Source organism: Desulfopila aestuarii DSM 18488, assembly GCF_900143695.1.
GTDB classification, from domain to species: Bacteria; Desulfobacterota; Desulfobulbia; order Desulfobulbales; family Desulfocapsaceae; genus Desulfopila; species Desulfopila aestuarii.
The window spans coordinates 1-57671 of the sequence record NZ_FRFE01000002.1 but is presented as its reverse complement, the minus strand read 5'-3'; the positions used below and the strand labels follow the sequence as shown (position 1 = coordinate 57671).

General features: G+C 48.4%; 37 protein-coding genes, 3 pseudogenes and 1 riboswitch (1 of these 41 running past the window's edge). Of the genes and pseudogenes, 24 read left to right on the top strand and 16 right to left on the bottom strand.

The window, feature by feature from the left end:
• Together BUF15_RS02010 and BUF15_RS02005 are read right to left on the bottom strand one after the other, a co-directional pair.
• A protein-coding gene (locus tag BUF15_RS02010) for a lipid-binding SYLF domain-containing protein (protein WP_073611786.1) crosses the window boundary here: on the bottom strand, positions 1-370 show its 5' portion. Its footprint begins 197 nt before the window's first position; only the first 370 of its 567 coding nucleotides appear in the window; the start codon lies at positions 368-370; its stop codon lies off the left edge, out of view.
• A 536-nt stretch (positions 371-906) separates the two neighbouring features.
• Positions 907-2427 carry a tetratricopeptide repeat protein gene (locus tag BUF15_RS02005; protein ID WP_073611785.1) on the bottom strand — a complete coding sequence of 507 codons (1521 nt, stop codon included), beginning with the start codon at positions 2425-2427 and terminating at the stop codon, positions 907-909.
• Positions 2428-2678: 251 nt separating this feature from the next.
• On the opposite strand from BUF15_RS02005, the gene BUF15_RS02000 reads away from it, so the two are divergent.
• Genes BUF15_RS02000 through BUF15_RS01985 form a run of 4 tightly spaced genes read left to right on the top strand, consistent with a single transcriptional unit; the run spans position 2679 to position 6928 of the window.
• Entirely contained in the window at positions 2679-3830 is a 1152-nt protein-coding gene (locus BUF15_RS02000) for an efflux RND transporter periplasmic adaptor subunit (protein WP_073611784.1), read from the top strand.
• Positions 3827-4528 carry an ABC transporter ATP-binding protein gene (locus tag BUF15_RS01995; protein WP_073611783.1) on the top strand — a complete coding sequence of 234 codons (702 nt, stop codon included), beginning with the start codon at positions 3827-3829 and terminating at the stop codon, positions 4526-4528. Before BUF15_RS02000 ends, BUF15_RS01995 begins: the two co-directional genes overlap by 4 nt.
• Entirely contained in the window at positions 4515-5720 is a 1206-nt protein-coding gene (locus tag BUF15_RS01990; RefSeq protein WP_073611782.1) for an ABC transporter permease, read from the top strand. The genes BUF15_RS01995 and BUF15_RS01990 overlap by 14 nt, the downstream gene beginning before the upstream one ends.
• Positions 5720-6928: an ABC transporter permease gene (locus BUF15_RS01985; RefSeq protein WP_234981091.1), complete on the top strand. Its 1209-nt coding sequence runs from the start codon at positions 5720-5722 to the stop codon at positions 6926-6928. The genes BUF15_RS01990 and BUF15_RS01985 overlap by 1 nt, the downstream gene beginning before the upstream one ends.
• A 72-nt stretch (positions 6929-7000) precedes the next feature.
• Here the strand turns inward: BUF15_RS01985 and mddA are convergent, their stop codons facing one another.
• Both mddA and BUF15_RS27000 read right to left on the bottom strand, forming a co-directional pair.
• Positions 7001-7750, bottom strand: a complete 750-nt coding sequence (gene mddA / locus BUF15_RS01980; RefSeq protein ID WP_073611781.1) for a methanethiol S-methyltransferase — start codon at positions 7748-7750, stop codon at positions 7001-7003.
• A 215-nt stretch (positions 7751-7965) separates the two neighbouring features.
• Positions 7966-8040, bottom strand: a riboswitch (cyclic di-GMP riboswitch).
• Positions 8041-8572: 532 nt separating this feature from the next.
• Positions 8573-8944, bottom strand: a complete 372-nt coding sequence (locus BUF15_RS27000) for a hypothetical protein (RefSeq protein WP_073611780.1) — start codon at positions 8942-8944, stop codon at positions 8573-8575.
• A gap of 108 nt (positions 8945-9052) precedes the next feature.
• Between BUF15_RS27000 and BUF15_RS26735 the strand changes: the two genes are divergently transcribed.
• Complete coding sequence (locus BUF15_RS26735; protein ID WP_159441199.1) at positions 9053-11641, top strand: hybrid sensor histidine kinase/response regulator; 2589 nt, start codon at positions 9053-9055, stop codon at positions 11639-11641.
• Positions 11642-11851: 210 nt separating this feature from the next.
• Here the strand turns inward: BUF15_RS26735 and rocD are convergent, their stop codons facing one another.
• On the bottom strand, positions 11852-13051 hold the full coding sequence (gene rocD, locus BUF15_RS01965; protein ID WP_073611779.1) for an ornithine--oxo-acid transaminase: 1200 nt from the start codon (positions 13049-13051) through the stop codon (positions 11852-11854).
• Between the two features lie 76 nt (positions 13052-13127).
• Positions 13128-14255: an alanine racemase gene (gene alr, locus BUF15_RS01960; RefSeq protein WP_073611778.1), complete on the bottom strand. Its 1128-nt coding sequence runs from the start codon at positions 14253-14255 to the stop codon at positions 13128-13130.
• Between the two features lie 1108 nt (positions 14256-15363).
• Here alr and BUF15_RS01955 point away from each other — a divergent pair.
• Together BUF15_RS01955 and BUF15_RS01950 are read left to right on the top strand one after the other, a co-directional pair.
• The gene (locus BUF15_RS01955) at positions 15364-15702 is read left to right on the top strand and encodes a P-II family nitrogen regulator (RefSeq protein ID WP_073611777.1); all 339 of its coding nucleotides are present in this window, start codon (positions 15364-15366) and stop codon (positions 15700-15702) included.
• Between the two features lie 19 nt (positions 15703-15721).
• Positions 15722-17116, top strand: a complete 1395-nt coding sequence (locus tag BUF15_RS01950; RefSeq protein ID WP_073611776.1) for an ammonium transporter — start codon at positions 15722-15724, stop codon at positions 17114-17116.
• A gap of 173 nt (positions 17117-17289) precedes the next feature.
• On the opposite strand, the gene galK is transcribed toward BUF15_RS01950, so the two are convergent.
• The 6 genes from galK to BUF15_RS01920 form a co-directional block, all read right to left on the bottom strand.
• Positions 17290-18474, bottom strand: coding sequence for a galactokinase (gene galK, locus BUF15_RS01945; protein WP_200802310.1), 1185 nt, complete (start codon positions 18472-18474; stop codon positions 17290-17292).
• Between the two features lies 1 nt (position 18475).
• Positions 18476-19522, bottom strand: a complete 1047-nt coding sequence (locus tag BUF15_RS01940; protein WP_073611775.1) for a UDP-glucose--hexose-1-phosphate uridylyltransferase — start codon at positions 19520-19522, stop codon at positions 18476-18478.
• The gene (locus tag BUF15_RS01935; RefSeq protein ID WP_073611774.1) at positions 19522-20529 is read right to left on the bottom strand and encodes a LacI family DNA-binding transcriptional regulator; all 1008 of its coding nucleotides are present in this window, start codon (positions 20527-20529) and stop codon (positions 19522-19524) included. The genes BUF15_RS01940 and BUF15_RS01935 overlap by 1 nt, the downstream gene beginning before the upstream one ends.
• Before the next feature lie 137 nt (positions 20530-20666).
• On the bottom strand, positions 20667-24539 hold the full coding sequence (locus BUF15_RS01930) for a PAS domain-containing sensor histidine kinase (protein WP_073611773.1): 3873 nt from the start codon (positions 24537-24539) through the stop codon (positions 20667-20669).
• Between the two features lie 70 nt (positions 24540-24609).
• Positions 24610-26985 carry a hybrid sensor histidine kinase/response regulator gene (locus BUF15_RS01925; protein WP_073611772.1) on the bottom strand — a complete coding sequence of 792 codons (2376 nt, stop codon included), beginning with the start codon at positions 26983-26985 and terminating at the stop codon, positions 24610-24612.
• Positions 26978-28666, bottom strand: coding sequence for a sensor histidine kinase (locus BUF15_RS01920; protein WP_159441198.1), 1689 nt, complete (start codon positions 28664-28666; stop codon positions 26978-26980). Before BUF15_RS01920 ends, BUF15_RS01925 begins: the two co-directional genes overlap by 8 nt.
• Positions 28667-29218: 552 nt before the next feature.
• Here BUF15_RS01920 and BUF15_RS01915 point away from each other — a divergent pair.
• From BUF15_RS01915 to BUF15_RS01840, 17 genes and pseudogenes are all read left to right on the top strand, one after another.
• On the top strand, positions 29219-30391 hold the full coding sequence (locus BUF15_RS01915; protein WP_073611770.1) for a hybrid sensor histidine kinase/response regulator: 1173 nt from the start codon (positions 29219-29221) through the stop codon (positions 30389-30391).
• A 41-nt stretch (positions 30392-30432) separates the two neighbouring features.
• Positions 30433-30735 (top strand): annotated as a pseudogene (locus BUF15_RS28010) (response regulator); the annotation flags it as partial.
• Between the two features lie 12 nt (positions 30736-30747).
• Entirely contained in the window at positions 30748-31761 is a 1014-nt protein-coding gene (locus BUF15_RS01910) for a sigma 54-interacting transcriptional regulator (protein WP_268753153.1), read from the top strand.
• 1266 nt (positions 31762-33027) lie between these two features.
• A complete protein-coding gene (locus tag BUF15_RS01900; protein WP_073611767.1) occupies positions 33028-34911 on the top strand; it encodes a methyl-accepting chemotaxis protein in 1884 nt (627 codons plus the stop codon).
• 38 nt (positions 34912-34949) lie between these two features.
• On the top strand, positions 34950-35339 hold the full coding sequence (locus BUF15_RS01895; protein ID WP_073611766.1) for an STAS domain-containing protein: 390 nt from the start codon (positions 34950-34952) through the stop codon (positions 35337-35339).
• A 149-nt stretch (positions 35340-35488) separates the two neighbouring features.
• A complete protein-coding gene (locus BUF15_RS01890; protein ID WP_073611765.1) occupies positions 35489-35854 on the top strand; it encodes a response regulator in 366 nt (121 codons plus the stop codon).
• A gap of 76 nt (positions 35855-35930) precedes the next feature.
• The gene (locus tag BUF15_RS01885) at positions 35931-38075 is read left to right on the top strand and encodes a chemotaxis protein CheA (RefSeq protein WP_073611764.1); all 2145 of its coding nucleotides are present in this window, start codon (positions 35931-35933) and stop codon (positions 38073-38075) included.
• A 179-nt stretch (positions 38076-38254) separates the two neighbouring features.
• On the top strand, positions 38255-38758 hold the full coding sequence (locus tag BUF15_RS01880) for a chemotaxis protein CheW (protein ID WP_200802309.1): 504 nt from the start codon (positions 38255-38257) through the stop codon (positions 38756-38758).
• A 58-nt stretch (positions 38759-38816) separates the two neighbouring features.
• Positions 38817-40862 carry a methyl-accepting chemotaxis protein gene (locus BUF15_RS01875; protein WP_073611762.1) on the top strand — a complete coding sequence of 682 codons (2046 nt, stop codon included), beginning with the start codon at positions 38817-38819 and terminating at the stop codon, positions 40860-40862.
• A gap of 92 nt (positions 40863-40954) precedes the next feature.
• A complete protein-coding gene (locus BUF15_RS01870) occupies positions 40955-41728 on the top strand; it encodes a carbonic anhydrase (protein ID WP_084553440.1) in 774 nt (257 codons plus the stop codon).
• Between the two features lie 133 nt (positions 41729-41861).
• Positions 41862-43247 (top strand): annotated as a pseudogene (locus BUF15_RS28275) (carbonic anhydrase); the annotation flags it as partial.
• A 1416-nt stretch (positions 43248-44663) separates the two neighbouring features.
• Positions 44664-45533, top strand: a pseudogene (locus tag BUF15_RS28270) (methyl-accepting chemotaxis protein); the annotation flags it as partial.
• A gap of 14 nt (positions 45534-45547) precedes the next feature.
• On the top strand, positions 45548-47626 hold the full coding sequence (locus tag BUF15_RS28195) for a HAMP domain-containing methyl-accepting chemotaxis protein (protein ID WP_073611759.1): 2079 nt from the start codon (positions 45548-45550) through the stop codon (positions 47624-47626).
• 88 nt (positions 47627-47714) lie between these two features.
• Positions 47715-48551: a CheR family methyltransferase gene (locus tag BUF15_RS01855; RefSeq protein ID WP_073611758.1), complete on the top strand. Its 837-nt coding sequence runs from the start codon at positions 47715-47717 to the stop codon at positions 48549-48551.
• Positions 48551-49048, top strand: coding sequence for a chemotaxis protein CheD (locus tag BUF15_RS01850; protein ID WP_073611757.1), 498 nt, complete (start codon positions 48551-48553; stop codon positions 49046-49048). Before BUF15_RS01855 ends, BUF15_RS01850 begins: the two co-directional genes overlap by 1 nt.
• 76 nt (positions 49049-49124) lie before the next feature.
• A complete protein-coding gene (locus tag BUF15_RS01845; RefSeq protein WP_073611756.1) occupies positions 49125-50189 on the top strand; it encodes a protein-glutamate methylesterase/protein-glutamine glutaminase in 1065 nt (354 codons plus the stop codon).
• Positions 50190-50225: 36 nt separating this feature from the next.
• Complete coding sequence (locus tag BUF15_RS01840) at positions 50226-50927, top strand: J domain-containing protein (RefSeq protein ID WP_073611755.1); 702 nt, start codon at positions 50226-50228, stop codon at positions 50925-50927.
• Between the two features lie 29 nt (positions 50928-50956).
• On the opposite strand, the gene BUF15_RS01835 is transcribed toward BUF15_RS01840, so the two are convergent.
• The 4 genes from BUF15_RS01835 to BUF15_RS01820 all read right to left on the bottom strand — a co-directional run.
• On the bottom strand, positions 50957-54031 hold the full coding sequence (locus BUF15_RS01835; RefSeq protein ID WP_159441197.1) for a response regulator: 3075 nt from the start codon (positions 54029-54031) through the stop codon (positions 50957-50959).
• Positions 54032-54337: 306 nt separating this feature from the next.
• Positions 54338-54733, bottom strand: a complete 396-nt coding sequence (locus tag BUF15_RS27605) for a hypothetical protein (protein ID WP_143170605.1) — start codon at positions 54731-54733, stop codon at positions 54338-54340.
• Between the two features lie 51 nt (positions 54734-54784).
• Positions 54785-57340, bottom strand: a complete 2556-nt coding sequence (locus BUF15_RS01825) for a transporter substrate-binding domain-containing protein (protein ID WP_073611752.1) — start codon at positions 57338-57340, stop codon at positions 54785-54787.
• A 28-nt stretch (positions 57341-57368) separates the two neighbouring features.
• A partial coding sequence (locus BUF15_RS01820) for a response regulator (RefSeq protein ID WP_073611751.1) occupies positions 57369-57671 on the bottom strand: 303 nt, incomplete at its 5' end.

Genomic DNA, 57671 nt, shown 5'->3' with positions numbered 1-57671 from the left:
CCTGAACCTCGGTACCGAATTCAAAATTGCCCTTGGTGAACTCATTAAATGCACGTTCATCCTGGAAAAAGATCACCTGACTAAAACCTGAACCTCCTAACTGGAAACCGATAGTGGCCTGGGTCATAGTGGTGGTGCCGATCAAAGCTCCATGCTTGTAGACCCGGCCCTCGCCATACGCCCCACCCACTACAAAACCTGCCTTACCGATGGTAGGGAAAAGCGCGTAGCCGTAAGCGCTCTCAAACTTATTGCCAACCCCGGCCTCGACGAACATTTTTTTGGTGTCGGAATATTTGTCTGCAAAGGCCAGGGTACAGGTGAAAAGAATCAGCATCGGGAAAAGGAAAAAAGAAGTGAGACGCTTCATGGCAATGCTCCGTGTTTGATGTTGGTGAGTCGCGAGCCGATGATAGACCGGCTACGGATTACGGTGTTTGAACTGTCTGAAAACAATAGATCACAATTGGACAAAAGCCAAGAGTTTGGGTGTGATAATGTGTCAGGTTTTTGCCTATAGGAGATGTTTGACCAAAGGTCGTTTGGTATGGCGCAAGTCGCCTGGCTGATCTGATTGTTGCCATGTTCGGCTGATCAATATGTATCTGCTTGAATAGCCGTTTGAAAATGAGAGATAAATATTGTCGTACGCGTCTTGATCTGCTAATGAGAAAGACGTGGTAGACTGGATTTCGATGTGGAAAATAAATTGAAAAACTGGTGTTTTACATGAACATTGGACTGGAGAAAAGACAAGTCGGCAGAATCGTGTGATATTGAAGCTGAAAGCTGGCACCACATGCCGCGACTTCTGTCATTACCCGCCCCAGCTGCCAGAGCCTATCTGGAATCGAATTTCCATTATAATGCACCTGGCAGTGCGTTAGGTTTCAGTTTGGAAAACGATCATCCCGTTTTAATGGCAATGCGTAGTTTCTCAAGCGTAGCCCGGTTTGCGGCAACCGTAGGATTTTCTGCACCAAAAGATTTTTCCTGCAGGGCGACTGCCTGTTCATAAAGTGGGATGGCTTTTTCGAACTGTCCCTGGGCATGATAGAGCTGGCCAAGGGCTTGTAATGACGTCGCGACCGCAGGGTGCTCCGGCCCGAGCGTTACTTCACGAATTTTCAGGGCACGTTGCATCAATTGTTCGGCCTGAGCTTTTTCGCCCTTGTCTCGGTGCAACCGGGCCAGATTGTCGAGGCTGTCGGCAACCTCGGGATGACTGTTGCCAAAGGCGTCCTCACGGATGGCCAGAGCGCGTTTATACAGCGATGTTGCCTGGACGAAATCGCGCTGTTTCAAACAGAGGGCGGCCACGGTGTCCAGGTTTGCCGCCAGCTCAAGATTTTCCTGACCAAGCATCTCTTCTTTGATGGTCAGTGCGCGCTTATAGAGTTGCTCGGCTTTTTCGTATTTTCCCTGCTGCTGATAAATGTCAGCCAGCTTGTTCATACTGGCGGTAACCCGAGGGTTTTCGAGGCCGAAGGCCTTCTCGAGAATGGCGAGTGCATGTTCCTGAAGCGGTTCAGCTTCGGCATATTTGCCTTCCCGCTGATAGAGCGAAGCCATGTTGCCAAGACTGGTGGCAACGTCAGGATGTTCCGGGCCGAGTGTCTTTTCCCGGATGGTAAGTGACCGTTTATAGAGACGCAGAGCTTTCTGGCTGCGACCCTTAGCCTGGCTCAGTATGGCCATATTGTTGAGGCTTGTGGCAACCTCGGGGTGTTCGGGGCCAAAATTGGTTTCCCAAGCCTCCATCGATTCGTTGTAGAGCGGTTCGGCCTTGGCGAGCATGCCCTGATAGTGATAGGTCTCTGCCAGTTTATGCTTGGTTTTGGCCACGTCAGGATGATGACTGTCGAGATGCTTTTCCTGAATTTCCAAGGCGCGAAAATAGAGTGGCTCGGCCAGGGAATATTGTTCCTGGGCGTGATAGAGGTCAGCCAGGCTGTTCAGGCTGTGCACCAGGTTGATATTATCAGGGTCGAGCTCCTTCTCGACGATGGCAAGTGATCGTTTGAGTAACGGTTTTGCCTGTTCCGGTTTGTTCTGGGTCTGGTACAGTTCGGCCAGGCGGCTCAGGTTTTCTGCAATACCTGGATTATTCTGGGGCTGAACTTTTTCGGCGATGTCCAGCGAGCGTTGGTAGAGTGATTCGGCTTCGGCGAATTTACCTACTTCGCGGTGCAGGAGCCCCAGAAGGCTTAGGGTTGCGGACATGGATTGTTGGTTCGGGTTCCGTTCCTTTTCCAGGAGTTCCAGAGCCTTTTGGGCAACTACCAGACCCTGAACGAAATTTTTTTGTTCATAGAGTTTGTCGGCTTGGTCATACAGTTCCTGCCAGCCTGGTTGTCGCAGATAGTGCAGTAGAATTGCACCGATAATCACAGTGGCGAGAATAAGTGCTATAATGAGAATATTCAAGAGTATCGCTTCTATTGAGAATGCTTACGGTTGAGTGTTGCACGTAGTAATGGTGCAGTTGATTGTTTTTTTCCATTTCGACTAGTACGAAAAGTGCCAGCGTCTTTATCTTTTCCGATGAGCATTCGGATGTCAATCAAAGTTGTAAACCGAATACGAACTCAATCGCACTATGCTTGAAAAAGCCTAAAGAACGTGGCAGGTTGGGTGTGTTAATGATTTTTCGAGGTTCGTAAAAAAGGGGATAAGTGATGAAAAGGCTCATTCGCTGGATCTTGCTCCTGCTTATTGTGGCTGGTGCAGGCTTCTTTGTCTGGCAGAAAACCCGACCTCAGCCGGTCGAGGTGCTTGTGGCGAAGGTCATAAAAGGTGCGGTTGAGAAAACTGTGGCCAACACCCGGGCGGGAACGGTCAAAGCCTGCAGAAGGGCCCGGCTCTCACCCAGTATTGGCGGTCAGATTGCCAAGCTGCCAATCCATGAAGGGGACCAGGTGGAAGCCGGAACTTTGCTGCTGGAGATCTGGAACGAAGACCTGCAGGCCCAGTTGCTGCTTGCCGAACGGGAGGTTGGCGTGGCTGAGGCCCAGGCCCATGCTGCCTGTCTTTCCGCCGAAGAGGCAAAGCGGCAGGCAGATCGGGCTGAACAGCTCTTTCGCAGCAAGGTTGGTTCGGTCGAGGCGACGGATCGTGCCGTTACTCAGGCCCGCTCCCTTGAAGCCCAGTGCGAGGCTTCTCTGGCCTCGGTGCAGATGGGTAAGGCCCGAGTCGATGTTGCCCGTACCAATCTGATGAGAACTCGTCTTATTGCCCCTTTTGGAGGGGTGGTAGCCAAGATCGAAGGAGAGCTGAACGAATATGTCACCCCTTCGCCAGTGGGTGTGCAGACACCTCCGGCGGTCGATCTCATTGAAAACAGCTGCTATTATATTTCAGCGCCCATCGATGAAGTGGACGCTGCCGGGGTGCGGATCGGTATGGAAACCCGTATCAGTCTCGACGCCTTTCGCAATCAACCTTTTGCCGGAACGGTACGGCGTATTGCCCCCTATGTGCTTGATCTTGAAAAGCAGGCCCGGACAGTGGATATTGAGGTGTCATTTGCCGAAACGGCCGACTTCAAGAACCTGCTTGCGGGTTATAGTGCCGATGTCGAAATTATCCTTGCAACCCGCCTAGATACCTTGCGCATTCCCACAGAAGCGGTGATCGAAGGTAAAAAGGTTTTTGTCTACTCTCCTACCAACAAGACAGTTCGCTTGCAGGAAATCAGTACCGGTCTTACCAACTGGGCCAATACCGAGATCCTCTCCGGCGTGCAGGAGGGGCAGCTGGTGGTGGTGAATGTCGATAAGCCTGGTCTTGCCGATGGGGTGCAGGCAACGATATCAGAGGGTACACCATGATCGATTTACAGAACATTACCAGAATGTTCACGGTCGGTGATGAGCGGGTTTATGGCTTAAAAGAGGTAGACCTGACTATCGGGAACGGAGAATATATTGCGGTTATGGGGCCATCCGGTTCAGGTAAATCGACATTGTTGAATATTATTGGTCTGCTCGACAAGCCTGATAGCGGCATTTATCAGCTGGAAGGGGAGGTCACAACGGGGCTTGCCGACAGCAAGCAGGCTGAGCTGCGCTGCCATAAGATCGGTTTTATCTTCCAGTTCTTTCATCTGGTGCCGCGAATGACGGCCATGGAAAACATTGAGCTGCCTTTGATGCTGGCGGGTGTCGAGCCGAAAGTGCGAAAACAGAAGGTGCAGAAGGCTATCGAGACCTTCGGTCTTGCCGGCAGGGCCAGACATCGGCCGGACCAGCTTTCTGGCGGCCAGCGGCAACGGGTGGCTATTGCCAGGGCAACTATCATGGAGCCGCACATCCTGCTCGCTGACGAGCCCACCGGCAATCTCGACCGAGCCTCGGGTAACGAGGTGATCGAGATTCTTGAAGAGCTGAATTCGCGCAACATTACCCTTATCATGGTGACCCACGATCCTGAACTTGGCAACCGGGCCAAAAGGCAAATTCACATGATTGACGGTATCATCGGTTCGGATCATACGTCTTCTCCGGCAACTGCTTATGCGGCTCGCTGACATCATTCGCTTCGGCTTTCGGGCCTCTACCGGGTATACCGCCAGGACCTTCCTGATGCTGCTGGCCATGGCTATCGGGGTGGGGTCGGTGGTGGTGCTCTCGTCTCTTGGTGAGAGCGCGCGCGAGTATGTGGTTAATCAATTTTCGTCGCTGGGTACCAATCTGCTTATTGTGCTGCCGGGGCGCTCGGAAACGGTGGGCGGTCCGCCGCCGCTGCTAGGTGTAACCCCCCGTGATTTGACCCTTACCGATGCCGAGGCATTGCAGCGCTCGGCTAATATCCGTTATGTGGCTCCCATATCTCTAGGAGCGGCGCCTGTCTCCTATGGTGCGCGCGAGCGGGAAGTGACCATTCTCGGCTCGACCGCCCAACTCTTTTTCGTGCGACAGCTGACCATGGGGCAGGGGCGTTTCCTGCCGGAAGGTGACATCACCAAAGGGTCGCCGGTCTGTGTGCTCGGCTACAACATGCAGAAGGAGTTATTCGGCACAGTTTCTCCGCTAGGTGAGACGTTGCGCATCGGTGACTACCGTTTCCGGGTGATCGGGGTGCTCGCAAAAAAAGGCGAATCCGTGGGGCTTGATATGGGGGATGTCGTCATTATTCCGGTTGCTTCAGCGCAGGCGCTCTTTAACACCAGTACGCTTTTTCGGATCATGGTCGAGGCTGTGGATCGCGATGCCATATTCCGAGCTAAAAAGACCATTCTCTCAATCATCCGGGATCGGCATGATGGGGAGGACGATGTTACGGTCATTACCCAGGATGCGGTGCTCGCAACCTTCGATAAGATTTTTACGGCCATGACCCTCACCGTTACCGGTATTGGGGCGATCAGCATCTCGGTAGCTGGAATTCTTATCATGAACGTGATGCTGATCGCTGTTTCCCAGCGCCGGTCAGAGGTGGGGCTGTTGAAGGCCATCGGCGCACCGGAAGGAAACATCATCACCCTGTTTCTTGTCGAGGCGGTACTGTTGTCACTTGTTGGCGCTGTTCTGGGGTTGTTGGTGGGTACTTGCGGAGTTTGGGTGATTGGCTTGATATTCCCGAATTTTCCGATAACGATGCCGCTCTGGTCGCTTCTGGCGGCGGTGGCGGTGGCGCTCGTTACCGGCCTAGTGTTCGGAGTGCTTCCGGCCATGCGGGCCGCAAGGCTCGATCCTGTCATTTCCCTGTCGCGGAGGTAATGGTTGTTATGATTCTTCGTGATATTATCAGACTTTCTTTCAGCAGTCTTGTCAGTCAACGGTTACGGAGTTTTCTGACCATTCTTGGTATTGCTGTCGGTATCGCTTCGGTGGTGCTGCTTACCTCCATAGGTGAAGGGGTGCACCGTTTCACCCTGGCAGAATTCACCCAGTTCGGCACGAATCTGATCGGTATCAATCCAGGTCGAACGACAACGTTCGGCACTTCCGGGGCCATTATAAATACTATTAGACCGCTCAGTATCGCTGATGAAGAAGCCTTGAAGCGTATTCCGGGTGTGCTGGAGACGGTATCGGTGGTACAGGGCAACGGGCCGGTGGAGTTTTTCAAAAACAGTCGCCGTACCACCATCCTGGGCGTTGGTCCGGCGGTGCCCAAGGTCTGGCAGATGCGGGTACTGAAAGGCCGTTTTCTCCCGGTTGATGACAGCAGCGCCCCAAGGTCCTATGTGGTGCTTGGCAGCAAGGTGAAAGAGGAACTGTTTCGGGAGAACAACCCGCTCGGACAGGTGGTGCGGGTGGCGGGCGAGCGATACAGGGTGATCGGGGTGATGGAGAGTAAAGGCCAGATGCTCGGTTTTGACCTTGATGATGCGGTTTATATCCCCGCCCAGCGAGCAATGAGCCTCTTTAACCAGCAGAGTCTGATGGAGATTGATCTGCTCTATCAGACCGGGCTGGAATCGAAAACCATCGCTGAGCGGGCAAAACGGATTTTGGTTAGTCGGCACGGAACCGAAGATTTTACCATTACCACCCAGGAAGAGATGCTGAAGGTGCTTGGTTCTGTGCTCGACATCCTGACTGCAGCGGTGGGGGGACTGGGTGCCATTTCGCTTCTGGTCGGTGGTGTAGGGATCGTCACCATTATGACCATTGCTGTCAATGAACGGACGCCCGAGATTGGTCTGCTGCGGGCCATCGGTGCTGATCGCCGCCAGATTCTGCTGCTATTTATCGGGGAGGCGGTGGTGCTTGCGGCCGCCGGCGGCCTGGCCGGGCTTGTCATCGGTGCCGGTATTGCCTGGCTGCTGGGTGTATTCGTGCCGGCTTTGCCGACCCACACACCCTGGTTGTATGCTCTCTATGCCGAAATATTGGCTGTGGTGATCGGTTTGCTGGCAGGTGTTCTGCCTGCCAGGACTGCTGCCGGCCTCAATCCGGTGGACGCTTTGCGAGCTGAATAACTATCTGGAAATGCTTTGTATCTATATTATCTTACCCGCAGACTAATGGGTTAGGTCTCCCCGGATTGAGATTTATCTCATTTCCCGGTCGTTTCGTTTTTTCATAAAAGGGATGAGCATTGGTACCCGACGTCGATAATCGTCATAGTTCTTTCCTAAAAATTGCATGAGGTCGTGCTCTTCGAACTGGACACCAATGAATATATAGGCTGTGGTTGCGAAAGCAAAAAGCAGATGTCCAACCGTCATGTAAGGAGTTGCCCAGAAAGCGATGATGAATCCAAACATGATTGGATGTCGAACGTATCGGTAAAGGCTGTTTGTTTGGAATTCTACATGGTGATAATCCTGGTTTGAGAAATGTAGCCAGACCTGCCGGAGACCAAACAGGTCGAAGTGGTTTATCATAATGGTCGATAACAACACGACAAGCCAACCGATCCAGAACAGTGCAAGGCAAAGTGTTTTCCCAACAGGATTTTCAATACTCCAGACCACACTCGGCATAGGCTGCCACTGCCAATAAAGGAGCAAAAGAATAAGACTGGCGACAAGGACAAACGTGCTCCGCTCTACCTGAATTGGAACAATCTTCGTCCACCAGCGCTTAAATGCAGGGCGTGCCATGATCGTGTGTTGCACTGCAAATAGACTAAGTAAAACCAGGTTTATGATAAGACTGTGCAAAATACTGGACTGCGATCCCGAGTTGATTGACTTTGGAACCACGAAATCTCCCACAAATCCGATTGCGTAAAGAAATGATATCAAGAATACAGCATAGCAAACGAGTCCATAACAAAATGATAATGTCCTATTCATGATCTACCTCAACATGTTTTTTTGATTCTCAAAGACCCACAGTTGCTCGAAATCATTACGTAGCGAAGCCATTTAACGTCTTGGGTGCGCTGCAGTTGACCGCTACTTTTCTTTGAAGGCTGCTTTTTTTAAAGGAAGGTCAAACTACTCATGACCTGTCATCCCAAAACTTTGCACATAATCGGCATAAACAAATAAGCCGAGCCGCCAGTAATCATGGCAACTCGGCTATCTTATTAAGACCCGTGGCTTTCCGTCCCTGCTTCGCAGCAGGTTTGGTTTTCTTACATCAGGCTAATCAATTCTCAGCGCATAGGTAATGTTAGTGCTACAGTGTGGGATGTGTCAAGTGGAGGCACACAAACACAGGTGGAGTTTTGACCGTAGACCATTGTTGTGAAGTAGTGATTGACAGCCATTGCTCAATGGGCTGTCTCGTCGGGTGATCGTGCATGTTTTCAAGTAACTTTTTAGCCGTTTGGATTGGATAATTTGAATCTGAAAATTGATGAGCGCCAGGTCCTCGGAATCAATGGGGATTTGAACCTCAGCTTTGCGGATAATTCAATGTTTCGATGTGATATGATGGCATGAATAAAGAATTTGAGAATAATTTTCATTTTTTTGGCAAATGGATATAATTCAATATTGGCTGGGAACGTATTACTTTAGTGGTAATGATTGTATTGCTAGTAGCATTTTGAAAACAGATGGAATAACAGAGGGATAATGTTTGTTCTTCAAGGCAAGTCTACTGATAATTCTAAAGGCCATCTGTTATCTTGTATTATCCGGCCCAAACTGATCCCTCAGAAGAGTATATCAGGGACGCATGGGTTCATCTCCTGCCTTATCTTTTTGTCCCTCTTTGTCATTTGTATCCAATCCCCGCCTGGCATGGCTGGTACTGCCGTTACTGATACAAAAAAAAAGACGTTCGATATATTGATTATCAACTCTTATCACCAGGGGTTCACCTGGACTGATGATATTGTTGCCGCAGTCATAGCTACCACATCTGCCGAACTCAACAATGTTGACTTTCATGTGGAATATATGGATAGCAAGCGGCACCCAGACAGGCATCTTTACGACATGCTCTCCAGTAGTCTGGCTCTGAAATACCAGCGTCGGCAACCAGATATAATCATCACCTCCGACGACAATGCCCTCAGCTTCATGGAGGAGTATCATCAAAGGCTCTTTCCGAAGGTTCCGGTGATTTTCTGCGGAGTCAACGATCTGAGAAAAGCTTTATCTGTCGACAGAGATTACTTTACAGGTCTCGTTGAGACTTTGGACATGTCTGACAACATTGCTCTGGCTCGGCGCCTCTTTCCTGGGATAAATGAGATCGTCATAGTTAGCGATAGTTCCCCGACTGGAATTGGTACCCGGCAGATGGCAGTAGATGCTGAAGAGAATTACCCTGATCTGGCCTTTTCATACCTAAACAGTGAGGATTTGAGCACTGATGAAATGCTTCAAAGGCTTCGCAAACTTCAAGTGACCAGCACAGTCATTGCCCCGGCCTGGTATATCGATAAAGAAGGGAATACCTTTGACAATGAAGCTATCTACCCCCGTATTTCGGAAGCTTCGGCTGTTCCAGTTCTGGGCACATCAAGTGCTAATATCGGCCTGGGTATTATCGGTGGAAAAGTCAATAGTGGTACAATACAGGGGGAGTATTCTGCAAATCAGGCTTTGCGTATCCTCTCCGGCAAAGTTACGATCAAGGATTTACCTGTCGAGACAAAAAGTCAGAACCGCTATATGTTTGACCACCGACAACTCACCCGTTTTGCCATCTCAGAAGGACACCTTCCTGAAGGTGCAATAATCTTAAATCGCCCTGTTCCTTTTTATGAACGCTACAAGAGAGAAACTACCATTGTTGTAGTAGCATTCCTTTCTCTTTTCGTTCTTATAGCATTTCTCATGTGGAACATCCGACGTCGCAAACAGGTTGAGCGGGACCTTGTTCATCAAAAGCATCTGGCCGAGCAGTATCTCAATATAGTCGAAGTTATTCTGGTGGCATTCGATGATCAGGCCAACATAACTTTCCTGAACCGTAAAGGTTGTGAAGTCCTTGGCTATAGGGAAGGTGAACTGCTTGGAAGAGATTGGTTTAAGGTTTGCCTGCCACCGGAAGAATATGAGCCAGTCTTTTCAGCATATAAGGGGTTGCTTGATGGTGAGGTGGAGCTTTACAAATATCATGAAAATTACGTGCTGACAAAATCCGGAGAAAAGCGCCTTGTCGCCTGGAATAATGTTTTAAGGAAAGATAGCAGTGGCAGTATTGTTGGCCTGTTAAGCTCTGGTGAGGATATCACCGACCGCAAACTCATGGAACAAGAACTACGCGACAGTGAAGAACGATTTCGAACACTCCACAAAGCGTCTTTTGGAGGGATTGTAATTCATGACAACGGCATAATTTTAGATTGCAATCAGGGTCTCTGTGATATGACCGGATATACCTTTGATGAGCTGATCGGCACGAATGGTCTCAGGCTTATTGCCCCAGATTCGCTGGAAGAGGTTACAAGAAAGATGATGTCTGAGGCCGAGGAACCCTACGAAGTTGAAGGGATCCGTAAAGACGGAACCATCTATCCACTCTATCTGCAAAGTAAGTTTATTCCGTACAAGGGACGCACTGTGCGAGTAGGGGAATTTAGGGATATTTCCGAATTGAAACAGGCTGAAGAGGAGAGAATCCGCCTCGAATCCCAGCTCCGTCAATCCCAGAAAATTGAATCCGTAGGACAACTTGCCGGTGGAGTTGCTCACGATTTCAATAATATGCTGTCGGCGATTCTCGGTCATTCAGAATTGGCGATGATGCGATGCCCGCCATCGGAGTCAGTCTATTCTCATCTTAAGGGAATACAAGAAGCCGCCAACCGTTCATCGGCCTTAGTAAGTCAGCTTCTGGCTTTTGCTCGTAAGCAAACCATTGCTCCTAAGGTTTTGAATATAAATGCTATGTCAAGTTCCATACTCAAAATGATCCGCCGGGTGATCGGCGAGGACATTGATCTGGCATGGTCTCCTGGATCAGATCTGTGGAAGATAAAAATGGATCCCTCTCAAGTTGATCAGATTCTGGTGAATTTGTGTGTCAACGCCAGGGATGCAATCACCGGTGTTGGCAAGATTACCATAGAAACCAGGAATGCCACTTTTGATCAGGCATATTGCGAAGTTCATATCGGTTTTGTCCCCGGAGATTTTGTAATGTTGGCGATCAGCGATAATGGTTCAGGTATGAGCAAAGACGTTCAAGATCACATCTTTGAACCTTTTTACACAACGAAAGAACTTGGAAAAGGTACGGGGCTTGGACTTGCAACCGTATATGGTATTGTCAAACAAAACAGAGGATTCATCAACGTATACAGTGAAGTCAATGAAGGAACAACCTTCAGGATCTACCTGCCCCGCTTCATGGGTGAAGATGCGGTGCAAACGACTGAGACAGCAACTGAGGCACCAGAAGGCAAAGGTGAGACGATATTGTTGGTGGAGGATGAGTCTGTGATACTTGAAGTTGGTCAGACAATGCTGAAAGAGTTGGGCTATGTGGTCTTGGTCGCCGGTACGCCAGGAGAGGCGATCAATATAGCGAAAAACCACGCTTCCGAAATAGATCTGTTGATCACAGATGTTATTATGCCAGAGATGAACGGCCGGGATCTTGCTAAATTAATTCGTAATATACGGCCTGAGGTGAAATGTTTGTTCACCTCAGGGTATACTGCCGACGTCATAGCTCATCATGGCGTTTTGGATGAAGGCGTGTGGTTTCTCCCAAAACCATTCTCTATGAAAGACCTTGCCTTAAAGGTTCACCAGACACTGGAAGAGAAGTATTACTAATAATAAATTTCTCAAGGTTATCTCAATGTCGTTGGCGTGTGTAGTTACGTCTTCGTTGTTTGGCCATGAATTACCTCCTCAAGAATTGTTATTTCACTCTTAAGAAAGTATCCATCAAATTCCTACCACATCACACAGAAGTGGTCCAAGCGTTCGGACCACTTCTTTGTATTACATTGCAATGTTCTAAAAGAGTTTTCGCCGATGCAGTTATCCAGCAAATACCGCAGCGATCTTCTCAGCTGCCCAGTCAACCTCGTCTTTAGTGATGATCAGGGGGGGAGCGATGCGGATGATATGATCATGAGTTTCTTTGCAGAGAAGTCCGCTGTCTTTGAGTTTATAGCAATACTGGCGGGCGCCGCCTGCCTCTGGCGATAATTCCACGGCAATCATCAACCCCCGGCCACGTACTTCCTTGATTAGCGGGTTGTTCAGTTTTTGCAGTTTTCCGAGGAAGTAGGCTCCCATTTTTGCGGAGTTTTCTACCATATTCTCTTCAACCAGGACCTTTATTGCTGCACGGGCTACAGCGCAGCCGAGCGGGTTGCCGCCAAATGTCGAACCATGCTCGCCAGGCTGCAGGACGCCCATGACCTCGGTGTTGGAGAGAACCGCGGAAACCGGGTAAAAGCCGCCGGAAAGGGCTTTGCCGACCAGGGTTAAATCCGCCTCGATTCCTTCATGCTCTTCAGCCAGCAATTTGCCGGTTCGTCCCAGGCCGGTCTGGATCTCATCAAGGATGAGAATAATGTTGTGCTGGGTGCAAAGCTCACGCGCCTTTTTCAAATATCCGGCGGGTGGAATGATGACCCCGGCTTCGCCCTGAATGGGTTCAACCATGAAGGCAACAGTGTTCGGGGTGATCGCTTCTTCAAGCGCTTTGCTGTCACCGAAGGGAACGACCTTGAAGCCGGGAGTAAAAGGACCGAAGCCGGTGCGGGATTTGGGGTCGGTGCTAAAACTGACGATAGAAAGGGTTCTTCCATGGAAGTTTTCGCTACAGACAATGACCTCAGCCTGGCCCTCAGGTACTCCCTTGACCTCATATCCCCACTTTCGTACTGTCTTGATGGCTGATTCTACCGCTTCTGCACCGCTGTTCATCGGCAGCATCTTATGGGAATTTGTCAGCTCGCACAGTTCCTTGTACAGCAGGCCTAACTGGTCGTTACGAAATGCACGAGAAGTGAGGGTGAGCTTTTGGGCCTGCTCGATTAAGGCTGCAAGAATTTTGGGATGGCAATGGCCTTGATTGACTGCTGAATAGGCGGAAAGGCAGTCCAGATATTTTTTTCCTTCAACGTCCCATACCCAGACACCGGCCCCTTTACAGAGTACGACATCAAGCGGCTTGTAGTTGTGTGCCCCGAGGGTGTTTTCAAGTTGGATGATTTCAGCAGTATTCATGGTCGAAACTCCTTTGCGGTAAAATGTGGTGCCTGGTTATAGGTTTTATATATGTGTATTTCAAGGTCTGGCACAATTACTGGTCAACGATTCGAGGCACCCGTTGAGAGATCGCTGTCACAATCTCATAATTAATGGTTTCTTGTTTTGCAGCGAGTTCATCGGCTGTGATGGTTTCGCTGCCCTGATTACCTATTATGACCACTTCATCGCCTAAAGAAACGCTGTTGCCGAGTGGGGTCACATCAATCATACACTGGTCCATACATATACGGCCAACCTGACGGCAACGCACTCCGCAGGCAAGTACTTCAAGTCTATTGCTGAGTTGGCGGCTGATGCCGTCTCCGTAACCAACTGGTATGGTGGCAATACGTGCCAAATTCTCAGTGCTGTAGGTGTGTCCGTAACTGATACCTGTTCCTGCTGGCACATCTTTGAGGAAGGTTATGCGACTTTTTAAAGATAATACCGGTTTCAGTTTTTCCAGCTCCGGCAGCTGCATGTCGGCCGACGGTTTGAGTCCATAAATGGAAATCCCAGGCCGAATTGCATCAAAGTGCGCATCCTGCAAGGCAAAGAGTGCTGCGCTGTTGGCAAAATGATAGAGGGGAATGTTGTGGCGGGCCGTGTCTTTTTTCAGTCTGGCAAAGACGTCGATCTGGTTTTGCGAGAAGGTGTGATCGTTTTCGTCAGCTCGTGGAAAATGGCTGCAGATTCCCTGCACAATAATGTTGTGATGTTGTGAGCACTCGTCGAGAAAAGCAGGCACATGTTCGGGGTAGAGTCCCATTCTGCCCATGCCAGTATCGACTTTTACGTGAATAGTGACCTGTTTCTCTTGCCCGCTTGCCACCTCTGCCAGGGCACGTAACTGTTCGAGGCTGCAGACTACCGGTTGAAATCCATAGTGGATAATATAATCACTATTTTCGGGCAGGGTGGGAGACAAAATGATGAATGTGGCCTGTATGCCACGTTCCGCAAGTTCCGCCGCCTCGCTGATATGGGCCGTGCAAAGTGTTGTGTAGCCGAGCTGAATAAGGTGTCGGGCAATGATCTCCGAGCCATGGCCATAAGCATTAGCCTTGATTGCCGGGAAGAGTGGACGATTGCCTGCCAGTTTCTGGAGCAGGTGCATGTTGTGGCTCAGATGATCCAGGTTGATAGACGCCTGGGTCAGGTGGGTGGTACGGTAGTTCACAGTGTAAATCTCTCAAGATCTGTATTTTAATGCTATGTAGCTCTTTCGCTTGTCCCGGATTTTTTCGAGGTATCTCGTAATTAAAATCGCAGCTTCGCTGATGTTCTATAGTAACGAAGCTGCAAAAACCGATCAAGACAACGTTTTCCGTCTCTAGCGCCGGGCGCCTGGTGAAAGTTATTCATTACCAGCTCTATGCTGCTGAAGCCACATCTAGAGGAAAGGGACGCTGTCTATATCATCATTTTCCGTGTCATCTGGAAGAATCAACTCTCCATGACCGTGATAAGTATCTCAAGTGGCAGTTTTTTCCTCTTCTAAGTTCGTTACCATACTCCCTCCCCACTAAAACCAAAATTCTGAAGGAGATGAAGTTGAACATGGGGTGATTTACCATGCCATGCTCAACACTTCCCGTAATATTTTCAGTCGTAGGCGTGACGCGGACATTTCAAGGTAAGTATCTTGTTTCGTTATGTCGATGGCACGACGGTTTTTCATTGGTCCTATGGTTTTGATTGTGAGAAGAAAGGCGTCCTCATGGGTCTCGGGCATTGGGGTGCGATAGATCCTTATCTGACGCGGTCGAATTGGTGGGTTGAGAAAAAAGGCCCTGTTGTTCTTGTGGTAGTAGCGTTCGGAAATCGAAAGGGGAATTTTGACAAATATGTTAGAAGAAACCGTTATGGATTGCTTTGTTTGTTAGGCACTGTTCGATGTCTATGGGTGAAGTGGTGATAGTCTTTTATCTCAAGTATGAGGCTTGGTATAGAAAATTTATCTAATAGTTTGATAAATTAATATTTTATGGCAGGTCGTAGATTGCGATTATCTGTGAATATTCTTCAGTTTTCAGGGGAAATCGTTTTTAAAGACCTGTAAAATGCAGGCCAAGATGATACAATAATGTAGATTTTATACGAATGAAATTGCAATAAAGTAATAAAATATGCAAATAGGGTGGTGATATATCCTGATCCTCAACAGGTAATACCCTGTAAATATAAACAAAAAAAACGCCTGGTCGCCTGGCAATAGTTTTGCAAACCAAAGAGCGATGGCAGGTGGTTGGAATGGTTGTCAATATAGCATGGGAAAAGGAGGAGAGATGAAATACATATCGGCAATAATCAAGCCCTTTAAGCTTAACGAGGTCCGTGAGGCACTCTCTGCAGCCGGTGTCAATGGCATGACGGTAACCGAGGTGAAAGGATTTGGCCGTCAGAAAGGCCATACTGAAATTTATCGAGGCGCTGAGTATCTGGTAGATTTCATGCCTAAAATGAAGATTGAGGCAGCCGTAACCGATGACCAGTATGCGCTGGCCATTGAAAAAATCAAACAGGCGGCACATACCGGCCAAATCGGTGACGGTAAAATATTTGTCTTCGATCTGGCGGAAGTTATCCGAATCCGTACCGGAGAATCGGGATCTGATGCAATCTGAAAGAAAGGGGAGACTTGCCATGAATAAAACTGCTGCTGCTCTGACGCCTATCCTGACACTATTGCTGCTGAGCTGTGCTGGCGTCGCTTTCGGTGCCGATGTGCCAGTACCCGACAAGGGCGATACCGCCTGGATGATCGTGGCCACTCTTTTGGTCACCCTGATGACTATTCCCGGCCTCGCCCTCTTTTATGGCGGCCTGGTTCGCACCAAAAATATGCTGTCGGTGCTTATGCAGGTTTTCACCGTTTTTTCATTGTGCATCGTGTTATGGGTAATTTACGGCTACAGTCTGGCCTTTACTGAGGGTAATGCTTTTATTGGTGGTTTCAGTAAGATTTTCCTCAAAGGAGTCACCGTCGATTCTGTGGCAGCCACCTTCAGTAAAGGGGTGGTTATCCCTGAATTTGTCTATATCTTCTTTCAGGCAACTTTTGCGGCGATTACTCCGGCTCTCATAATCGGGGCCTTTGCTGAACGTATGAAATTTTCTGCAGTACTGGGGTTTATTGTTATCTGGTTCACCTTTGCCTATCTGCCGATGGCCCATATGGTGTGGTTCTGGGCCGGACCTGATGCCTATACCGATGCTGACGCCGCTGCTAAAGCTGGTGCAACAGCAGGATTCCTGTTTCAGAAAGGGGCGATTGACTTTGCAGGCGGTACTGTTGTCCATATCAATGCCGCTATAGCTGGTCTTGTTGGCGCTTTTATGGTTGGCAAAAGGGTGGGCTATGGCAAGGAATCAATGGCCCCGCACAGTCTGACCATGACCATGATCGGCGCTTCGTTATTGTGGGTTGGCTGGTTCGGGTTTAACGCGGGTTCAAATCTTGAGGCCACAGGTCTGGCGGCGCTGGCCTTTGGCAACACCATGACCGCCACTGCTGCTGCCGCGCTCTCATGGCTGTTTACTGAGTGGGTCTTAAAGGGTAAACCTTCCATGCTTGGCGCAGCTTCCGGAGCTGTTGCCGGGTTGGTTGCTGTTACCCCGGCGTGTGGTTGGGTCGGTATTGGCGGGGCGTTAGTTATCGGTCTTCTTGCCGGTATAGTCTGCCTCTGGGGTGTAAACAGCCTGAAAAAAATGCTGGGTGCCGATGATGCTCTAGACGTGTTTGGCGTGCATGGTGTCGGTGGTATCCTTGGTGCGCTTTTGACCGGCATCTTCGCTAACCCGGATCTGGGTGGTGTGGGTGTCTATGATTATGTGGCAAATCAGGTTGCCGAATATTCTACCTCAGCACAGATGATCAGCCAGTTATGGGGTGTTGTGCTTACTCTGGTGTGGTCCGGCCTGGTGTCAGTCGTCGCGTATAAAGTGATTGATATGACCATTGGTCTGCGGGTCAGTGAGGAAGAGGAGCGTGAAGGCCTCGATACCACGAGTCATGGCGAGACAGCCTACCGATATTGAGATTTACAAAATACTGTTGATTCGGCCCTCCATCCTGTATTGCCAGGTTGGAGGGTTTTTTTATGTGGGATATCTTTTATCGGTTTGTACGCTGCATCTGACCATATGCTCGAAGGACGGTGACCTGGTCGAGGATATTCATTCGTGATCACATTGTAGTTTTACCCGGGGACTTATTTTTCCACGAGTTCCTGATCGAACGGTTGAATTCCAGTACCGTCGGCAGCCTGGCAGACATAGAGCCGCGGTTCGGTCTGCATTCGAGCTGCATATGCGCTGCTCACCTCTTCGACAAAATCTTTCTCCCGACCTTTTTCCACCAGGGCAACGGCGCAACCAGCAAATCCTGCCCCGGTCATTCTGGCCCCAAGACAGGCGGAATGTTCCATTGCACACTCAACCATTGTGTTTAATGCCGTCCCCGACACATCGAAATCGTCGCGCAGACTGCAGTGGCTTTCATACATCAGCCTTCCCAGTTCATGTCCTGCATCGTTTTGCATTGCTTTTGCGGCCTGCAAAACCCGATCGTTTTCCAGGATAATGTGTTTGGCCCGCAGGTAGGCAAGCGGCGACAGTTGTGGGCGAAACTGCTCCAGCATCTCTTCATTACCATCGCGGAGATAGGCGATATTCATTTTACCGGCAGCCTCGAAACACTGTGCTCTTCGCTCGTTATAGGCGGAATCGACCAACCCTCGTCTGGTACCGGTGTCGAGGATGATGATGGTGCTTTTCTTCGGTAAAGGACAGAGTGTGGAAGAGTGATCGCGGCAGTCGATGAGCAGGGCATGGTCTTTCCGGCCGCAGGCGCAGATGGCCTGATCCATGATGCCGCAGTTCATGCCGACCCACTCGTTTTCAACGCGTTGGCCAAGTATTGCCATCTTCATGGGTTGCCAGTCTATTCCGGCGGTATAGGTTGCGGCCCGGAGAATACCAAGCTCAAGTGCTGCCGAGGATGAGAGACTGGCGCCGACCGGAATGTTGCCGGTGATAACCATGTCGAATCCACATGGAGTGTGACCCATCTGCTGCAGTACCCAGATACAGCCGGTTATATATTCACCCCAGCTGAATTCACCTTTTCGCAGTGAAGATGAAGTAAATGAAATTTCAGCATTGAACTCGGTTGAGTAAACCCTGATCAGGTCATCGGTCCGCTTTTTTATAGCCATCATCAAGGACCGGTCGATAGCCATGGGCAGGACGAAACCATCATTGAAGTCGGTATATTCGCCGATGATATTGACCCGACCCGGTGAGGTGACCACCAATTCGGGGATACTGTCGAAATGTTGCTTGAACTGACGGGACAGTTCCTGCTCAAGTATGGTTGAAGGATTTTCAGCGCGCACCCTATCTTCTCCTCATTGAATAATGGGTTGTCGACTGGTTACGGAGCATTTCCGCCGCCGTTTCGGGCAGGATGTCCCGCTGAGGACATCCCAGCATTTCATAGCCGACCATGAACTTTTTAATGTCCGCCGAACGCAGGAGCGGTGGGTAATAGTGGGCATGCAGCTGCCAGTGGTCGTTGTTCCCGTTGTTGGCAGGAGCACCATGCCAGCCCATGGAGTAGGGAAAAGAGGTTGAAAAGAGATTGTCGTACTTTACCAGCAATTCTTTCATGATGGCGGCAAGCCCTTGTCGTTGGGCATCATCCAGGTCTTGCAGCCGCCGGGTGGGGTGAAGAGGTGCGAGCAGCACCTCGAAGGGCCAGGTGGCCCAGTAGGGAACAACGCACAGCCACTGATCGTTTTCAGCAACGATACGTTCCCTTTTATCTTTTTCCCGTGCCAGATATTCCACCAGCAGGTTCTTGCCGTGCTGCTGGAGATAGACTTTCTGGTAATGGTCTTCTTTGGCAGGCTCTTCGGGGATATAGTCACTGGCCCAGATCTGGCCGTGGGGATGCGGATTGGAGCAACCCATGATCTCGCCCTTGTTCTCAAAAATCTGGACCCATCGGTATTTTTTGCTCAGTTCAATCATCTGTGCTTTCCAGATATCAATCACCGCCAACAGGTCTTTTTCCTCCATCTGGGCGAGGGTCAGGTTGTGATTTCTGGAAAAACAGATGACCCGGCAGGTGCCATCAGTGGATTCGGAACGGAACAGCCCGTCCTCGTCTTCTTGAAAAGGTTGGGTACACTGCGTTAATGCTTTGAAGTCGTTATCGAAGACAAAAGTGCTGGCATACTCTTCATTTTTCTTTCCGCCCATGCGGGTGTTGCCGGGGCAGAGGTAGCAGGTGGGGTCATATCCCGGGGGCTGGCTGATGGTTGCGTCCTCGGTTCTGCCCTGCCATGGCCGCTGGGTGCGGTGGGGGGAGAGCAACAGCCATTGGCCGGTAAGCGGGTTATATCTCCGGTGGGGATGGAGTGTATTGCTATTTTGATCCATTATGTGGATTTCCGTATGATGAGTTTGGTCTTTTTCACCAGAATAACGGGGGAGACGTTGTCGACCCCTTTCTCGATCTGTTCAAGCAGCAGAGCGGCAGCACTTTTGCCGATGTCATAGGACATCTGATCAACGGTGGTGAGTGGCGGCTCGATAAGCGCGGAGATCGGATTGTTGGAAAATCCGGCCAGGGCGATATCATTGGGGATGCGTAACCCCTGTTGCTTGATGACCAAGTACGCACCAAGCGCCACAGGGTCGTTGACACAGAAAATTGCGTCGGGACGTTTGGGGAGGGCAAGGAGCTTTTCCGCCCCATGGGTGCCGTCGCTGTTACGATATCCACCGCGGACAATGAGGGACTCATCTATTGTCAGGCCCCGATCGATCAGCGCGTCGCGGTAGCCACATTCCCGCTCCCGACCGATGAGGATATTCGACGGGCCAGCGATATGGGCAATATGTTTGTAGCCTCTATCGATAAGGTGGCTCACAAGTTGATACGCACCGTTATGGTCATCAACTTTTACCTGACTTCCTGTTAAGTCTTCATGGGTACGATCAAAGAAGACTACGGGGATCTTGCGTTTTTTCAAGATATCGAAGTGGCTGACATCCATGGTTGACTGGGAGAGGGACACCAGCAGTCCGGCAACCCTGTTGGAAACCATGGCCCGCAGGTTGAGTTTTTCCCGCTCATAGTCTTCGTTGCTCTGGCAGACCATGATGGTGAACCCTGCGTTATAAGCGAGATCCTCGATACCGCTGATGGCGGAAGAGAAAAAGTGGTGCTGGATCTCAGGAACAATGATGCCGATAGTGCTGGTGCGTTGTTTCTTGAAGCCCTGAGCAATACTGTCAGGAAAATAGTCCAGACGTGCAGCTATCTCTTTGACTTTCGTTTTCGTTGCTTCGCTGATGTCGGGATGGTCGTGCAGGGCACGGGAAACCGTGGAGGCTGATAGCCCTAATTCTCGGGCAATATCTGTGATAGTGGCTCTAAACATGATGTCGCAACCTTAATACATTGGATCAAAGTGGTTGCCAATGTTACTGCAAACGTTTGCGATTGGCTCTAATAATATGACGCCACTTTCTCCTTAACCGAGGAGAATTGCCTTATCCGTTTTTCATCCTGTATCGATCAATCGGTCTGAGACGGACCGGAAAGTACTGTACGGATAAGTGAGGCGATTTCTTTCTTTTCGATTGGTTTCATTGCAAATCCTTTTATACCGGCAGACTTGACTTTTTCCTCGGAGATAACCGTGCTAAATCCAGTACAGAGAATAACAGGTAGTAATGGTCTGAGCTGCAGCATTCTTCGAGCAAGATCGAAACCGGTCATCCCTGGCATTGTCTGGTCGGTTATTACCAGATCAAATGCATCAGGATCGTTACTGAAAGTGGCAAGTGCCTCGAGGCTGCTTGTCCGTACCGTTACATGATAACCGAGTCTTTCAAGCATGGTCTTGGCCATTATGGCCAGCGGCTCCTCATCGTCAACAAAGAGAATGTGTTCATTTTTGCTGCCGGTGGGAAGTGGACTCTCAGATTCGTCTACTGCCTCGGCATGATCAGCAACCGGGATGAAAATGTCAAAAACAGAACCTTCGCCGATCTTGCTATTACAGCGAATGAACCCTCCATAGCTGCTGATTATGCCGTGAGCAATGGCGAGACCCATACCAGTTCCTTTGCCGACGGATTTGGTGGTGAAATAAGGATCAAAAATTTTTGCCTGAATTGCAGGTGAAATACCGGGTCCGGTATCCCTGATGGACAATTTGACGAAATCACCAGGAAGAACATTTTTTTCATTTACAATATTCTGTCTTTCCAGCGTGATATTTTTTAAAGAGATAGTGATGGTCCCTCCGGTTTCTTCCATCGCATGGAAGGCGTTCGTGCAAATGTTCATCAGCACTTGATGAATCTGAGTTGGATCGGCAACGATCAGCCAGGGTTTTGACTCTAAATCGTGTTGTATGGCTATCGTTGTCGGCAATGAGGCCCTGAGGAGTTTCACTATTTCTTTAACAATTATTACTGGTTGGATCAAAATCCGTTCAATTTCGGATTGACGGCTAAATGCGACGATTTGCCTGACGAGATCTTTGGCCCTTTTGCCGGCAACTATGATTTGCTCAATATCTCCAGCCAACACGGAATCAGGTGGGCAGTCTTCATGAGCCATTTCAGCATACCCAAGGATTGCCCCAAGGATATTATTGAAATCGTGTGCAATTCCTCCAGCCAAGACGCCGATTGCCTCCATTTTCTGCGCCTGTGCCAGTTGTTTTTGCAAGACCCTTCCTTCCTCTTCCTGTCGTAGACGTTCTGTGATGTCACGCATTATTGCCAGGTTGCCCAACCATTGCTGGTTCTCGTCAAAGAGTTTGGCTCCGAAAGTTTCAGCGGGAAATTCCACGCCGTTTCTCTTGCGATAATACGTGATGAATCGATCACTTTGTTTCTGGGAATTTTGAGCAAAAACAGCTGCGCCGGCTTGGCGATAACAGTCGTCATTGGCATAGAGGAGCGTAGTGGATTTACCCAGCAGTTTATCTGGATTATACCCGAAGGTGTGTTTCACCCCGTTGTTAGCAAGTTGTATTTCACGGTTTGCGTTGGTAATAACAACTCCATCTGGAATTGTATTAAACATGGTTTCGAAAAGTTGTTTTTGTCTTGAGAGCTCCTCTTCGGCTTGCTTGCGCTCAGTGATGTCGTTATAGATTTGCACGACTTCGCCTGATGGTAGCTTGTAGATAAAATTTTTCCGCCATCCTTGTCGATATTGATCACTATAATAAAATTCAGGTATATCTAAGCTTTGTCCAGAGTTATATACTTGCCGCAATGCGTCAAGGAGTCCGGCCTTTGCCATATTAGGAAAAATGTCCAGTAAATGTTTTCCTAACACCTCTCTTTTTTTAATATGGCTTATTTTTTCAGCAGCTTCATTGATGTTGACGAAAATAAAATCATTGCCATTATCAACGGGTTTATAGATGGCAACACCGCTATTGATAGAATTGAATAATGCAAGATAACGCGTCTCGTTTTCCTTGATTTCTTTATCAGCCGCTTTACGTTCTGTTACATCACGAATAACACTTAAAAAGCCGACTGTTTGACCATTGTCGTCATTTACCGGAACACCAAGGGTTTCTGCTGAAAAGAATGTTCCGTCTTTACGTTTGTATTCTATCTCATATATTGGATGTGAACTATGCCTGTTTTTATTGTAACGAATTTTCCCCTGCTGGAAATATTCATCATGGTTGGCGTAAAGAAATTGCGTCGTCTCTCCTGCAATTTCTTGAAAGGCATACCCAAAAGTCAACTCAAAGGCAGGATTAACTCTGATGATTCGTCGATCAAGATCCACAAAGACGATGGCATCGGTTATTGAATTAAATATCGCCTGAAATTCAGCATGTCGTTGCACCAACTGTTGTTCAAGTCTTTTTTTATCCGATATATCGTTGAACAGGAAAAGAAGATGTTTTTCTCCACCTATTTCAAAGCAGGAAAGACTGCCGTCAAACCATGCCTCTTTTCCAAAGGTATTTACGGTATGTACTACCCGTTGAAGAGTCTTTCCGGATTTTAGAACGGTCTCCATGTCTTCCAGGATCCCGGTTCTTTTGTAGGAATCCATTTTCGTATAATCGAGTAACAGGAGCTGTTCTTCTGAAGTCTTGAAAATTTTGGCAGCAGCTGGGTTCGCTAGTATACAGGGGCCGGATTCTTTGAAAACCATGAGTCCGATTGTTGAGGTATCTATAACCAGTTGATTGAATTCGAGAGTTTCTCTAAGCTTCTCCTCAGCTTTTTTTATCGGCGTTACATCTTGGAAAATGCAGGCAAAATGGTTTATCGCTGGCCTATATGCTGTCACTTTAAAATGTTTTTTCAGTTCCTGTGAATAATTTTCAAAAACAATAGCTTCACCGGTCAAGGCAACTTTGCCATACGTATCGATCCAGTGTTGCTCCGTAGCCGGCATCACCTGGAGAACTGTGCGACCTATCAGGTCGCTACCGTTGAGGCCGGTCAATTTTTCAAAGGCTGGATTAATGTTCAGAAAACGGTAATCAACAGGCGCACCGGATGCGTCGCATATGATTTCATGGAGAGCAAAACCATCGAGCATCTTCTCGAACAGGTTGTGATAATTTTCTTTGTTTGCTTGGAGTTTCTTTTCAGTAAAATATCTTTGGGATATGTCAAATGCGGTGCCACGCGTTCCGGTAATATTGCCTTCTTTATCGACAACACATTTTGCATTGAAGACTAAATGAATCGGCTGGCTATCTTTACCAATATGAACGCTTTCCCAGTTTTTGACGGTGTTGCCCTGCATGAGTCGCTGGAATTCAGACCAGTCCTTTTCGGCGTATTCGGGAGCTTGAAACGTTGTAAAGGTTTGCCCGAGCATTTCCTCAATTGTATAGCCAAAGACATCTTCCCAGGCAGGATTCAGATAAATGTATCTCCCTTTGGTGTCGCATTGCCAGATCAGATCCTGAGATGTCTCTACAAGGTCCTGATACAAGGTCATAGAATCATGATATTGTTCCTCGGCCTGTTTAAATTGCGTCAGATCTGTATGTGCCCCAAGCATTCGGATTGGCTTACCTGCTCCATTGCGTATTGCAATACCACGGCAACGCACCCAGACAGTTGAACCATTTTTATGCGTATACCTGACGATCTGGTCGTAGGGATGTTTGGGGTCGGCACAATGTTGATGAAAGTTCTCGAGTGCGACTTCAAGATCTTCAGGAAAAATAATATCTTGCCATTCACTTGCTAAGTGTTTTTTCTCAGATGGATCATAACCAAGGATTTCCCAGAACTGGGGACTCAACCATTCATGTTCAGGTTTCTCAAGATCCCAGTACCATAAGCCATCCAAGGAGCCTTTTTGGAGGAAATCAAAGATAGAACTGTTCTCCTGGACCAGGGAGTACAACTCCCTTTTGAGATAATGAGTGTCTGTATTCATGAAAATATGATGAAAAAAATGAAAAATTATATACGTTGAAAATCGTTTAAGGTTGAGAACGACGGAGCTTTTACTCTACAAGGGTTCCGCTGAGTACTTTTCTAACAAGTGTCGCAATTTCAGTTTTATCCAAAGGTTTCATGATAAAACCCTTGATGCCTGCTTCTTTGACCGTATTTTCAGAGATGATATTGCTGTATCCTGTGCAGAGAATAATCGGTATGTCAGGACGAATTTGCAACATTCGCCGTGCCAACTCAATGCCGGTCATGCCTGGCATTGTCTGATCGGTGATCACCAAATCAAAGGAATCGGGATGGTCGGTGAACGTATTGAGAGCGTCCAGGCTGCTTGTTCGAACTGTGACAGCGTAGCCGAGCCTTCTCAACATAACTTGGGACATCTCCACAAGCATGGTTTCATCATCGACAAAAAGAATACGCTCTGAGCCTTGTGGAGCTGTTTCGATTGGTTTGGGGTCGGAATGGACCTCTTCCTCAAGCGCCGGGAGATAGATATGAAAGACCGTCCCCTTGTTCAACTGACTGTGGCATCTGATACAACCGCCATAACTGTTGACGATACCGTGGACGATGGCAAGGCCCATACCGGTGCCTTTACCGGCATCTTTTGTGGTGAAATACGGTTCAAATATCCTTTCCCTAATCCCATCGGGTATTCCCGAACCACTATCGGCAATAGAGAGACAGACAAAGTTGCCCGATCGACAATGAGGGAATCCCGCGAGATCCTTTTGGGAAAGAACTTTCATCTTCAATGCAATGGTGAGGGTTCCACCGGTCTCTTCCATCGCGTGAAAGGCGTTGGTGGAGATGTTCATGATGATCTGCAGGATTTTGGTTGGATCAGCCCAAATATGCTCAATATGGGGCTCGATATCCTGCACAATGGCAATAGTCGATGGAAGTGAGGATCTCAGGAGTTTAACCGCTTCCTTAACAATGGTTGTCGGCAGAAGCTGAACCTGCTGTGTTTCCTCTTGGCGGCTGAAGGTAAGAATTTGTTTGACCAGATCCTTCGCCCTGTGTCCTGCCTTGATTACCTGATCCAGGTCGCTTGCTGTTGTTGACCCTTCAGCGCAATCATCCCTTGCCATCTGGGCATAACCGATGATTGCACCAAGAATGTTATTGAAATCATGGGCAATGCCCCCGGCCAGAGTGCCTATGGCCTCCATTTTCTGGGCCTGGAGAAGGTGGTTCTGAAGAATTTTCCGTTCTTCTTTATCTTTTTTGATTTCAGTAATATCGGTAAAGACCACAATAGCTGCTTGTATTGCACCATTTTTGTCGCGTACAGGAGCAGCATTAGCCTCGACGATGCGATCATCGGTATTTGATCGCCGGACTATGAATTCCCGACTGCAGGTGTCGCCAAACAAAATCGCTCTTGCCAGTGGCACCTCTTCAGTTTTCAAGGGACGTCTATCGAGATCGAGTAGTTGCCAACTGGAGACATATTCATTGAGCCCTACTTCATCGACGATGGAATGGCTGTCTCCGCCGCGAATACGTAAGCCTGCATTATTCACATAGCGGAGCCTGCCATCCGGAGCATCCGCGATGGCAATACCTGCCGGACTCTGGTCCATGGCTGCCTGTAAGATGGCATTTGATTGAAAGAGCAGTTCTTCCGTATGTTTACGGGCAGTGATATTGATGACGAACCCATCGATAACCAACTCGTCGGCTTGGTTATCACCATTGTCACCGGGTTGTAATCTTGCGCTGGTCGACAGCCAGAGATGTTGGCCGTGTATTGGCCCTGTTGCAAATTCAAAATTATTAACCGAACCTTTTTCTGTTATCTCGTCGATAAATTCCTGCCGCCGGTTGCGATCGGCACAAAGCTGGATGTAAATATCGTTGTAGCTATTGATGACTTCTTCGGCAGACCGGCATCCGAGAATTTCGACCATGACCTTGTTGACGGCCAGCACCTTACCGTCCAAGGTTGTTCGAAAGATACCTAAAGGGGAGTTTTCAAAAAGATCGCGGTATTTGGCTTCACTTTTCTGCAGGGCAAGCTGGCTTATTTTGAGTTTGCGATCCATCCTATGGCGATGGAGTGACATTTCAATGGTGGCCGCCAGTTCTCGATCGGGTACCGGTTTGATGAGGTATCCGTATGGTGCTGCAATTTTAGCTTTTTCCAGCAGGGGATCATGGGAAAATCCGGTGAGAAAGACGATGGGAATGTCAAATGTGTCTCGAATACTTTCTGCAGCACTGATGCCATTCATTTCGCCTGCCAGTTCGATATCCATCAGAACCAGGTCAACAGGATTGTTTGTGAGAAAGTTAACGACATCTTCCCCATATGCCAGTGGCCCTGCAACGGAATAGCCTAGTCTTGAAATCGTGTCCTGCAGGTAATATGCTAAAATTCCATCATCTTCAACAATGAGAATAGAAGCTTTACTCATAGGATTTTCTCTCGTCTCGAATGGAAAAGGTGAGGGTAAACCGAGTGCCTGCTGTCTGGTCGACGGAATAACGGCCGGCAAGCTGGTGCTGACCGAGCATACGAACCAGGACCAGACCAAGGGTTTGAGCCTGGCTCCAATCAAATTTCGGATCTAAACCGATGCCATTGTCTGCAACGGACAAGGTGAAAATGCCATCCTCAAGAACAAGTGATATCATGATTCTGCAGAGTTCAGCATCATGTGGAGCACGCCCTTCGGGAAATGCGTATTTCAGTGAGTTGGTGACCAGTTCGTTGATAATCATGCCGCAGGGGACAGCGAGATCAAGTGGCATTCGTATTCCGTGAGCGTCTATTTCACAACAGATGTTGGGAGAGCCGAAAGATGTTCGCAGATGTGATACAAGAGATTGGAGATATTCCTGAAAATCGATTTCAGAAAGAGAATCCGAGCGATAGAGTTTTTCATGGACGAGGCTCATCGCTCGAACCCTGGAAGTGAGTACCGCCAGGGTGTCTCGAGTTGACGAATCAACCATGATCCGTCTCTGGAGTTCAAAAAGGCCGATAATGGCGGCAAGATTATTCTTGACCCGGTGATGTACCTCACGCAGCAGAACTTCTTTCTCGGCGAGGGTTGTCTGCAGGGCCTTGTCTGCATTTTTCCATTCAGTGATATCGTTAAGAAAAATAAGGGTGGCTGGCTTCTCATTCCAGATTATCCTTGAACAGTTCTGTTCCATCCATTTGATGTCACCATTTTTACAGATGATCCTGAAACAATAGGACGAGGTTTTCTCTCCCTGTGTCAACCATTTGCGGTTGTGCCTGGCAACCATTGCCCTGTCATCTTCGTGGATGAAAGAAGCCAATGACCCGGCCGTCAATTCATCGTGAGTGTAACCGCTCATCGTCATCGCTTTCGGGTTGACCAGTACGAGTCGGTTGTCCTGGACGACAATAATAGCCTCCTGGGCATTCTCTACAAGAAGCCGATATTTCTCTTCAGAGTTTCGCAGCTCCTCATCTGTTAAATGTTTTGATAAGGACAGGGCTACATAATCCACTAACCCCTCGAGTTGTTTGATCAAGCTCAGGTTGAACCGATTTCTTTGGGGATCGTTGAATTGGAAAAGACCAAATGTGGTCTGCCGAATTCGTAAGGGTATTAATGCTACCGATTCGTACCCTTCACCATTGCATCGGTTGCGTGTCCTTGCCTGACGATCATCTTCACTGGTGGTGGCGAGCAGCTCTGAGGTGCTGTTGGTCCAGAAACTCCCGCTGTGGGTGAAGAAGGGTTTGGTTGGATCAAAACGGCCGGTAAGGATATTGCCGCACATACATTCAAGCACCGGATTGCCAAGGTTGTCGCGGAGAATGTTGCCGAAAGGATCGCGGACGCACAGGCTATTTTCAGCCTTGATGAAGGCTTTAGGGAAGCCTCTGGATTCATAATAGGGGAAGTCGTCGCCTTGCTTCAAGCGTACAGCAACAGCTTCACATCTGGTCAATGTTTGGAAAAAATCGACCAATTGATACATCAGGCTGTTCACGTTCTCGGCCAGATGACAGATCCTCAGCAGGTCGCGCTCAGTTGCCCGTTGCTCTTGCGTGCGTTTCAATACAGTGACGTCATTGTCAATTCTTTGTAAGCCTGCACATAGATGATCAGTCATGCACATCCCAAGTTGTGAGATTGTTCAACAGTATTTTGCAGAGGATAGTCTGAGCAAATAACCTTCGGGAAAAAGTGCCCCTCCACCTGGATGAAAAAAATGGTGAGAATTTACATGTGAGGTTTTGGGCGGCGACGTTTGAACGCTCATTTTCTTTTAAACGTCTACAGTTTATGCCTTCCGAAGAGGTAATGTCAAGCCGACACCTGGAGTGGCTTTTATTGGTGAAAGACAGGCTCAACCTCTCTAAGAGGATATCTGTCTTTAGCTGAGCATGGGAGGCAAAATCGCCACCGTATTTGTCTTTGTGTATGATCTCGCATGGCCCTTTTCAGATCTGAAGGTGGCAGGAATTTCCTAAGACTGTAAAAATATTTTGTATTCAACTTCCGACTCTTTCGGTGGTATGATATTTGCTTCAGGTGTTGTGGTACAAACCACTCATCTGTCGATAGAGCAATCTATTGATACCGGGTATTCATTATTCTTTTGCTTTTGCCAGGCTATGGACGATGCCTGCGATCGCCAATACGATGAGAGTGTTCACCTGAAATGAAAAAAGACAATGAACTGCAGAACGGGGGGGCGGAACTGGCAAGACGGGACGGTGCCCTGTTGGAATATAAATATTTTCGCTCTCTTTGTCTCATGACAAGGGGGGTAACGCATGATTATAACAATATCTTTACGGGGTTATCCGGGCAGCTGAGCCTGATTGCCCAGGAGGCAGGTTTTGGCTCAATAGGAGAGCATCGGATACAACTGGTCAGTGACCTGTTGACGAGGGGGGTTGACAGAACGGCTATTCTCTATGAATTTTCTCGCTATACATTCACTGAGAAAGCAGACCATTCCGTTGATCGGATACTGGAGTTTGCTGTTGAAGCGTTGAATACACTCTCCCGTTCCCACCAGTTTGTGGTTGAAAAGCGGGGAGAACTCCCACGACTGCATTGCCGAATGAAAGACATTGTCATGATGCTTTTTTATCTCGGGGAGAATGGTCTTGAGGCAATGCCTGATGGTGGCGTTGTCACGTTGATGGCCAAGAGAGAACAGCGTTTTGATGATGCACTCGTCCTCTCAGTACGAAACAAGGGAAAAGGGGTCTCCTCCATAGTTGCTGATTCGCTTTTTGAACCTTTTGTGACGACAAAAAACGCCCAGAGCGGGCTGTCTGGTTTGGGATTATATGCAGCCCGCACTATTGCCAGGGAACATGGTGGCACATTGCTCTATTCAGATGGCAACAATGGAGAAACCATCTTCGCAGCGCGATTTCCTCTGCCCCGCCAAACAGTGATACAGGATAAACAAGCGGGTGGTGAAGTGCATTTCACAGCGGCTCCCATAAAGAAAGAATTTGGAAGAAAAAGGGAGATATTCTTTGTGGTTGAAGACGACGAGGCGATGCGGGATCTGATCGTGAGCAGTTTGCAGCGTCGAGGACATGTGGTATTTTCAGCCGAAACCTGCGGCGAGGCGATTGAAGATTTTGAGCTTGTGCACGAAGCCGTTACAGTGCTTTTGATTGATGTTGGCTTGACCGATAGCGACGGATTTGAATGTTTGGAGAAATTGGCGAAGATCAGTACTCAGGCAAAGGTTATATTTATGTCAGGTGAAGATATTGGTGAACAGGATTACCTGAAACGTAATGCTGCATTTTTGAAAAAGCCGTTTACCGCAAAAGACATTGAAAGAGTGGTGACTCAAGGTGAATAACGCTGTGAAGGCAAAAAAAAAGTGTCAGGGTTCTAGTTGTTGACGACGAGAGATCAATTGCCGACTTTATTGACGAGGTGTTAACCGCACAGGGGTACGAGGTTAGTTCGTTTTCCGACTCTGAGGAGGCATATGGGATTGCCGGACGTCAGGAGTTTCAGCTTGCCCTGATCGATATAAATATGCCGGGTATCAATGGGGTACAACTGTCGAAAAAAATAATGGAGTGCTTTCCGGATACTGAAATCATAATTATTACCGGTGTGCCGGAAGAAAATAATCTTGATCCCTGTTTGAAAATGGGACTCACACATTACCTGTTCAAGACCTTCAACGAATCCCAGCTTATCTATACCGTGTATGCGGCTTTGCATTTCCAGAGACTTCGCAATGCGTACCTGAGTGACTCCGAAAAAATCAGAGGCTGTAATCTCATCGGGGTATCGATGTCCACTCGCGATGTCCGGCAGGAGGTTCTTTCTGTCGGTAAAACCGACTTACCGGTGCTTATTATGGGAGAGTCTGGCACGGGAAAAGAGATCATCGCCCGTGATATCCATCGCAACAGTGCGAGAAGCGCAAAACCCTTTATCCCGATAAACTGTGCGGTACTCGGCTCACTGGCCGAATCTGAGCTTTTTGGCCATGTCAGCGGAGCTTTTACCGGTGCCTCTAAAACGACCGCAGGCTATGTTGGTGCGGCTGATAACGGCACGTTATTTCTTGATGAAATTGGTGAGCTGTTACCGGAAATTCAGGCAAAACTCCTCCGTTTTTTAGATGATGGAGAGTACAGCAAGGTGGGTGACACAAGTATCAGGCATGCCGATGTCAGGATTGTTGCTGCAACAAACCGGAATCTTGAAAAAATGTGTGATGAAGGGAGCTTTCGTACCGATCTTTTTTATCGCTTATCCGGAGTCATCATAAAGACAACACCATTGCATGAAAGAAAAGCGGATATCCTGCCGCTGATCTGGCATTTTCTGGCCCTTTTTGGAACTGCGAAAAACATTACCTATGATATTTCAGCAGACGCATGTTCCCGACTGGTCGAAGAGGATTGGCCTGGAAATGTACGTCAATTGAAACAGACTTTATACAAGATATCGCAAACATCCGATACCCGGAAAATATCCCTTGCGGATGTCCAGCGGACCTTGGGCGGCTCCGGCGAGAAACAATCATTAAAATCATATAAAGATGCCAAAGCGGAAGTGTTGCTCGACTTTGACAAGGAGTACCTGCTCAAAACACTTTACCTGGCAAAGGGCAGTCTTAAGAAAGCCCTTGAATTGAGTGGGATGCATAAGAAAAACTTTTACACAAAAATCAAGGAACTAGGTCTTTCAGTGAAAGATTTTTCTTAAAAAACAAGAACGGAATCGACACCCAATACCGATTTGCTTTTTTTCTAGCAACTGACCGTAATAGAGCTGTTGCCGTACAGTAGGGTGGAACACCCGTAGTGGTTAAGCGCAGATGGTAAGAAGAACGACGAAAGTATGCTTCAAGGCAATTTGCAGTAGGTAAAAAAACCTCCCAGAAGACGTTTGAGCGCACATCTCTCAAACGCCACTCCGCTTCATTTTCCCTGTCAAGTCTTATCAGTTCTCATTGTTGTCTTGAGTTGCGCCAAAATACGCTGATTGGTGAGGGCCAAATTGCCTGTCACCTCCAAATGTCGTAGTTGGTAAAAAGACCTCCACTGAACCAGCGGTTTTCCGACACTGTCGATTGGTGAATAATCGTATGATTACAGTTTGATATGCTGTTTTTCGCGCCGGTATTCATCTGTTAGCAGTATCAGCTCGACTCTAACATTTTCAAGGAGGAGGTAATTCTGCCTCCCTCTTCTGTTTGGTACCGTTTACCTCCTCTACTGCGGGGGGCTTCTTGAAAGCACCACAATGTGTAAATTACCGATTGTTTGCTGTTATTTTTTCATGTATCTCGCCTTGTCCTTGAGTGGCACGCTTTATGCTATAAAAAAGTGAGTTTGCCTATCTACTGCTTGTATGCATTTGAGAAGAGTGGAACGGGACTGGGACAACGTCCGCTGCTGCAGGAAAAGAGGTTGTACATGCATTTGATTTGTTCATATTGCGGAAGATATATCAAAGAAAAAGAGCCATTTGAGGTCAGAAGGAATACCCATGGCATCTGTCCGGATTGCATTATCCCCTTATTAAAACAGGATAATGGCCTTTTCTATGATGAATATCTGGAAACATTCGATGTTCCCGTTGTGATATTAGACTCTCAGTGTCGCGTTGCTGCCGCAAATCAAGCTGGTTTGCGCATGATGGAGAAACCCATTGAGCGGGTAATAGGGATGCTCGGTGGGGAAGCATTGGAGTGCAGGTATTCGAAATTGGCTGGAGGGTGTGGCAGAACCGTACATTGTGAAACGTGCACTATACGAAATCTCATTTCGGAAATAATGGAACACCAAATTCCACAATACAACCGGTCCATAACAATCGATACAGAAAAAGGTATGAGCAATTTTACGGTCTCAACCGTTTTTTATGACGGGTTGGTTCACATTGTTTTTGAAAACATGTAGCCATGCCGAGGCGAGTAGACACAGATGCCGGATGGTAACCACAAAAGGTTAACGAGCCATTACTGCTATGAGCGAAATGATGAATCTTCAGGGGCAGCACCTTATCGATATACATGAGATCACTGCGTGTGCAAAAGATCTCAATGCTCTGGGGCCCGATACAGAACCTGAGTTTTTGACTATTGGCAAAACGCTCAACACCTTGGCAACCATATGTTTTGGCATGACGGATAATGCCGTGAAATTGAGTGCATTAGCGAATTTCAGCGCTGGCGATACGACTTCCGAAAATGGATCACTTCTCGAAGCGAACACACAACTCTTTGATGCCGTAGCGAATCATGTCAAATCAACAATTACCTCCCTGAGCGAAGGCGATACTCTTTTGGCAGAGCTTTTTGTTCAGGTAAAAAAGTTACGTGAACCAATCGGCAGATTGCAAAGCATCGGCAAGACGTTTCGTGTCCTGGGGATAGCAATCAAAGTTGAAAGTTCAAGAACCCCGGAAGGCATGCAGGGTTTCATTCTCCTTGCTGATGAAGTTGCGGATATTGCCGGGCTGGTCCTGGATAATTGCAGATATTGCATCGATAAAGCAAATCTCGTTGAGAATGGTATATCAAGTTCGCGGCAGGTCTTGAACAGCACAGACGTTTCGTACGATGACAGTGGCGAAAGGGCCATAAACAATATTTTGCAATCACTCGATAATATCGGCCGAAGGTCGGATCAGCTGGCTGCCGGAATCCAGGAGCGCTCAAGCGCGATGGTGCAGGGAATAGGTGATGTTGTCATGGCTATGCAATTCCATGATATCACCAGGCAGCAGCTTGAAAATGTTTCTTCCGCTCTCACAGAGGTCAGCGGGAAAGCCGCATCCATCCGTGCTATGGAGACAGCAGAAGAGAGTGAACAGGCCGCCCTTGAAATATACTCAATTTTATCCATTCAGGCTGCACATCTCAACTCGATCTACGAGCAGGTCATGCATGCCAGGAAACAAATTGAGACCGGTCTTAAGAGGTCGATGGAGCAGGCGCAAATTCAAGCAAAAGACGCCAGAACCTTATTAGAGATGGATGGAAGGACAGGGAATAGTTCGATAGTAGCAGATCTTGAAAAAGAGATTGATAATGTTTCGTTATCACTTAACAAATCTTTGCAAGTTGTCAAGCAGGCGGCTGAAGTCAGTCGTAATGTCTATGACAATGTCGTTGAGATAGGAAGTTTTGTAAATAAAATCGAAGAGATAGCTTCAGATGTAAAGGTGCTGGCTATCAATGCGATGGTGGAGGCGATTAAAACGAGTGTGGGCGGGGAAACTCTGGCCGTCCTCGCCAAGGAGTTGAGCAACCTCTCCCAGGATACCCGCGATGGTGCAACCGATTCCATCAAAATGCTGCAGAGCATCATGGCAGGAACAGAAAAGCAGCTTGAGTTTGCCAATACCCTCAACCAGAACAGTGTGACGGTAGATGAGATGATTGACGGTGCGAAAAAGTTCACCGGAGAAATTCTCGCATCGCTGCAGGAAGTCACCGCTATTGGTCAGCAAATGGACAGTTCCAGTCGAGATCTTTCCCACCGGATAACGAAACTGGTTCCAGGGATTAAATTCCCACAGATACTGGGGGATAGGATAGACCGGAACTGGCAGACCGTCTGCCGCACCATTGATCAGATAGAAAAGGCCTATCCCCGATTCAAGGATAGAAGCTCTGAAGTAAAGGAAATGGTGGAGAAAATCGCGCAACAATATGTCATGGATCGCGAGCGGTCCATTCATGCTCAGGTTGCCGGACAGGGCGGGACTGATACTGACTCCTCAGGCGTTGATCTGTTTGAGGACGATGGTTTTGAACTGTTCGAGGATGATACACCCGAGGATAAAAAGCGTTCCGGTGAAAAGGCAAAAGAAGAGGATTTTGGCGACAATGTCGAGCTGTTTTAGTGCCGACGAACCAGTACTGCCGGGCAAGGAGAACGAATATGGAGCATTCACTGAAAATTACCAGAACGGACGTCGGAACAGAGGGAACGCTTTCTCTCGTGGGTGATGTGACCATGACAGAGGTCCGGGAGACGAAAGACGCACTGCTTGAGGCGATAGGGGAAGTTGATCGGCTCTATCTTGATCTCCATCAGGTTGAGTCGGCCGATGTCTCGTTTATTCAAGTACTCTGTGCCGCCCACCGTGAATGTTTCTTAACAGAGAAGGCTCTTTTTTTACAAGGCAACGTCAGTGGCAACCTGCAGACCCTGCTGGAACGAGCTGGTTATGTAAAACAGTGTGGCTGTTTTCCCGCTGCCCGAGAAAGTTGCTTATGGAGTGTTTGTGCCGGCAATCTGAACTTCGACACAAATGATCAGTTTTCATAATTTTTTATTTTCATAAAGGGTGCAGAGATAAAGATGCCCCAATGGACGGTGCAGCAGAGTTGTAAAGGCTTTGGGAATGGCGGCATGAGCACGTTTGCAATACCGAGAGCAGCAAATTTCTATACGAGAACTAAAAAAGGATAAACGCGATGGCTAAGACAATTTTGACCGTGGACGATAGCGCAAGTGTCCGTCAGATGGTGAGCTTCACCTTGAAGGGGGCTGGGTATACTGTTCTCGAGGCGGTGGATGGAGAAGATGGCCTGACAAAATTAAACGGTGCAACTGTTGATATGGTCATAACGGATCTGAATATGCCCAAACTGGATGGAATAGGTTTCATCAAAAAAATCCGTGCCAATCCTAAGGGCAAATTTATCCCGGTCATCATGTTGACAACAGAATCACAGGCGGAAAAAAAACAGGCCGGTAAGGCGGCCGGGGCAACTGGCTGGATCGTTAAACCGTTTAAGCCTGAGCAACTACTCGACGTTGTAAAGAAGGTGTTGCGCTAGAGAGAGTGGTGGTTTCAGTCGATACTGCTCAACTGATCAGTCGGACAATCAATGGAAATCCAGGAGCCAAAGAGTCATGAGTGATGCTCAAGGTCTTGATGCCGGAAGGGCTGTATTTCTTGTAGAAGCAACCGAAATCCTCGAACAGCTGGAAGAATCTTTGCTGGAACTGGAAGAGTCTCCGGATAATTCCGAGCTGGTGGGGAGTGTTTTCAGAGCCTTACATACCATAAAGGGTTCAGGTGCAATGTTCGGTTTTGATCGGGTTTCCTCGTTCACCCATGAGGTGGAGACCGTCTTCGACGAGGTCCGGTCCGGAAACATGGAGGTCAGTCGTGAACTCATCGATCTGACCCTGAGATCCCGCGACATCATCCGGGGAATGCTTGGCTCAGATCAAGGTGAAGACACCGCATTGGATGAAGAAGCGGGGCGGGTTGTTACCGAGCTGAAAAAGCTTTCTGCACCATCGCCTGCTGCACAAGATATGCCAGAACCGCCGGAAGCTGCAGTGCCGGAGAAAGCCGACAAAGAAGAAGCAACGCTGACCACCTGGCGCATCCGTTTTAAGCCACCGGAGGATGTTTTCAGTACAGGCACAAATCCACTCTTTTTGCTCGAAGACCTGAGAGAACTTGGCGATTGTGACATGGTCAGCATGACCGATGGGATTCCTCGCTTGTCAGAACTTGACCCTGAACGATTCTATTTCGGCTGGGATATTTTACTGACGACAGATAAAGGCCGAGACGCAATTGAGGATGTTTTTATCTTCATCGGCGAGGATTCAGATCTGAAAATCGAAGCTGTTGAGCATCATAACGTGCCCGATGAAGAGGACGCGCAGGATAAGCTCCTGCGTTTGGGCGATATTCTGGTAATGCGTGGCGAGCTTGACCGGGAACAGCTGAGCAAAGCGGTCCACAGTCAGAAACGGCTGGGTGAAATTCTGGTGGAAAGAGGCCTGGTTACAGCAGAAAAGATCGACGCAGCCTTACGAGAACAGAACCATCTCAAAAAAGCCAAAGCCAAAGTCAAAGAACAGAACAAGCAGAAGCCGGTTGTAGATTCAAGTATCCGGGTGCCATCATCAAAGCTTGATGAGCTGGTCAATCTCGTCGGCGAACTCGTTACCGTGCAGGCACGACTGAGCCAATTGGCAAATGGCGGGGAAGATGGACAGCTCAAGTTTCTGGCTGAAGAAGTGGAGCGTCTCAGTGCCGAGCTGCGCGACAATACCATGAATATACGCATGGTGCCCATCGGGGCGACATTCACCAAATTCAGGCGACTGGTACGTGATCTGTCGAGTGATCTTGGCAGAGAGGTGATTTTAACCACTGTGGGTGAAGAAACCGAGCTTGACAAGACGGTTATCGAAAAACTCAACGATCCCATGGTGCACCTGATTCGCAACGCCCTGGACCACGGGGTGGAGCCTCCGGACAAGCGAGTTGCCAGCGGCAAAAAACGAGAGGGATCCATTCATTTAGAGGCCGAACATTCTGGGGCGCATGTCTTTATCCGCGTCAGAGACGATGGCGCTGGCATCAATAAAGAGAAAATTCGAAAAAAGGCAATTGAACGCGGCCTCATGGAAGAGGGGGCCGATATCTCAGATGATGAATTGTACAGCTTTATCTTTTCCCCCGGTTTTTCGACCGCCGTTGTCGTGAGCAGTGTTTCGGGGCGGGGCGTCGGCATGGATGTGGTCCGCACCAACATCGACGCATTGCGGGGCAGTGTCGATGTCAAAAGCGTTGAAAGAGAAGGGACAACGGTAACATTGAAAATCCCATTGACCCTGGCAATCATCGAAGGCTTGCTGACCAGGGTTGGGGAAGAACGTTATGTGCTGCCACTCTCGGCTGTTGAGGAATGTGTTGAGTTGGTGGAGGACGAAGCAGGAGCCTCCAGGGGACGCAACCTTGCCCATATTCGAGGTGAGCTCATCCCATATGTCCACCTCAGACGCCATTTTAACATCCAGGGCAAAAGAGCCGCAATCGAACAGATTGTCATTACCCACATTGATGGCCACCGCATCGGTTTTGTTGTTGACGAAGTCATTGGCCAGCACCAGACGGTGATTAAGAACCTCGGTCATATGTATCGAAATGTAAAGGAAATATCTGGGGCCACTATTCTGGGAGATGGCACCCTGGCCCTTATTCTGGATGTTCCCTGTCTGGTCCAGGAAGTTCAAAATAATCAGCTATGAAGTCGATGTGTTGAGAACGAATACGGCAGATCGGGAATCGTGGCATAAACTGATGTAATGCAAAATTAAAACAGTGTCTTACTAGCAGACGGTCGTGAGAGACCCTGCTGAAAAGTATCTGATTCCGCTTGTCCCGATAATCAGAGAAACCCCTAAAATTGAATATGGGAGAAGAGGCTATGAGCGAAACCGGCAGTATAGAAATGAACCAATATCTCACCTTTAAGCTCGATGAAGAGGTCTTTGGTCTGGCCATCGGCAAAGTGAGAGAAGTCCTTGATTTCACGACAGTGACTCGGGTACCCCAGACACCGGCATATATGCGGGGGGTGATCAATCTGCGCGGCAGTGTGGTGCCGGTGATCGACCTCAATCTGAAATTTGGCATGAAGCAGACGGAGAAGACGGTCAATACCTGTATCATCATCGCAGAAATCGAGATGGACGGTGAGATCACCGTTCTCGGGGCCTTGGCTGACTCGGTTCAGGAAGTCGTAGAGCTGGAACCGGATCAAATCGAACCGGCACCAAAAATCGGCACGAAACTGAACACTGCTTTCATTAAGGGGATGGGCAAGCGGGAAGACGTCTTCATAATCCTCCTGGACATCGACAAGGTGTTCTCCTACGAAGAACTTGCCATGGTGCAGGGCGGAGAGTCCCAGCCGGAAAAGGCAGATTGAAATCAACAACAGCGACCATGATTTTCCATTGAAAACAAATGAACAGAGAGGTTTGGGAATGAAACTTGGAATTAAAATTGGATTGGGATTTGCTGCTCTGCTGATTATCTCCATTTGCCTTGGCGGCCTCGCCATCTTCAACATGAGCAATATCAAAACCAAATCAACAATGCTTGAAAAAGAATACGTTCCAGAGGTCGGAATCGCCAACCAGATTGAGCGCAGCTCGTTTCGGACGATGTATGCCATGCGCGGCTATGGCTTCACAGGGGAGAAAAGCCTTCTGGATAACGCCAATGAAAATATCAAGGCTCTGCATGAGCGCTTGGATCAGGCCAAGGTCCTGGGCGATAACTCACCAAATCTGCAGGCCTTGAAACCCGCTGTTGAAAAGGTTGAAAAGGAACTTGCCGACTATGAGCAAGCGGTTGCCGAGACGGTGGCAGTCAATTCGAAAATGGATGAGTATCGGCATCAGTTGGATATTTCCGCCGAGGAATATATGGATAACTGTAACGATTTCCTTGCTGGTCAAAATAAGAAGATGGAGGCAGATATCAAGGCTGGTCTCAGTGAGGAGCAGCTCGATGAACGACTTGAGAAGATAACTGTGGTGAACGATATCATCGACGTGGGCAATGCCACCCGCATTGCCGCCTGGAAGTCCCAGGCGCTAAGGGAGCCGAAGATTATTCAGGATGCCTATGCCAACTTTGATGTGATGAAAGACAAGTTTGCAGAGCTGCGTAAAATAACTCGCCTGGAGGAAGATATAAAGCGGATAGACAATACCGAAAATGCAGCTGCACAGTATAAGGAGGCGATGGTTAATTTTCTTGATCTCTGGCTGAAAAATGTGGAACTGGGACAAAAACGGGGTGAAATTGGCGATTCGGTAGTGGCCCAGGCCCGTGAGGTTGCCGTCAAAGGCATGGAAGGCACCATCAGCATCGCTGAGGAGGCGGTATCCGCGCTGGGTAAATCCAGCAACATCATGATTGGCGGACTGATTGTGGCTGTTCTTTTCGGTATTCTCATCGCCTTCTTTATTACCCGCGCTATCACGAGGCCTATTTTTATGGGAGTCAAGTTTGCCGAAACCGTTGCCAACGGTGACCTCACTCAGCGTCTTGATATCGTGCAGAAAGATGAGATCGGTCAATTGGCGAACGCTCTTAACAATATGGTCGATAAACTGAAAGAGGTGGTCGGCAATGTCCAGAGTGCCGCCGATAATGTTGCCTCAGGCAGTCAGGAGCTCTCGGCCTCATCTGAAGAGATGAGCCAGGGTTCGACCGAACAGGCTGCAGCAGCTGAAGAGGCATCCAGCTCCATGGAGCAGATGGCTGCCAATATCCGCCAAAATGCCGATAACGCAATGCAGACCGAAAAAATAGCCAGCAAGAGTGCGGAAGATGCGAAAAAAGGCGGCGAATCGGTGGCCAAGACGCTCACGGCCATGAAAGAGATAGCCAGCAAGATTTCGATTATTGAAGAGATCGCCCGTCAGACCAACTTGCTGGCTCTCAACGCAGCCATCGAAGCAGCCAGAGCAGGTGAGCATGGCAAGGGTTTTGCCGTGGTTGCTGCCGAAGTCCGTAAACTGGCGGAGAGAAGCCAGCATGCCGCAGCCGAAATCAGTGAACTCTCCGGCAGTAGTGTCGAGGTGGCCGAACAGGCGGGCCAGATGCTGGCGCAAATGGTGCCGGATATCCAGCGTACAGCCGAACTGGTCCAGGAAATTTCCGCTGCCAGCAAGGAACAGGATACCGGTGCCGAGCAGGTCAACCAGGCAATTATGCAGCTCGACCAGGTTATTCAGCAGAATGCCTCGGCTTCAGAAGAGATGGCTTCGACCTCGGAAGAACTCTCCAGCCAGGCAGAGCAACTGCAGGATACCATTGCTTTCTTCAAAGTCGATACCAAGGCAGGCTCAAAGGTTCGTCATGCCGCCCAGCCGGTAGCCAAAAAGAAGCAGGTAAGCCTGCCTGCCCCAAAGCAGGTATTGAAAAAGAGCAAAAAGGTAACCTCCGCATCTGGAGGTTTGGACCTGGATATGGGCAGTGACAGCAGTAATCTTGACGATGAATTTGAGCGATTCTAAGCCATTGTAAACAATGAAAAGCTGCATTGGGATCTGCGTGTTGATCAGCCCAGATCCCGTCAATCAAGGGGAGCAATGATGTTATGACAGATATGAATAGGCAACTGGTTGTCGTGCTGAGTACCCTTCTTGTCTCCTGGCTCATCTTTTGCGACATTGCTGCTGCAAAACCAAACGCGGATGAAGCTTTAGACCTGTTAAAGAAGGGGAATGAACGTTTCGTTTCAGGTATGTCAATGCATCCGAATACCAGTTCTGAGCGGTTGATTCAGGCTGGTAAGGAAAATCAGGGCGACCATGCGTATGCCACGGTCATCACCTGCTCCGATTCTCGGGTCCCGGTTGAGCTTCTCTTCGATGCCGGAATTATGGATACGTTTGTTGTCCGGGTTGCCGGGAATGTTGTCGATACTGACGAAGCGGGTTCCATTGAATACGGTTTGGCCCATGTCAAGACACCGATACTGGTGGTGCTGGGCCATACCCAATGCGGTGCAGTGACAGCGGTAACGCATGCAGTTCATGGTACGGGCCACGCATTGGAACGAAATATCCCTCAATTGGTTGATAACATAGAGCCGGCTGTGCGAGCGGCCATGGCAGCGAATCCGGAGATGCATGGTGATGAAGTGATCCCTGCCGCTATTGAAGCAAACGTCTGGCAGGGTATAGAAGACCTGTTCATGATGAGTCCATCAACCAGAGATCTGGTGAAGAACCACACCGCCAGAGTGATTGGTGCCATTTATGACGTCGGCACCGGCAAGGTTAATTGGTTGCCGGAGTCAAAAGTCGAGGCGATACTTGCCCGGGTTGAGGCAAATCCTGCCCGTATTATGAATGCTATGGCCGAGGAGAAACATTAGGAGGGAATACCATCCTTTCAGGCAAATAAGACGGAGAATAATTTTAAGTTAGCCAGGCTTCAGCCAAATAACAGCAAAAGACAGACCCTTTTAGAGTCTGTGGGCACACTCTCTCGGTGGAAGGAATAACGCAATGAAAGATAACCGTTCAAAACGAATGGCAATTTTTCTCGGTCTGGTGGCTTTGGTCCTCATCTTTTCAGGAACAGCTGCAGCTAAACCGAATGCTGAGGAGGCTCTCACTCTCCTGAAACGTGGCAATGAACGCTTTGTGTCAGGTAATTCTCTTCACCCCAATATCGCTTCTCAACGCTTAATGCAGGCGGGCAATGAAGATCAGGGCGATCATGCCTATGCTACGGTTATTACCTGTTCCGATTCGCGGGTTCCTGTGGAGCGCATATTTGATGCGGGGGTGATGGACACCTTTGTCATCCGGGTAGCCGGGAATGTGGTTGACGGCGATGAGGCTGGCTCTATTGAATATGGTCTGGCCCATGTCAAGACTCCGGTACTGGTGGTTCTTGGGCATACACAGTGTGGGGCCGTTACCGCCGTTACCCACTCCATTCATGGCACAGGCCATGCCCTGGAACGTAATATCCCGCCACTGGTTGATAATATAGAACCTGCTGTGCGGCGGGCCATAGAAGCGAATCCGCAATTGCCTGGTGACGAGGTCATACCTGCTGCCATTGTTGAAAATGTCTGGCAGGGTATAGAAGACCTTTTCATGACCAGTCCTGCAACGCGGAATCTTGTAAAAAGTGGAGCAGTCAAGGTCGTCGGTGCCATCTATGATGTTGGCTCCGGCAAGGTTAATTGGCTTCCGGAACCAGAGGTCGCCGCCATTCTTGCCCGCGTCGAGGCGAATGCTCATCGTGCCATGAACGCCATGGCGGAAGAAAAACAGGTTACCCCTGCCGCAAAGCCTCAACCGGAGGAAGCTCTCAATATTCTCAAGCAAGGTAATGAACGATTTGCCTCAGGTGCTTCCACCTATCCGCATATTGACAGAAAGCGTCTGCTTCAGGCTGGTAGTGTAGACCAGGGAGACTACGCGTATGCAACTGTTATCACGTGCTCCGATTCACGGGTGCCGGTGGAGCGCATATTCGATGCGGGTGTCATGGACACCTTTGTCATCAGGGTTGCAGGAAATGTAGTGGATGGCGACGAGGCTGGATCTATCGAATACGGTCTTGCCCATGTCAAGACCCCTGTACTGGTAGTCCTTGGTCATACGCAGTGCGGGGCCGTTACCGCTGTTACACGTTCCATACATGGCACCGGGCATGCTTTGGAACGCAATATCCCTCCATTGGTTGATAATATTGAACCTGCTGTGCGGCGGGCAATTGAGGCTAATCCCCAATTGCATGGTGACGAAGTGATACCTGCGGGTATTGTTGAAAATGTCTGGCAGGGAATAGAGGACCTGTTCATGAGCAGTCCATCTTCTCGCGAACTGGTCAAAAGCGGGGCCGTCAAGGTAGTTGGCGCCATCTATGACGTCGGCACAGGTCGAGTCAACTGGCTGCCGGAGGAGAAGGTCGCCACAATCCTTGACCGCGTTGAAGCAAACCCAGATCGCGCTCTGACCCCCATGGCTGAAGAAGGGAAAACTGAGCATCTGGTTGCCGAATCACCTCAGGTCTTGGGCCCGGCTTTGGGGCATGATACTCAGCCAGCAGATCATGGTGGGCAGGAGAGTGCGAAGCATGATTCAACCGTAAAAATCAAACGTACAGAAGAAATGCAAATCAAGCCGGTGACACTCGTAGAAAAAGACGTATTACGAGATCTTGATGCCGGCCGTCACTATCAAAATCAAGAAGGTAGCTTTTCCTTTGAGAATGATGACAATTCCTATGATCTGATCTGGTTTCTGCTACCGGCCGCACTGGTTCTCCTCTGTGCTCTGATCTTTATTGCAAATACTTCTCTTGTCCGCAATCTGAAACTCGGCCAAAAACTTTATGGTGGTTTCGGCTTTATCCTTCTACTTGCCGTTGGACTGGGTGTGTGGAGTCAGTACTTTCTTAGCCAGGTCAGCAAAAAATCTCAACTGGAGGCAGCGTCTCTCAACCTGGACATGACGGCGGGTGAATTAAGTACTGTAAAGACAGAGTTTATCCTCTACGGCGTCTCTGATAAGGAACTGGGCGAAGAACTTCTGGTAGAAGCAGAAAAACTTCTCGCTGAATATGAAAATGATATTCGTAATTTTCAGCAATTTGATCTGGAACAGCAGGAACTGAAGGCGATTAAAGAGCTCGAATCGCTGGTTGCTGAATATGCAGAGAACTTTGAAGTCTTGGCAACCAACTTCCATAACGTGGAAACCGAAAAGGCAGAGTTGGGAAAAGTCGGTCAAGAACTTTTGGCGCAGGTGGAAGCGTTGATTTACCAACATGAAAAGTATCTGGCGGAGGTCCAAGCCGATTCTCTTCTTGACCGTGAAAAGCTCTCATTGCAGAGCGAGCTGGTGGAAAGTCTTGCCGAGCTTGAGTTGCTGACACTTAAACTGGGCAGTAATCGGGTGAGTTTTATGCTCGATAAAGATGTTGAAAGGGTGTCGATTTCCGAACACTACCTGGGGCAGCTTTTTGGCCAGATTGAATCGGCCGGTCATCTCATAAAGCAGCAATCTGTAGACAGGCAGAAAATAGAGACTGACATGGAAGTTCTCGCTAAGGTGGAGGCGGAATTTGAGCAGTATCAGAAAAAACTCGGGGAAATGATAGTCAATACCTTGAGGGTTGAGGGAGGAACTGTTGGATTGAGTTCTATTTTACATAAGGTCGAGGCAATTGCCGCAGCTCTGGCGCATCGGTTTGCACTGGAAGCTGAGAGTGCCAAGTCTGAAGCCTATAAGATTTCAATTGTTCTCACAATCCTTACTGTGATCCTTGGGCTTGCCGTGGCTACCGTGATAACAAGGGCTCTTGCTCGACCAATCCTCCAGGGGGTTGCTTTTGCGCAAACAGTTGCAGAAGGTGATCTTACGCAAAGACTTGACCTTGATCAGAAGGACGAGGTTGGTCAGCTGGCCTCAGCCCTTAACCTCATGATTGACAATGTTAAAGAAGTGGTGGCAAACGTCCAGAGTGCTGCAGACAATGTCGCTTCGGGCAGTCAGGAGCTCGCTGCCAGTTCCGAAGAGATGAGTCAAGGATCCGCCGAGCAGGCTGCAGCGGCAGAAGAAGCTTCCAGTTCCATGAAACAAATGGCCTCAAGCATTCGGCAAAATGCCGATAACGCAATGCAGACCGAAAAAATAGCCAGCAAGAGTGCGGAAGATGCGAAAAAAGGTGGCGAATCGGTTGCCAAGACGCTCACGGCAATGAAAGAGATAGCCAGCAAGATTTCAATTATTGAAGAGATCGCCCGTCAGACCAACTTGTTGGCTCTCAACGCAGCCATCGAAGCAGCCAGAGCAGGTGAGCATGGCAAGGGTTTTGCCGTGGTAGCCGCCGAAGTCCGTAAACTGGCGGAGAGAAGCCAGCATGCCGCAGCCGAGATCAGTGAACTTTCCGGCAGTAGTGTAGAGGTGGCCGAACAGGCGGGCCAGATGCTGGCGCAAATGGTGCCGGATATCCAGCGTACAGCCGAACTGGTGCAGGAAATTTCCGCTGCCAGCAAGGAACAGGATACCGGTGCCGAACAAGTCAACCAGGCAATTACGCAGCTCGACCAGGTTATTCAGCAGAATGCCTCGGCTTCAGAAGAGATGGCTTCAACCTCGGAAGAACTCTCCAGCCAGGCCGAGCAACTGCAGGATACCATTGCTTTCTTCAAAGTCTAAAGAGGGCCAAAATGAAGATTTCGGATTTGAAAATTGGAACAAAGCTCTTCGTCAGTTTTTCTCTAGTGGTGCTAATTTTTGCAGGAGTTGCCGGTTTCCAAATCATGAAGATGGCGGAGTTGGGCACGCTTCAGGATGCAGGTGCAAGTCGTGGTAAAGATGCGCTTGATGTCTCGAAAATTGACATGCGTATGGATGCTGCATATGCGGTCATGGCTGATGGCATGATAAATCGGAATATCCCTGATACTAAAAAGAATTGGCAGGAAATCAGGGCCTTGGCTGAAAAAGATATCGCCGCTATTCGCCGTCTCTCAGATACGCCGGAAGAAAAAGCATTAGCCGAGGATTTTGTTAAAAATTTCAACGCATATCTTGATCACTTTGAAACGGAAACCCTGCCGATTCTTGAGAAGGAGGAATCCTTCGCCAAAAGAGCAAATGATGCTCTGATAGTGAAAGATATCGAACTGCGAGTGGAAGGGGTGTATCCGGTGGCCGCCGATGCGATCATCAATCGCAATCTCGGCGAAACCCGTAAAAATATGGCTGAAATACATATCAGGGCCAAAAAAGATATAGAAACAATAGCGGGGCTGTCAGATACCGATGAGGAAAAGGTAATTGCTGGGGAATTCGCTACTGCCTATAACACTTACCTTGTAACCATCGAGCAGGAGCTGATTTCTGCCCTGGAAATGACCAGTGATGTGGATCAAACCATTCGGGATCTGGATGAAGAAATTGATGGCCTTCGAGATGCCGTTATTGCTCCTTTGCAGAAAATAAGCGCATCCATTGGTGCGGAGACTCAAGCTGTGCTCGCCGATGAGGAGATGATTCGAGTAATCGATGCGAAAATTGATGAGGCCCGCGAGGCTGCCGCAATTCCTCTTGATAAAATCATCTCTTCGCTCAACAGCGAGATGGCGGAGGCGGATGAACATTTTGATGAGATACGCAAGAGCAGTGTGTCTCTTTCCATTGCCTTATCCGTTGTGGGAGTCGTTTTTGCCCTGCTGGCTGCATTTTTGATAACCCGGGCCGTTCGCAGGCCGATAGTTCTGGCCATGGAAACGGCGAAACGACTGGCAGATGGCGATCTGATGGTGAAAATTGAGGCCGATGGAAAAGATGAAACCAGCCAGCTCCTTCTGTCACTGAAGCAGATGGTGGCAAAACTCCAGGACGTTGTTATTGGGATAAAGGCCGCAGCCGATAATGTTGCATCGGGTAGTCAGGAACTGAGTGGCACCTCTGAGGAGATGAGTCAAGGGGCAACCGAACAGGCTGCTGCGGCCGAGGAGGCATCCAGTTCAATGGAGCAGATGGCTGCTAACATCCGCCAGAATGCCGATAACGCCCTGCAGACTGAGAAAATTTCCAGCAAGAGTGCCGGAGACGCCAGGGCTGGTGGTGAGGCTGTAGCCAAAACGCTTTCGGCCATGAAGGAAATCGCCACGAAAATATCCATTATCGAAGAGATCGCCAGGCAGACAAATCTGTTGGCGTTAAACGCTGCTATTGAAGCGGCCAGAGCTGGTGAACATGGGAAGGGCTTTGCTGTCGTTGCAGCTGAAGTCCGAAAACTTGCCGAGCGAAGTCAGCATGCCGCCGCCGAGATCAGCGAACTTTCCGGCAGCAGCGTCCAGGTGGCCGAGCAGGCAGGTGAAATGCTGTCCCGGATGGTACCCGATATCCAACGGACAGCGGACCTGGTCCAGGAGATTTCTGCTGCCAGTAAGGAGCAGGATAGCGGAGCCGAGCAGGTCAACCAGGCCATTATGCAACTCGACCAGGTCATTCAGCAGAATGCTTCTGCATCTGAAGAGATGGCATCGACCTCAGAACAACTTGCAAGCCAGGCTGAACAGTTACAGGAGGCCATTGCCTTTTTCAAGGTTGATGATCAGGCCGGAGTGAAAGTTCGACATACCCCGCAGCACGTAGCAAAAAAGAAGCAGGTCGGTTTGCCTGCTCCGAAAAAGGTATTGAAAAAAATCAAAAAAGCAGCCCCTGCAGCTGGAGGCCTGGACCTCAATATGAGTGGAGACAGTAAGAATCTTGACGATGAATTTGAGCGATTCTAGGTCATTATAACGAGTGCATATAACAGAGGGCTCTGCGTGAATATCAGCGCAGATCCGGTCGATCAAACGGAGTAACGGTAAAGTGTTTATGGACGCAACATTGACGAAACGTGACTTTCAGCAGTTGAGTTCATTTATCTATGATAATCTGGGCATTAAAATGCCGGATAGTAAAAGTACCATGTTGACCGGCAGGTTAACGAAACGACTGCGCGCACTCGAATTGTCGAGTTTCAGTGAATACTGTGATTTTCTCTTCAGCCCGGAAGGGCAGGAAGAGGAAATGGTGCATCTCGTTAATGTTATCACCACCAATAAGACCGATTTTTTCCGTGAACCAAGCCATTTTTCGTATCTGACCCAAACCGCATTGCCAACTTTGCAGAAAATACATACGTATAACGGCCATAACAGCCTGAAGGTCTGGAGTGCAGGCTGTTCAACCGGCGAAGAACCCTATACCCTGGCGATGGTCCTTTCTGAGGTCGAGGCGAGTCAGGCAGGTTTCAGATTTGACATTTTGGCTACCGATATTTCGACCCGGGTCCTTGAAATTGCTCGTCGGGCGATCTACCCGATGGGTCTGATACAACCGGTGGCTCCTCTATTCAGGAAAAAATATCTGTTGAAAGGCAAGAATGCGAAAAACCCGCAAGTTCGCATAGTGCCTGAATTGCGCAAGCGAGTGCGTTTTGGTCGCTTGAATTTCATGGATGAGAATTTTGGCTTGCCGTATACGGTCGATATCATTTTTTGCCGGAATGTCATAATTTACTTTGACAAACAGACTCAGGAAAAATTGATGATCAAATTCTGTCAATTTCTTAATCAGGGAGGATACCTGTTCCTTGGTCACTCTGAGTCTCTGCATGGCTATGATACTCCTCTGAGCCAGGTGGCACCGACAATCTATCGGAAATTGTAATGAATATGAACCACTCTCCGCTGGAGAAAATTTACCTGAAACCAGGAGAGTTGGTGATCACGCAGGAGCCAGTGATGGTGACGACGGTACTTGGCTCCTGTGTATCCGTGACGATGTACCACTCGGGTTCAAAGACAGCATCGATATGTCACGGAATGCTGCCCAAGGGCGGAGGAAGTGATAATTTCAAATTCGTCGATACTTCAATAGGGTACATGATAAAGTTTTTTCAAAAAATGAAGATTGCCCGGGAGGAGATCGAGGTCAAACTGTTTGGCGGGGCGGACATGTTTTCCGGCGGTCGGGTGAGTGTCAGTAACCTCACGGTTGGAAGACAGAATATTACTACTGCGATTCGCTGTCTGAAGGGATTCGGACTGACTATTGCTGCTTCCGATGTTGGTGGCAAGAACGGGCGTAAATTGATTTTTAGAACCGATAGCGGAATTGTCTTTATTAAGAAGATGAGTGGCCAGGACCAATTACCAATTACCTAGATGAGCTAGAGGGACAACATGCGGCGATGCTTTTGTATGGGGGGAAACAGGGAGCTTGTTTGTCATAGGAGGGGATATGGGGCTTAAGGTACTGGTTGTCGACGATTCGGCGGTGGTTCGACAAACCCTTTCGGACATACTCCTGGCAGATAGGGATATTGATGAGGTGGTAACAGCGCAGGACCCGTATGTCGCCGCCGCAAGATTGCGGCAGTTCGTGCCGGATGTCATCACTTTGGATGTTGAGATGCCAAGGATGGATGGCTTGAGTTTTCTCAAGAAAATCATGTCCCAGCATCCTATTCCCGTGGTGATGTGTTCAAGTCTGACCGAAACAAATTCGGAAACAGCGCTGCGAGCCATGGAATATGGGGCCGTTGATATCATACAGAAACCACGAATGGGAACAAAGCAGTTTCTGGATGAGTCGAAAGTGGTTATTTGCGATGCGGTAAAAGCAGCGGCAAAAGCCAGTGTGAGACGGCAAAGCCGTACCACAACCATTAGCACCGAAAAGAAATTAAACGCCGATGTAATCCTGGCCAAACCCGGTGGCAGGGCGATGATCCAGACCACTGAAACAATCGTTGCCGTCGGTGCGTCGACCGGTGGTACCGAAGCGCTACGCACTTTTGTGGAAATGTTGCCAGCCGATTTTCCAGGTGTTATTATCGTTCAACATATGCCTGAGCATTTCACTACCTCTTTTGCCGAACGTCTCAACAGTTTAAGTAAAATGACCGTCAAGGAGGCAGCGGATGGTGATACCGTGATGCCCGGTCGTGTTCTGCTCGCCCCCGGCAACAGGCATATGCTGTTGCAACGTAGTGGGGCACGGTACTATGTGCAGATCAAAGACGGCCCATTGGTCAGTCGGCATCGACCCTCTGTTGATGTCCTTTTTCGATCGGCGGCCCGCTATGCCGGGAAAAATGCAGTCGGTGTTATTATGACAGGTATGGGTGATGACGGTGCAAAGGGCATGCTGGAGATGAAACAGGCCGGGGCTGCGACTATTGCCCAGGACGAAAAAAGTTGTGTGGTCTTTGGCATGCCAAAGGTAGCCATTGAGTTGGGTGGCGTCGATCAGGTCGTGCCGTTGATGAAAATAGCTCAGGCTGTTGCGAGCCTTTGTTATTGATAATGCCGACTCCTCATCAAAGCAGGGATAAATCGCTTGGAAAAGGAAGACCGATTATTTGAGGCATGTCGAGTCCTCTTTGGTCATGAAATTGAGCTTTCCAGGGAATTTCTTTGTTATCTTCGAGACGAAGGTGTGACCAGCGCTTTTAGAAAAAAGGCGATGGAGGTCCATCCGGATAGAGCGCTCATTTCTGGGTTTTCAAAACAGCAATGCCAGGATGAATTTGTGTCTCTACAGACAGCCTGCCAAGTCCTGCGCCAGCATATCGCCTCCAGAAACAATACCCCGCGTCGAGAAATCTCTCCTGCAAAACAAGAAGGTTGCCAATATTTTCAGCCCCGCGGCTTGCCCGAAGAAAGGCTTCTCTTTGGCCGTTTCTTGTATCGCATGGGCGTCATCGAATGGCGCCAGCTCCTCATGGCGCTAACCTGGCAGAAATCTGGCCGGCCACGAATCGGTGAGTTGGGGATTAGTCTGGGGTATCTTGATCGGAACGCTGTTGTGGCAATTTTAAAAAAATCGATCAAAACCGGATATTTCGGAACAACTGCTCAGAATATGGGGTTCTTGACGGCAGTCGAGGTTCGAGAGTTATTGCTGAGACAGAAGCGGCAGGAAAAGAAAATCGGCCAGTTTTTCGTTGAAAAAGGTCTGCTGAGCAGAAGAGAGCTGTCGATATTGCTGGGACAATGCAAGGCACATAATCGACAGATTGAATTGCTCTATGAGAGATAGAAATACTGGTTATTATTTTCCATCTCTCCCTAGATGTTAACCTCATTCCCTCCATTAAGTACTTTTCTTATGATAACAGAAAGGTCTCTCATGTTGAGTGGTTTGTGTGCAAAACCTTTAATGCCCAAGGCCTTTGCATTTTCTTCAGAAATGATGCTGCTATATCCGGTACAGAGAATGATCGGTATATCAGGACGTATTTGCAATATGTGCCGGGCAAGATCAAAACCGGTCATTTCCGGCATGGTCTGATCTGTTATCACCAGATCAAAGGCGTCAGGTTGGGCTTTGAAAGAGGCAAGAGCTTCAGGGCTTGTTTTGCTTACTGTTACGGAATAGCCGAGCTTTTCAAGCATTGTTTTGTTCATTTCAAGGAGCAATGGTTCATCGTCAACAACAAGGATGCGCTCATTTCTTCCAGAAATTATAGTTGTCTCGTCGTTTTCAGGTGCAATATCTTGCGATAGGGATGGCAAATATATGTCAAATACCGTACCCACACCAATGTCACTTTCACAGGTTATGAATCCGCCGTAACTTTTTACAATACCGTGAGTTATCGCAAGGCCCATGCCCGTTCCTTTGCCGGTTTCTTTGGTGGTGAAATAGGGGTCGAAAATCCTGTCCCGTATATCCAGGGGTATTCCTGGACCATTATCCCTGACCGATAACTGTACGAACTGGCCTGGTTGAATTTCAGGTTGAGTCAGTAAATCTTCTTCAGAATAGCACTTTTTTTTCAGAGAAATGGTGACTATGCCGCCGGTTATTTCCAAGGCATGGAAAGAATTGGTGCAGAGATTTATGAGAATCTGATGAATTTGGGTAGGATCGGCGAGGATGAAGCCGGCATCTGGGTCTATGTCCTGTTGTATTTCTATAGTTGTCGGCAATGAAGAACGGAGAAGGCCGATGGCCTCCTTGATTATCACGGCAGGTTGCACGGGAATGAGTTGCATTTCTGTCTGTCTGCTGAAAGCAAGAATCTGCCTGACAAGATCTTTGGCTCTGTTGCCGGCGTTAATAACCTGGTTAAGACTGTTTCTCACAGAATCTCTGTCAATCCCTACATCTTCACGAGCAATTTCGGCATAGCCCAAAATGGCACCCAGGAGATTGTTAAAATCATGAGCAATGCCTCCGGCCAGGGTGCCGATGGTTTCCATTTTCTGGGACTGGCGCAATTTGTTTTCGAGTTCTTTTTTCTCGGTAATATCTTCGAAAGTTTCAATGCCTCCTATGATATTCGATGAGCTGTCAATAAGATAATCGATGTTTTTCGAAACAGTCAGTTCTCTGCCATCTTTCGATCGAATTGTACATTCGATATTTTCAGCGGGTACCATGGATCCGTTATACAGGCGGCAGGAACTTGAGCAGGGTTCTTTGCTAAAAATGAGACAGCTCTGGCCGAGTGCCTCGTTTGCCGAGTAACCTGTTATCTCTTCAGCTTTTTTATTCCAGATAATGATCTTACATTCTCTGTCGACGGCAAATAGTCCGCTTGGCACCAATCGATACACGCGCTCTGCCTGTTCTTTGGCCGCATGTAATTCGGCAGTGCGGGTGTATACGTTCTCTTCCATCATGTCATGGGACCTTCGAAGCTCCTTGAATCTGGATCGCAGGGCGGAAGCCACACCCTTGAAATTCATGGTCAGGAGTGCAACCTCTTCAAGGCGACTGTCAGGCCATTCAAGCGGCAGATCATTTTCAACCCTGCTGGCCAGCCCGGTTGTTGTCTCGGCGAGGCCCAAAATAGATGTGCTGAACCTGCGGCTTACTTTGAGCGAAACTGCAAGTGCTGTAAGGCAAAGTGCCAAAAGGATAAGGAGAGCATAGGTCTGCTGTTGGAGAAGATGTTTTTGAAAAGGTGCAAATGGGGTTTCGATTATCCATGTCCAACCGAGTTGCTCGTCTGCGGTTGTTTCAAAACTGTACCATGACTTTTGCACCCTGCTCCAGAGAGTGATATAGGTCGGCATAGGGGGCAGTATCTGATAGATATCCTGCTTAATGGCACGGGGTTCACCAAAATCACGAGGAGCATACCTCGTTTGATCTGCGATATTTGGATTGGTTGTCGAGATGATCGATCCTTCCGAATCCAACAAGGTGGCCCAGATATTTACTGTCTGTTTCTGTATCAACGTCAGATGATTTCTTAGGTAATCACGCTGCAGCAGTACCAGCCGACTGGCGTTGGGGTCTCTCACAGCAACACTATCTGGGATTCCGGGCTGATCTGTAACAATCTGACCGGCCTTAAAGCGAAGTGGGTTAAAGGCAGGTGAATACTTCCAGTATCGAGGTTTGGCTGTTCCGCTTTGTCCTATGGTCCATATGCCGATGATGCCGATGCTTTTGGAATAAGAATCCGGAAATCCATCCAGCTCATCGGACTTCAGCAATAGTCGTACTGGGTCAAGAATGAGGTGGATGCTATGGCTGTAATTGTCAGCCGCCATGTGTAATATATCGATGATATTCTTTTCGTTGCGGTGGAGTATTGCTCGGCCGTTGATAATCATGACGATGATTGCAGGTATTACCACTAGGGCCATCATCATCGAAAAAATAGCCTGTCTGATCGAGATTAATCGGGATTCTTCAGGTGTTCCTGCGATCCTGTGAAGCGGCGTAATCTGGAGAATAATAGTGGCAATCAACGAATTGGTTATACCGATAATCCAGAACATCAACGCCGCAGGCAGGGTGCCGACAAGCGGCAGATGCATGACAAATTTAAAAAAGAACCAGAGCAGCGGTATCCCAATCAATGGCCAATAAAGAGTGTTGACCAGTACCATATTGTTGAGCCGCGTACGGTTGATAACTATACCAATAAAGAGCGGCTCAGCGGTAAGCCACACCATTGCGTAGGGATGGCCGAAGAGCACATATGTCCAGCTGGCGGCAATGATGCCAGTCAAAAGCCCCCAGCCTGTGCCGTAGAGACGGAGAACCAAAAGAACGGGGATACTGCCAAGCAGGTAATTGAAACCCATGAAGAGGCGGGGGGCGATTATATTCGCCACCAGGCTTGAGACTATCAGCAGAGCCAGCAGGAAGTAAGAGGCTTTGTGTTCCTGTTTAATTTGCATAGATATTAAAGGTGGTTGCCGGGTCAATTTTAAACGCTTATTTTTGTTGGAGAGGAGCATGGTCTGCCGGCTGTCTCAATTAGGATTTTCCAACGTTATCATATTTTAAAAATATCATTTTGCAGGATCGTAGTCCAGGGTAACGTGGTGCCTGGAAAATGCACAAACCGTAAGGTGGCAATATGCGACAAGTTCAAATGGCAAATTATCATTTCATAAAGAATTGCATATCAAGTTGCGCCAGTTCAGTTTAATGCAGGAGCCCTGCTTTGGGATATATATCGCCTCGTTTCATTTCCTCAATATTCAAATATTTATATGATCATTATCGTGCGATCTGGATGGGTAAGCTTTTAGAGTTGTTCTGTTGATGACTGTCGCCAGTCTGGGCTCGCTCCAGAAGGTTAATTCATTGTCGTGTCGTATTTTATGGAACGCTAACCTGCCATACAGGCCGGTTCGAGGATTGCAAACAAACTCCTGACTTCCCGTTTCGAATATTAACCCGTCAGATCCTGGAAGGAAGAAGTCAACGAAACCGGCTCCTGTTGGCATTTTTATAAGCCTAAATAGCTTCAGAAAACCGTCATTTCCATATTTTATGAGCTGTTGCTTATCAATTTGGAAAATCAACATGTTGCTTTCGCTATGAAGATATTCGGTTAGTGCTTTGTTGATTCTTTTGAATTCAGCTCTCATCATAGCTCCAAAAATTATCAGGTCTTCAATCGTTTAGGTTGGTGTTGATCAAAGCTAATTTGCAAGCCTTTCGTCATCAAGAACCTTTCTCACGAGTATGGCGAGCTCCTTTTTCACAAGAGGTTTCATGGCAAACCCCTTAATTCCGGTAGCTTTTGCCTTTTGTTCCGTTATAGAGCTACTATAGCCGGTGCAGAGGATGACCGGTAAGTCCGGTCGTATCTGTAGAACACGTCGGGCCAGATCGATTCCCTGCATCCCCGGCATAGTCTGGTCGGTTATTATCAGATCAAATCTATCCGGATGGTTTTGAAAAGTGTTGAGTGCCTCGATACCATTTGTCCTGGTGGTGACCTGGTAACCAAGTCTTTCCAGCATATTTTTTCCCATAGTTGCAAGCATTTCTTCGTCGTCAACCAAAAGGATACATTCATTACCTGGTATTACAGGCTCGACTGGTTGGTCTTCAGGCAGGATTGTTTCGTCGACCAGCGGCAGAAACACATGAAATACTGTTCCCTCGCCAGGTGTACTCTGGCAAGTTATATAGCCTCCAGAACTTTTAACTACGCCATGGATGATCGAAAGGCCAAGCCCGGATCCTTTGCCAATTTCCTTGGTGGTAAAATACGGATCAAAGATTCTCTCCCGAATTTCCCTCGTAATACCCGGTCCGGTGTCAGCAACGGACAAGTGCATGAATGCACCGGGACGGACCTCTTTTTCAGCGCCAAGATCATTTGCCGTAATATCTGTATTTTTCAAGGAAATGACGAGGCTGCCACCCATGTCTTCCATAGCGTGGAAAGCATTGGTGCAGAGATTCATGACTATCTGGTGAATCTGGGTCGGATCAGCGAGTATAGGTCCTGATTCCTTATCCAGATCTAGTGTGATGTCGATGGTGGTCGGTACTGTGGCGCGGACAAAATTGACTGTTTCCTGCACAATTACGGCTGGTTTGAGTGGAATTGCCTCAGTTCCTGCTTGTTTGCTGAAGGCGAGTATCTGTTTGACGAGTTCCTTTGCTCTATAGCTCGCCTTGAGAACCTGTTCAATATCCTCCAAGACGGCGGATCCTGCCGGACTGTCGTCCCGGATTATCTCAGCGTAACCGATAACTGCCCCCAAGATATTGTTGAAGTCGTGGGCAATTCCTCCGGCCAGAGTGCCGATGGCTTCCAATTTCATTGCTTGCTGCAACTGGGACAGAAGTCTTTTTTGGTCTTCTTCCGAGCGCTTGCGATCTGTTATGTCCTGGATAAAGCCAGAGACCTTCAGGGGGACTCCCGATTCGTCCTTTTCCAGTTCGGCAAGAGAAAATACGGTGCGGCGTTCGCCCGTGTCTTTCTTGATGATATCATATTCAAGGGCGTAAGGGATGTTGTGCTCGATGAGGTCAATAAGTGTTTGGTGAACCCTCTCTTTTTCAGGGATACAGCTCTGTATTTCCGGTCTGCTGAAGGAAACTGTATCCTGGTCTAAGCCAAAAATCTTTTTTGCCTCCAGGGATCCCCGAAAATCCTCGCTGGCGATATTATATTCCCAGTTGCCGACTTTCCCCAATTCCTCTGCTTTGACATATTTTACGTTGGCCTCAGCTAATTCAACTTCAGCTTTGGTGCGTAGCTGGATTTCCAGCTCCAGATGATTTGTCCTTTTCTTTACTAAAAGTTTGAGATACCAGAGACCAAAAAGAGTGATCAACAGCAATAGCGGGATAAGTATTGTTAAAATACCTTGTAGCTGTTCACTGAACGGAACCTCTGTTTTTGGTAAGATTGGAGCGAACCATTTTTCATAAAGAGTGTTGTAGGTACCGTCTAAAAAGATAATCGACAGACCTTCATTAAGTCGTGAGACCAGGTTTTGGTTTCCCTCTGGTACTGCAAAACAAAATTTTTGTTCAAATCCATGAAGTTGTAACGCCACGGGTTTGAGGGCGGTATGAACTTCTTGTTCTACCGGGACGATATTGTTGAGCTCTAGTTTCTTGATTATCTGAAGTCCGACAATCTGCTGGACGACTATCGCATCATGTTTACCAGCCGCCAGAAGTTTGAAGGCCTCTTCATAGTTAACGGTAGTGATAATGAAATCGGAGAGACTTTCTTTCAGGGCATACTCGTGGGCAGTATCACCCAACATGACCAGGATCTCTTTTTTCTTCAAGTCTGATAGATTTTTAATTGAAGAGTCGCCCTTTCTGATAAAAACTGTACCGTGCAATCGGATATACGATGTTGTGAAATCATATACCTGATCACGCTCTTGTGAGTACGATACCAGTGGCAGCACATCGAGGGCCCCATCGGCCAAGCTCTGTTTAAGCTCATTCCAGGGGCCTACTTTGAAGGAGACACGCAACCCGACTGCTTCTGCTGCTGCTTTTAACAGGTCGACAGAAAAACCGCCTGCCGAGCCATCCGAATTAACAATTGCAAATGGTGGATAGTCCAGTTCGCTTGCCGATTTCAGAATCTTATGGTTTTCAACTAAATGGTCAGCTTTTACAGCCAGTGGACATGCCAAAATGCCAAGGCAGAGCAGTAACGCTATGCTATACCGTATGATCCGAGAGAAGAAATCTATGCTGTTTTTGTTTGTCATATTTTTGCTCTGGCCTACAGGAGGGTGCCTAGCCATCTAGAAGGGTATCAACCGTCCCAAGAAACTCTTTGCTATCGAAAGGTTTTACAAAAACAGCGCTCGCTCCTAATGCCTTTGCCATTTTTAGATAAAGATGTGGGGGATCAATTCCCCCTCCCGAAATAGCGACAATTTTAATTTCGGGATAGTCTTTTCGCAGACTCATTATGGTACCGATACCATCCTGGTTTGGCATGACAATATCGGTAATAATCAAGTCGGGTAATTCCCTCTTGGTAACGGTTAATCCCTCCAGCCCATCCTGTGACTGGAGAACTGTGTACGCTTTACG

Coding starts and splice junctions, on each gene's coding strand:
- BUF15_RS01845 (WP_073611756.1), top strand. CDS start 49,125: ATGGGGCTTAAGGTACTGGTTGTCGACGATTCGGCGGTGGTTCGACAA.
- BUF15_RS01825 (WP_073611752.1), bottom strand. CDS start 57,340: ATGACAAACAAAAACAGCATAGATTTCTTCTCTCGGATCATACGGTAT.
- rocD (WP_073611779.1), bottom strand. CDS start 13,051: ATGAATACTGCTGAAATCATCCAACTTGAAAACACCCTCGGGGCACAC.
- BUF15_RS01855 (WP_073611758.1), top strand. CDS start 47,715: ATGGACGCAACATTGACGAAACGTGACTTTCAGCAGTTGAGTTCATTT.
- BUF15_RS01850 (WP_073611757.1), top strand. CDS start 48,551: ATGAATATGAACCACTCTCCGCTGGAGAAAATTTACCTGAAACCAGGA.
- BUF15_RS01950 (WP_073611776.1), top strand. CDS start 15,722: ATGAATAAAACTGCTGCTGCTCTGACGCCTATCCTGACACTATTGCTG.
- BUF15_RS01985 (WP_234981091.1), top strand. CDS start 5,720: ATGGTTGTTATGATTCTTCGTGATATTATCAGACTTTCTTTCAGCAGT.
- BUF15_RS01990 (WP_073611782.1), top strand. CDS start 4,515: ATGCGGCTCGCTGACATCATTCGCTTCGGCTTTCGGGCCTCTACCGGG.
- BUF15_RS01835 (WP_159441197.1), bottom strand. CDS start 54,031: ATGCAAATTAAACAGGAACACAAAGCCTCTTACTTCCTGCTGGCTCTG.
- BUF15_RS27000 (WP_073611780.1), bottom strand. CDS start 8,944: ATGATACTCCTCCATGAAGCTGAGGGCATTGTCGTCGGAGGTGATGAT.
- BUF15_RS01925 (WP_073611772.1), bottom strand. CDS start 26,985: ATGAGTAAAGCTTCTATTCTCATTGTTGAAGATGATGGAATTTTAGCA.
- mddA (WP_073611781.1), bottom strand. CDS start 7,750: ATGAATAGGACATTATCATTTTGTTATGGACTCGTTTGCTATGCTGTA.
- BUF15_RS01915 (WP_073611770.1), top strand. CDS start 29,219: ATGAAAAAAGACAATGAACTGCAGAACGGGGGGGCGGAACTGGCAAGA.
- BUF15_RS28195 (WP_073611759.1), top strand. CDS start 45,548: ATGAAGATTTCGGATTTGAAAATTGGAACAAAGCTCTTCGTCAGTTTT.
- BUF15_RS26735 (WP_159441199.1), top strand. CDS start 9,053: ATGTCTGACAACATTGCTCTGGCTCGGCGCCTCTTTCCTGGGATAAAT.
- BUF15_RS01920 (WP_159441198.1), bottom strand. CDS start 28,666: ATGACTGATCATCTATGTGCAGGCTTACAAAGAATTGACAATGACGTC.
- BUF15_RS01885 (WP_073611764.1), top strand. CDS start 35,931: ATGAGTGATGCTCAAGGTCTTGATGCCGGAAGGGCTGTATTTCTTGTA.
- BUF15_RS02000 (WP_073611784.1), top strand. CDS start 2,679: ATGAAAAGGCTCATTCGCTGGATCTTGCTCCTGCTTATTGTGGCTGGT.
- BUF15_RS01895 (WP_073611766.1), top strand. CDS start 34,950: ATGGAGCATTCACTGAAAATTACCAGAACGGACGTCGGAACAGAGGGA.
- BUF15_RS01900 (WP_073611767.1), top strand. CDS start 33,028: ATGAGCGAAATGATGAATCTTCAGGGGCAGCACCTTATCGATATACAT.
- BUF15_RS01870 (WP_084553440.1), top strand. CDS start 40,955: ATGAATAGGCAACTGGTTGTCGTGCTGAGTACCCTTCTTGTCTCCTGG.
- BUF15_RS27605 (WP_143170605.1), bottom strand. CDS start 54,733: ATGATGAGAGCTGAATTCAAAAGAATCAACAAAGCACTAACCGAATAT.
- BUF15_RS01995 (WP_073611783.1), top strand. CDS start 3,827: ATGATCGATTTACAGAACATTACCAGAATGTTCACGGTCGGTGATGAG.
- BUF15_RS01955 (WP_073611777.1), top strand. CDS start 15,364: ATGAAATACATATCGGCAATAATCAAGCCCTTTAAGCTTAACGAGGTC.
- BUF15_RS01880 (WP_200802309.1), top strand. CDS start 38,255: ATGAGCGAAACCGGCAGTATAGAAATGAACCAATATCTCACCTTTAAG.
- BUF15_RS01935 (WP_073611774.1), bottom strand. CDS start 20,529: ATGTTTAGAGCCACTATCACAGATATTGCCCGAGAATTAGGGCTATCA.
- BUF15_RS01875 (WP_073611762.1), top strand. CDS start 38,817: ATGAAACTTGGAATTAAAATTGGATTGGGATTTGCTGCTCTGCTGATT.
- BUF15_RS01890 (WP_073611765.1), top strand. CDS start 35,489: ATGGCTAAGACAATTTTGACCGTGGACGATAGCGCAAGTGTCCGTCAG.
- BUF15_RS01940 (WP_073611775.1), bottom strand. CDS start 19,522: ATGGATCAAAATAGCAATACACTCCATCCCCACCGGAGATATAACCCG.
- BUF15_RS01930 (WP_073611773.1), bottom strand. CDS start 24,539: ATGAATACAGACACTCATTATCTCAAAAGGGAGTTGTACTCCCTGGTC.